Source organism: Aeromonas sp. 30P, assembly GCF_051919805.1.
Taxonomy (GTDB): Bacteria; Pseudomonadota; Gammaproteobacteria; order Enterobacterales; family Aeromonadaceae; genus Aeromonas; species Aeromonas veronii.
This window is the reverse complement of sequence record NZ_JBQBEA010000001.1, coordinates 4377283-4431137: the sequence shown is the minus strand read 5'-3', so window position 1 is coordinate 4431137 and position 53855 is coordinate 4377283. Positions and strand designations below refer to the sequence as shown.

The following is a 53855-nucleotide window of genomic DNA, read 5'->3' as shown; positions in this document are numbered from 1 at the left end:
AAGCGCATGAACACCTGTCCCAGCCACTCGCCACCAAGATGGCGCCCCAGCTCCAGCATGATGATGAAGAGGGCGGAGAGAGAGGTGATCCCCTCGGCCGGGAAGTCGCTCCAGCGCATGATGGAGCCGACCGCCAGAAAGCCGATGATGTAGCAGAGCACGATGAAGGCGCCGGAGAGGAAGATGCCGCGCTTGAGGTCGCGCTCGGGATCTTCCAGCTCGTCAGCCACCCCGGCCATCGCCTCGACCCCGCCGTAGGCGAAGATGGCGAACACCATAAAGCCGAGGAAGGGGATGATGTCGTTGAAAGCGGCATTGGGAGAGGCTGCCAGTGATGCCTGGGTGAAGGGCTCCTGCAGAGTCATGCCGCTCACCGCGAAGGTGAAGACGCCGCCGACCAGCAGCAACACGTTGAGTGCCACCACTGAGAGACCGCCGATGGCCGCCACTTTGGTGAAGCGGGCGCTACCCAGGGTGATGAGCTTGGTGACGGTGGCAACCAGCGCGATGGCGACCACTCCCAGAATAAAGGGGCCGAAGTCGATACCGGTGCCCAGGGTGACCGGGATGACGGTGATGTCGCGGCCAAACAGCATGAAGGAGAGGGGCACCCACATGGAGAGCGCCTTGCCAAACATCCAGATGACGTAGGAAGCGAACCACATGGTCAGACCGATAAAGGCGAATCGGGTCGAGACCGAGTGGCGCATCCAGGTAAAGATACCGCCTGCCTCTTTGCGAAAACCGGTGCCGAATTCGATCATCATCAAAATGAACGGGATGAAGAAGAACAGTCCGCCGATCACGAACATCGGAATGGCGGCATATCCCATTCGGTAAAAACCGATCCCGATATTAGTGACGCCAAATACCGATGTTAATATCATCAATATAAAGGCGCCCAACTTCAGCTTTTTTGCCGACATATTAAAAACTCCCTGATGGTGCTGGATTTAAAATAATCAAAAATTAAACAGACGAAACCGGACCCATTAATAACGCGGTAGCACCATGCCATCCTGCTGTGACGGGCGCGATCGGGTCATCTCTGACCGGGCTGGCTTACCCGTCAGGCGGTCAATGAATGTATGGGCGGAGCGGCATGGTCTGTGCCATGCGCGGTATTGGTCAGCGTTGCCGAAAATTAACTGTGAACGATTTTATCATTAATGCTGCTTGGCAGGTAAGTTTCCCGAATGAAGCTGTGGTTGAAATAAACAGACCTGCCAGTTAATTGATACGTTGCGGATGTAAACATTTACGCTTGGGCCGACACTTATTTCCATTATTCTTATTCGGCATATTTGGCGTAGTGAATTACGCCATCCTGCCTGATAAATACGCACCAATGGCGACAGCGCTTATCCTCCCAGCCGAGTCAGCAGCACGCCGCCAGTGATAATGGCCGCCGCCGTCAGCCGCATGCGCCCGAGCGGCTCTTTCAGCAGCCAGACCGAGAGCAGCATGGCAAACAGCACACTGCTTTCGCGCAGAGCCGCGACCACGCCAATGGGGGCTTGGGTCATGGCCCAGATAACAATTCCGTAGGCGAGCAGTGACATGGCACCTCCGGTAGCGCCAACCAGTGCATATTGACGGATCTGGCGCCATGCGTTGCGTTTCTGGTGGACGATCAGCACCAGCAGCATCGCCAGCCCGGTGCAGGCAAAGAGCCAGAGGGTGTAGCGTACCGGTTCACCTCCTGCGCGGGCGCCGGCTCCATCCGAGAGGGTATAGGTCGCCGTGAACATGGCCGTGATCAGTGCCGCCCGAACCGCTTTGCTGTCAAGGCGTTGCTGCCCACCTCGCCAGGCCATCAGCAAGACACCCATGATCAGCACGCAGGCGCCGATGATGCCGCCGTAACCGGGGTAGTCCCCCAGCAGCAGGGCACTTAACGCCATGGCGAGCAGTGGGGCACTGCCACGGGCCAGCGGATAGATCTGGCCAAAATCGCCCTGATTGTAGGCATGGCTGAGAAACAGGCAGTAACCGATATGGAGCAGGACTGAGAGGCCGAGCCAGGGCAGCTCGGCAGCAGAGGGAAGCCCCATGGGCAGCAGCGCCACGGCGGCGATAAGCCCTGAGAAGATCGCCACCAGTGACACGCCCACCAGCCGCTCTTCGCCAATTTTGACCAGCGCATTCCAGCTGGCGTGAAGCAGGGCTGCCAGCAGAACGGCAAAAAAGACGGTGGTGCTCATGGGAAAGGGCTCTCGGGCGATGGGGGTCAACAGCATACCCGCCCGGAGCCTGATTGGCCGAGATCTTTATCAAGGCTTCGGCTTTTCGGGGCTCGCCTCCTGCGTGGTAGCGTTACCCAGCTGCCCCAGCACCAGTTTGGGATGGGGGTCGGTCTGCAGCGGTATATCCTGCAACTCTGTTCCCTGCTGATGGCGATGGATGATCCCGGCGGCCATCTTGCCCAGCGCCTCGTAGCTGCTGATGGTGCCAACGCTGCAGCCGTGTTCGACGAACAGCTCGGCACTGCAGATGGTAGGGATGGCGGCTGCGTTGAGTGCATTCAGCAGGCGGGGGGCGATGGAGAGCAGATAGCTGTCTGCGGCCAGAAAGACGATGTCGTTTTTGGCGTCCTGTTGCAGCCGCTTCAGTTCGTTGTCCAGCCGCCGTGGGTCAGGGGCCATTCGCCAAGTGACCATCTGCCACTGGTAGCGTTTCGCTTCATTGAGCAACATATCGGCCACCAGCAGGGTGTTCTGCTCACGGGGGTTGAAGGGCAGCAGCAGCCGTTTTCCGGTGGCCAGGTGCTCGCTGGCGTTGGCCAGTTGCAGCGCCATCGGCACCATGTTGCTTACCCCGGCCACCATGCTGTTCTGGGCTTTGTCTTCCGAGAGGATGTCTGCCCCGACAGGATCGGAAACCACATTGAAAATCAGTGGCTTGCGGTTGGCCACCAGACTCTTGGTCATGGTGGTGGCGGTGGTGCCAAAAGTGTAGATGTAGTCGTATTCGGCCAGTTTCGGCAGCATCTGCTGGCGCAGCATGGTTGCCAGCGCCGTACGATCCTGATCGGCGTTATAGGTGGTGATGGTGGCCTGATAGCCAAGGCGGGTCAGCTCTGCCCGAAAGCCCGCTTCGGCTGCGGTTTCACCGCGCCACAGCACCATGGCGATAGAGAGGGCGTGAGCGGGAAGAGCCAGCAACAACAGCAGGACGAAAGGCAGCCTGACCATGATCATCTCTCCGGCGATACATCTACTGTTGAGCCTAGGCCACTTTCTCCGGTCGTGAGCGACGCTCAGCAAAAAGCGCGATGGCAAGCCATCGCGCTTTTGGGATCCGCAAAACCTCGATTAGAAGTCGTAGCGGGCAGCCAGCTGGAAGTCATCCTTGACGTTGAGCTTGCCGCTCTCCTTGCTGTCCAGATTGTTGATGCGGTACTCGCCAATCACCCGCAGGTTCTTGTTGAATTTGTACTGGGCACCCAGGGTGTAGTAATCCACGTTGTCTTTCTTGATACCAGCCTTGTCCTGCTCCTGTTTGTTCCACAGGGCCATCAGACCGAAGCCGTTCTCGAAGTTGTAGCCCAGCGCGGCTTCCCAACCGGTGTGATCGGTGCCGGTCGCCAGGAAGTCGCTGCCATCGGCATAGCTCAGGGCGGCGTAGGCAGCCTTGTTGTCGAACTTGGCAGAGATCAGCCACAGCTTGGCATCTTCTTCACCGCTCTTGTCGCGGATACCGACGTTGTAAGCGGTACCCAGAGACAGGTTGAACGGGAAGGTGTAGGCCACGGCAGCACCGTAGGCGGCGTCGCTATCCTTGCTAGTGGTCTCTTCAGTGTCACCACCGTCGAACTTGTAGCTGGTGTCGAGCTGGAAGCCATTGAACAGGCCGGAGTATTTCAGCACGGAACCGGCGCGGTTGGTGGCGAAGGTGTCGGTCTTGGCGCCAAGCGCTTCATTGCCGTAGCCGTCGGAGAGGGAGACATCAGTCCAGTCGGCCAGGAAACCCGGGGCCCCTTTCTGGCGACCGAAGGTCACGGTGCCCCAGTCAGCGCCGACACCGGCAAACGCCAGACGGGTGCGCAGGTTGTCGGAGTTCTCGCTGATGGTCTTCTCGCTGTCATTGATATACATCTGTACTTCGTACTGAGCCAGAGCCTTCAGGCCGCTCTGGATCTGGGTCTCGGCCTTGGCGCCGAAACGGACAAACTGGTTGGCACCCTGTTTGTCGCTGTATTCGCTTTTCGGTTTGCCGCTGGCATCCAGTTCCTTCTTGTCACCAAAGAAGTGGCCAGCGTAGATACGGCCATAGAGATCCAGCATGGAGGTGTCATTTTTGTACACTTCAACGGCTTGAGCCTGGAAGGCTGCGGTGAGAGCCAGTGCCACTACAGTCAGCTTTTTCATCTTAATCCCTTGTGGTGTTGCAAGCTTTTGTTTTGAAAACGGGGTCATGCTAGGCAGCGGGGATGACAGCGGGGTGACAGTTGGATGAAGAGTCGATGGCAATTGGGTTGCAATTGGATGAATTGGCTACATTCTTGCTCGCAGTGGCTACTTTTGTGCGCAAAGGTTTGCCCTTGTGGTAGAATGCCGCCCGTTTTCGAGCTCCATAGGTTGGATATGCGATGAGACGTGAACTGGCAATCGAGTTTTCCCGAGTGACGGAAGCGGCTGCACTGGCTGGCTACAAGTGGCTCGGACGTGGTGACAAGAATATCGCTGATGGGGCGGCCGTAGCGGCCATGCGCCACATTCTCAACCAGATCGAGATCGATGGTGAGATTGTGATCGGCGAAGGTGAAATTGATGAAGCGCCGATGCTCTATATCGGCGAGAAGGTCGGTACCGGACACGGCGACGCGGTGGATATCGCGGTCGATCCCATCGAGGGTACCCGCATGACTGCCATGGGTCAGGCCAACGCGCTGGCCGTGCTGGCGGTGGGCGACAAGGGTTCTTTCCTGAAAGCGCCTGACATGTACATGGAAAAGCTGATCGTCGGGCCCAAGGCCAAAGGCGCTATCGACCTGGATCAGGCTCTCGAGCTGAACCTCAAGGCCGTGGCCAAGGCGCTGGGCAAGCCGCTCTCCCGTCTGACCGTCATTACCCTGGCCAAGCCGCGTCATGACAAGGCAATCAAGGAGATGCAGGGTCTGGGTGTGCGGGTGTTCGCCATTCCTGATGGTGACGTTGCCGCCTCCATCCTCACCTGTCTGCCGGACAGCGAAGTCGACATGCTGTATGGCATCGGCGGCGCACCGGAAGGGGTGATCTCCGCGGCGGTGATCCGCGCGCTGGATGGCGACATGCAGGCCCGTCTGGTGCCGCGTCACCGCGTCAAGGGCGACAGCCCGGAAGTGCGTGCGCTGGGCGAGCAGGAAATTGCCCGCTGCGAAGCGCTGGGTATCGATGTGAACAAGGTGCTTAAGCTGGAAGACATGGCGAAGAATGACAACGTCATCTTCTCCGCCACCGGCATCACCAAGGGTGATCTGCTGGATGGCATCACCAGTGATGGTGTGATGGCGACCACCGAGACTCTGTTGATCCGTGGTAAATCCCGTACCATTCGTCGTATCAAGTCGATCCATTACCTGGAACGCAAAGACAGCGTGGTACGCGATATCATCCTGTGATGATGGCTCGCTGAACCGGCAGTGTTGTCTGAAGCCCGATCGCCCGTGCGGTCGGGCTTTTTGTTGTGCGCCAGCTACGTTTGTGCCGCCGCTTCGGCTATGGTGGCTCAGACCGTCCCAAAGGAGTGGAGTCTATGGAGTGTCGTAGCGGCTGCGCTGCCTGTTGCATCGCCCCCAGTATCAGCAGTGCCATTCCCGGTATGCCAGATGGCAAACCGGCTGGCGTCCCCTGTATCCAGCTCGATAGCGCCCTCGGCTGCAAGATCTTCGGTCAACCGGAGCGGCCGGCGGTGTGCGGCGGTTTTCGCCCCATGATGGATGTGTGCGGCAGCCACCGTGCCGAGGCCATCTGGCTGATTGGCGAGCTGGAGCGGCTTACCACCTGACGAGGGCTGGGCAAAGAGATAAAAAAAGAGGCCGCATTGTGCGGCCTCTTATCTTTTTGCTGTTTGTAGTCTGAGGATCAGATCCCCGCCAGCTCCAGCGCCTGACGGTAGTACTCGTTGGCCTTGTTGGTAAGGCGACGCTTGTCCATCACCTGACCGAGGGCGTGGTAGGCGGCGGCGCTCGGCGCCCGCTCCACCTCCTGCTCCAGCAGCTTCTGGGCATCGTCCAGTTGACCTGCCAGCAGATAAAGCTGGGCCAGTGCGGTGTCCACATCCGGTTGCCCCTGCTGTTTTTGCAGCAGCGCCAGCAGCGGCTGGTAGCTGTCGAGTTTCAGCTTGGGCAGACGAGCCAGCAGCTGCGGCATCGGCTGTTTGCGCAGCGCCTCCTGCCACAGGATGGCGGCCTCGCCGTCGGCGCCCAGCTGGCGCAGCAGATCGCCGTAGCAGGCCAGCAGCTCTGGCTCAAGGCGCAGCTTGCGCGGCAGATCCTGCCACACCGCCTTGAGGGTTTCGAGGCTGCTGGCAGCCTGTTGCAGGCGACCAGACCAGGCCTGTTGCAGCAGCTCTTCTTCCTGTTTCGGGGTCAGCTTGCCTACCTTGTGCAGTGCCGGGATCAGGTCGCACAGAGCGCTCCAGTCCTGACGGGCCAGATGCACCTGGCGCAGCTGATCCAGCACCATGGGGTGGCGCGGGTTGAGGGCGTAGACCGACTCCAGCATCGCCAGCGCCGTGTCGTACTGGCCCTGCTCGATCTGCAGCTGGGTCTGGGTCAGGGTGAGCGCCAGCTCGGCCTTGGGATTCTCCTCCTGCGCTTTTTGCAGGTATTGATCCCGGCGTGCGTCGTCACCACGGGCCTGTGCCGCCTTGGCGGCGCTCAGGTAGTTGAGCAGCGGGGTGTCGCTGTTGCTGGCCCCCTTGATCATCAGCTTTTCAGCCTGACTGTAGTGCCCTTCGGCCATCGCCAGGGTGGCGGCGACGGTCTGTTGATTGGCCTTGCGGCGGCGGCGCGAGCCGTACCAGCCGAGGGTCTTGCGGCGCAGGCCGAATACCCGACCCAGCAGCCACTCGACGATCAGCAGGGCGCCGTAGAACAGCACGGCCAGGATCACCGCGCTGGTGACGGAAGATTCGATGGTGTAATTGCCCAGGGCAATCAGCACATAGCCCTTGTTACCGGAGGCTTGCGGGCCAAAGATCAGCCCTGCGACCATCACGGCAACCAGAATGATTATACGGATCATGGTGCCCTCCTCAGCTGCTGGCCAGAATGCGTTGCAGGCGTTCGGTCAGCACCTGCTCCAGCATGGCCTGGGTCTTGAACTGGGCCGGATAGTCGATCTGGATCTGCTCACCCTTTAGCTTGTCGATCTCGCCCTGCATGTAGCGGGTGGCGCTGTTGTCGGTGTCGAAATATTGGGTCAGCCAGCGCTGGGCCTTGTCCAAGCTGTCTTCGTAGAGCGCCTGCTGCTCGCGATAGACGGAGAGCTGGGCCTGCAACAGCTTGGTTTTGAGGTTTTCACGCAGGAAGATCTCCTGCTGCGGCGAGAGCAGCGCCTCGACCGCGCCATCGCGGCGACGGATGGTGACGAAGTTCTCGGTGAACTTGACCCAGTTCTTCTTCAGATTGCTCTCCCACTCATCTGGATTGGTGCTGACCGCTTGATCCGGCTCGGCCTTGGCTTCCGGCATGCTGACGGTGGAGAGGGGCAGCAGCTCGATCTGGTCGGACAGTGCCGCCAGCTTGAGGGTCAGTCCCTCGCGGTCGATGCGCGGCATCCCCTTGAGCTTGGCGATATCCTCGGCCAGCGCCTTGCGGATCGGCATCAGGCTGGGGTCGTTGAGGGCGGCGATCCGCTCGTCGGCATTGCCGAGCAATGTGATGGCGGAGACGAGGTCATGCTCCAGCCACAGTTTGCGACCCGCCATCCGAACCAGATACTCGGATTCGGCCAGCATCCAGTCGTTGGGGCGTTTATCGTTGAGATCCAGTACCCGGTTCTGCAGACCCTGCATCTCCCCTTGCAGCCGCTGCTGGGTTTGATCCAGCGCGGCCAGCTGCTCGGCATCCTTGCTGCTGGTCTGGTCGATCTTGCTCAGGGCGCTCGCCAGCTGCTGCTTGAGCTGGGCCAGTTCGGCTTGCTGGGCCACGGCATTCTTGTGACCGTGCAGATAGAGACCGCCGGTCAGGCCAAGGGCCAGCAGGATGGCGACCCCTCCCAGTACGGCACCGGAGCGGCTCTTGCTGCCATTGACCGCAGCGGTCGGCTGGGGTTTGACCTGGGATTCTTGTTGTTCTGTCATTCCATCTTCCTCAGTTCCAGTGCGGCCGTCAGGGCCTGGTTGGATGCACCTTGGGCAATCGTGATATGGATAAAGCCCGCGGAGTGGGCCATCTCGGCCACTCGCGGGCTGGGGACCACCAGCAGGCGGTCAAAAAGCCAGGGCCGCTGGTGGCCGGGAACCAGCTCCAGCAGCCGTTGCAGCAGTTCACCACTGGTAATGAGCAGGCTGTCCAGCCCCGCTGCCTGCCAGTGGCGGGTCAATGTCTCCCCGTCTAGCTCGGGGTAGTGGCGTTCATAGGCCGCACAATAGTGCACCAGAGCACCGCATGAGGCCAGTGTGCTGGCGATGAGATCCCGCCCGCCATTGCCGCGCAGGATCAGTACCCGTTTGCCTGCTACCTGCTGCAGGGCGGGCAGGGCCAGCAGCCCTTCGCTGCGCGGGTCATCCGGGCAGCTCGCCGTGATGCCGATGGCTGCAAACGCATCTGTGCTGGCCTGACCCACCGCAAAGTACTCAATATGTGGCCAGGTCTGACCAGTTTGCAACAGAAAATCGTGTGCAAAATGAACGGCATGGATGCTGACGGCGATAACCACGTCGGCACTGCGCAGCAGGTCGGGCAGGAGAGGGAGTTCGCTGCCCGCCACGGTTTCCAGCAGCGGGCAGCAGAGTGGTGCATGGCCGTGCTGGCGCAACAACTGCACCAGTTCGGCGGCCTGGGCGGCCGGACGCACCACCAGCGGGGTCATGCGCGGTAGACCTCGGCGAGGATCTCGTCGGCACCGGCGGCCAGCAGGCGCTGGGCCAGTTGCTCGCCGAGGGCCTCACCATCGGCCAGCGGGCCGCGGATCTCGTCACGGATTACCTGGCTGCCATCCGGGCTACCCACCAGACCGCGCAGCCAGATCTGCTCGCCTTCGACCAGTGCGTAGGCACCGATAGGCACCTGACATCCCCCTTGCAGGGCGCGATTCATGGCGCGTTCGGTCAGCACCCGGGCGCGGGTCTCGGCGTGCTCCAGCGGCGCCAGCAGGGCGTGAAGCTCAACATCGTCGAGGCGACATTCGATACCGACGGCACCCTGACCGTTGGCGGGCAGGCTCTGCTCCGGCTCGATAAAGGCGGTGATGCGGTGCGCCATCTCCAGTCGTTTCAGACCGGCGGCGGCGAGGATGATGGCGTCGTACTCACCGGCATCCAGCTTGGCGAGGCGGGTGTTGACGTTGCCACGCAGGTCGCGGATCACCAGATCCGGGCGGGCGGCGCGCAGCTGGCACTGGCGGCGCAGGCTGGAGGTGCCGACCACGGCCCCTTGCGGCAGTTCGGCAATAGCCTTGAATCGGTTGGAGACGAAGGCGTCGCGGGGATCTTCCCGCTCGCAGATGGTGTGCAGGCCGAGCCCCTCGGGGAACTCCACCGGCACATCTTTCATGGAGTGAACGGCGATATCGGCCCGTCCTTCCAGCATGGCGGTCTCCAGCTCCTTGACGAACAATCCCTTGCCGCCCACTTTGGCCAGCGGGGTATCGAGGATCTTGTCACCCTGAGTGCTCATGGGCACCAGTTCGACCTGCAACTGCGGGTGCAGGGCTTCGAGCCGGTCTTTGACAAAGTTGGCCTGCCACAGGGCCAGCGGGCTCTTGCGAGTGGCAATTTTCAGGGTTCGGGCTGCCATATCAATCAGTTGTTTCATTTTTAGAAGGAAATCGATATTACCACCCTTTGCCCGGGCTTTCATGGCGGAGCCGGCAAAAGCGGGGCCAAGCTCAAAAATGCATGCTGAAAATGATTTTCATTAAGCAAGAGGTGTTGATTAATTCATTGAATGTATTGGAATTTAATGATTTCCCCTGATACTTGATGTGGTCATACCAGAAATAATCTGACGTTTAGCTGAAGGCTTGTTTACCACCGCTGTTTGCATTGTTAACATGATCACACTTTTTTGACGTATCCCCCTTTTGGTGCGTCATTTTCACTTAGGTGATAGGCAGGGCATTGCAGGAACACATCGATACGCTGGTTGCGCGTTATGACGACATTACCCGTCTCAAGACGCAACGGGCGTTAGGCCTCATGAGTCGCTATGGGCAGCAGGTATTCCAACTGCTGCCTGTCATGCTGCACTTCAATCATCCCCTGCTGCCCGGTTATGTCTCCGGTGATGTCCCTCATGGCATCTGGAGCTTCAGCGCCACCGCCGAGCAGCAAGCCTTTATCGATGACCTCTGCCGCAACGCCAACTGTCAGAGCGGTCTGGCAACCCATGATCGAGCCATTCAGGGGCTCTACTCCATGGGCAGCACCTCCTCCATCGGTCAATGCTGTCACTCCGATCTCGATATCTGGGTCTGCCACGTGGCCGGTTTGTCGCAGGAACGGCTCGATCTGCTGGAGCTGAAATGCCAGCAACTCTCCAAGTGGGCCGAACAGCGCGGGGTCGATCTCAACTTCTTCCTGATCCCGGAAGACAAGTTCCGCCAGACCAACGATGCCCAGATGCAGGGGGAGAGCTGCGGCAGTGCCCAGCACCTGCTGCTGCTCGACGAGTTCTACCGCAGTGCCATGCGTATCGCGGGCAAACGCTTGATCTGGTATCTGGTGCCCACCGAATGTGATGATCACTACGATGCGTATGTGAACGAGCTGTTCGAGAGCGGCAAGCTCAAGCAGGACGACTGGCTCGATCTCGGCAGTTTTGACCGTATTCCGGCCGAAGAGTATTTCGGCTCCGCCCTGTGGCAGCTCTACAAGGGGATCGACTCCCCCTACAAGGCTGTGCTCAAGTCGGTGCTGATGGAAGCCTACTCCCACGAGTATCCCAACACCCGTCTGCTGTCGATGATTGGTCGCGACTGGTTCCAGCACAATGAGGGGATGCACTATCGGCTCGACAACTACTGTCTGATGCTGGACAAGGTGACCAACTACCTCAAGTCCATCGGCGACATGGCGCGGCTCGATCTGGTGCGCCGCTGCTTCTACCTCAAGGTGTGCGACGGTCTCAGCCATCCCAGGATGATCACTCCCCTGAGTGGCGTCGCGAGCAGATGAGCCAGCTGGTCTCCTACTGGGGCTGGAGTCAGGACAAACTTTATCAACTCGATCATCGCCACGAGTGGAAGATCGAAGAGGTGAAGATCGCCCACGCCGAGCTGCTGGAAGCCCTGATGCAGAGCTACCGCAACCTGATCCAGTTCGCCCGCCGCAACAACATCAGCGAGTCGATCAACCCGGAAGATATCGGCATTCTGTCGCGCAAACTCTACGCCGCGTTCGAGAGTCTGCCGGGCAAGGTGCAGCGTATCAACCTCAAGATCGCGCCGGATCTGAGCGAGCCTGATCTCAGCTTCGTGCAGGTGCCGCATGGTCGCCTCAACCGCGCCGGCTGGTATCTCTACAAACATTCGCTGGAGCCGGTGGACATCATTGGCCGCGCGCCGCTGGAGTTCAATGGCTACATCAGCAAGCTGGTCTCCTGGGCCTACTTCAACGATCTGCTGACACCCCAGTCGCGGGTGCACCTGTTCAATCAGGGCTCGGATCTGCACATCGACAATCTGCACCAGTTCTGCCGCGATCTCTCCGGCTGCTTCCCCGAGAAGTACCCACTGGCCACCAACCTGGCCCTCAGCCGGCCGTGCGAGATCCGTCAGCTCTCCATCTTCCTCAATCTGGAGATGGACCCGACCAGCCACTGGGTCGGTCAGGTGATCGAGTTTGACGCCAATACCGTGGATGTCTTCTCGTTCGGCCGCAATCAGGAGTGTCTGGTCGGCTCGGTGGATCTGGTCTACCGCAACTCCTGGAGCGAGATCCGAACCCTGCACTTCCAGGGGGATGAAGCCGTGGTCGATGCCCTCACCACCATCCTCGGCAAGATGCATCAGGATGCCGCCGCCCCCGAGATGATCGAGGTGTTCTGCTACAGCCAGCACTTCCGCTCTCTGGTGCGCTCCCGCTTCCAGACCCTGGTGGCGGAGTGTATCGACCTGCGCCTTGCCCGCGACAAGCAGCAGCTGGTCAAGACCATGGCCCTTGGCCGCGAGAAGTACGGCATCTTCTTCGAGCGGCGCGGGGTGTCGGTGAAGAAGCTGGAAAACGCCATCGATTTTTACCGTCACATCTCCCACAACAAGCTGGATCACCTGCCGCTGCGGCTCGACAAGACCCACAGCCAGCATCTGCCGAGCATCGTCGATGCCTACGCCAGCGAAGGGTTGGTGCAGTTCTTCTTCGATACCCGGGATGCGGGCACCAACATCTATATCCTCGATGAGGCGAACCGGGTGGAGATCTACCAGCACTTTGCCGGCAACAAGGATGAGCTGGTGGCGGGGGTCAACCGCTTCTACACCTCCAATCACGAGCGGTTCAGCGATGATGGGCAGTTCATCAACTTCAACCTGCCCCAGTACTACGAGATAGTACAAGTGAATGGCGAGCTGGATGTGATCCCCTATCGCAGTCAGGGCACTCTGCGCGAACAGGTGTCGCCCACCCGGGAAGTGGGCTGACCCGTCAGTTGGAATCGCCATAAAAAAACGGCCTGCAGATGCAGGCCGTTTGCTTTATCGGGGTAGCTTAGGCCGCGAGGCGGGCCAGCAGCCAGCGGCGAATGTCGCCGAGTTGCGGACGGCAGATCTCGTGGCGCATCGGGTACTCGTGCCACTCGGGGGCGAGCCCGGCAGCTTCAAGCCGGTTCTTGGCATCCCAACCGAGCGACAGGCTCACCACATCGTCATAGATGCCGTGCATGTAGCAGATGGGCAGGGTGCGAGCAGCCTCGCTCATCTCGCCGAGCAGCTTGTCTGGGGCTGCCAGATAGGTGGACATGCAGAGCAGGCCCGCCAGCGTAGCCTGATAGCGCAACACGGTGAAGGAGGCAATCACTCCGCCCTGAGAGAAGCCCGCCAGCACGATGCGCTCGGGGGCAAACCCGTCGGCCACCAGCTGATCTAGCAGGGCGGCAATCTGGTCGGCCGATTCACGGACATGGGACTCCACGGCCCGCTCGGCGGGATCCTCGAAGCTCTTGATGTCGTACCAGCCGCGCATCTTGTAGCCCATGTTTATGGTGATGGGGCGCTCGGGGGCATCCGGCAGCAGGTGACGCACCGGTAGCTCGGCGGGCAGATCCAGCGCGTCCACCAGCGGGGCGAGACCGGCGCCGGAATCACCCAGCCCGTGTAGCCAGATCACCGCATGACGGGCGCCCTGCGGGTGCAGGTCGATCATGGGAACACCACATCTTCGCCCGCCTGGGCGGTGCAGGATTGGCTCAGCAGCGCCTTGAGCTCGTGGCCGAAGCGGTTGTCGATCCAGGTGTCACCCTGCAGTTCGAAGTGGAAGCCGTTCTCGCGGGTGGCGACCCAAATCTGGTGCAGCGGCTCCTGCTTGTTGATGATGACCTTGGTCTTGTTCTCGAAAGAGAGGGTCAATACGCCGCCGTTGCGTTCGCAGTCGATATCCGGATACCCCTCGTCGAGCGTGTCTTCCACATATTGGAAAAAGGCGTCGGTCAGGGCGTGATACTCGTGATCCTTCATCGGTTTATCCTGTTGCTTTTAACAATGTGAGTGCGATTATAGAGGGCCAAAAATTTTTTCGCAGCGAACCATTATGATCACCCAGTTCACCAAGTGTCTGCTTGCCACTCTTCTGTCCCTCGGGTTGGCCGCGTGCGGTCTGAAGGGGCCGCTCTATATGCCGCCCCCCGAGCAGCCACAGAGCCAGAGTACACCGCAAGCAGCTCCGCCTGCGACCACTGAGGCTGCCACCGAGGCCGCGCCGCACTAATGCCGCACCCATTCTAGGAAGGAACCGCCCCCTTGGATCACTTTAACTACGACGCCGACGGCCAGCTTCAGGCCGAGCAAACCTCGCTGCAACAGCTTGCCGAGCAGTACGGTACCCCGCTTTACGTCTACTCCCGTGCGACCCTCGAGCGCCACTGGCACGCCTTCGACAAGGCCGCTGGCGATATTCCCCATCTGATCTGCTATGCGGTGAAGGCCAACTCCAATCTGGCGTTGCTCAATCTGCTGGCCCGTCTGGGTTCGGGGTTTGACATCGTCTCCGGTGGAGAGCTGTCGCGGGTTCTTGCGGCGGGCGGTGATCCGGCCAAAGTGGTCTTCTCTGGGGTCGCCAAGAGTGAAGCGGAGATGCGCCTTGCGCTGGATAAAGAGATCCTCTGCTTCAATCTGGAGTCGGAAGCCGAGCTGGAGCGCCTCAATCGGGTGGCGGGCAGCATGGGCAAGAAAGCTCGCGTCTCGGTGCGGGTCAATCCGGATATCGATGCCGGTACCCACCCCTATATCTCCACCGGCCTCAAGCAGAACAAGTTCGGCATTCCCATCGAGCTGGCGCCCGCCATCTATCGCAAGGCGGCCGCGATGGCGAACATCGAGATCGTCGGGGTGGATTGCCATATCGGCTCGCAACTCACTGAATTGAATCCCTTTATGGAAGCGGCTGACAAGTTGCTGCGGCTGATCGACGGTCTGGCGGCGGAAGGCATTCATATCCATCATCTGGACGTGGGCGGCGGCCTTGGGGTCAACTATGGTTCCGAGCAGCCACCCCATCCGACCGAGTATGCCGAAGCGCTGAAGCAGAAGCTGGCGGGCCGGGATCTGACCCTGCTGTTCGAGCCGGGCCGCGCCATCGTCGCCAATGCCGGCGTGCTGCTGACTCGGGTCGAGTATCTGAAACCGGGCGAGACCCGCAACTTCGCGCTGATCGATGCCGGCATGAACGACATGCTGCGCCCCTCGCTCTACGGCGCCTGGATGAACATCATCGAGGTGGATAGCCGTGCCGGCCATGCTCCCGCGATCTATGACGTGGTGGGCCCGGTGTGCGAGACCGGCGACTTCCTCGGCAAGGAGCGCACCCTGGCCATTGCCGAGGGCTCCCTGCTGGCAGTGCGTTCGGCCGGTGCCTACGGCTTTACCATGTCATCCAACTACAACACCCGTCCGCGCGCAGCCGAAGTGCTGGTGGATGGTGCCGAAGCACACCTGATCCGCGAGCGTGAGCAGTTGGCCGATCTCTGGCGCGGTGAGCACCTGCTGCCCTGATGCAGTAGATAGAGATGACAGAATTTTACAGCCCTGACAGCACAGGAGCACAGGAGTACGCGATGTGTACAGATTGTTCCAGGATGCATGGGGCTGTGGCCAATGACTTCATAGTGGTTGATGGTGAGTATTTACAGCCCTAACAGCACAGGAATGCACGATGTTGATAGATTTTTCCAAGATGCATGGCTTGGGCAACGACTTCATGGTGGTGGATGGCGTCACCCAGAAGGTATTTTTCAGCAATGACGTCATCAAGAAGCTGGCAGATCGCCACTTCGGGATCGGCTTTGACCAGCTGCTGCTGGTGGAGCCGCCCTATGACCCTGAACTCGACTTTCACTATCGCATTTTCAATGCCGATGGCAGCGAGGTGGAGCAGTGTGGCAACGGTGCCCGCTGTTTTGCCCGTTTCGTGCGTCTCAAGGGGCTGATCAACCGGGATCGCATCGCGGTCAGTACCGCCCGGGGTCGCATCGTGTTGCAGCTGGAGGGGGAGAATCAGGTCACGGTCAACATGGGTGTTCCCCAGTTTGAGCCGGGCAAGATCCCGTTCCGGGCCCAGAAGGCGGAAAAAACCTATCTGCTGCGGGCGCAGGAGCATACCGTGATGTGTGGCGTGGTCTCCATGGGCAATCCCCACTGCGTCATCGAGGTGCCTTCGGTCGCCGATGCACCGGTCGAGACGCTGGGTGCCATCATGGAGCGCCACGAGCGTTTTCCCGAGCGGGTCAACGTCGGTTTCATGGAGATGGTCAACGCCACCGAGATCAAGCTGCGTGTATTCGAGCGGGGCTGTGGCGAGACCCTGGCCTGCGGTACCGGTGCCTGTGCGGCGGCGGTGATTGGCATCAGTCAGGGCAAGCTCAAGGAGCGGGTCACCGTCAGTCTGCCGGGCGGCAAGCTGACCATCGCCTGGAAGGGGCCGGGCCAGCCGGTCTATATGACAGGTCCCGCCGAACATGTGTTTGACGGCCAGATAGAGGTTTAGCCGATAAAGGTTCAGGTACGGGGGGCGTTGGCCCCCTTTGCCCATGATGTCGGGGCAGCGAGCCCCATTTCTCTGATGGATCAACCAATTTATGAGCGAACTCAAACGGCAGGAGCAATCGGTGGATGAAGCCACTGTGCTGGAGTACCTGGCCCGTTATCCCGAGTTTTTCCAACGCCATGCCACCGTGCTGGACCGGATCCGCATTCCCCATGAACGCAAAGGGTCGGTCTCGCTGGTCGAGCGTCAGCTGGAGCGTCAGCGCGAGCGGATCGAACAGCTGGAGCAGGAGATCACTGAATTGATGGGGATCGCCAGCGAGAACGAGCGGATCTTTCGGGTCTATGCCGATCTCTACGGCGAGCTGTACGGTTGCCAGACCCTGTTCGAGGTGAGTGCCGTGATGGGCAAGGCCTTTGTCCAGCGGCTGCGCCTGACCGGGCTGCGGCTCTGGCTCAATCCCAAGAAGTTTACCCTGAGCGGGCCAGAGCAGCGTTTTCTGGCGCAGGGCAAGCAGCTCGAATCCCTGCTGGGTCAGCGTCTGCCGGGGCAGGATTACTACTTTGGCCGCCTGAGCCAGAGCGAGAAGCAGGCACTGTTTGGCCACGATGTACTGGTCAACTCGGTGGCCCTGATGCGGCTCGGCGATCTCGGCGTGCTGGCCTTCGCCAGCTCGGATCCCGGCCACTTTACTCCCCACAACGACACCCTGCTGCTGGGCCAACTGGGGCGCCTGCTGCAACTGCGTCTGCCCGAGTTGACTCATGGCTAGAACACCGGCCAGGGCGCTTGCCAAAGCACCCGTCATCGCACCGCCATTGCCCGCGGCACTGGCGGACGAGCTGGCGGCCTTTATCGAATACCTGAGGGTCGAGCGTCAGCTCAGCCCTCATACCCGCAATAACTATCAAGCCCATCTGGAGGCGATGACCGCCGAGCTGGTGGCCCTCGGGCTCACTGACTGGGGTCGGCTCGAGGCGAGTCAGGTGCGCACTCTGGTGACCCGGATGCACAAGGGGGGCCTTGCTCCTCGTTCCCTTTCCACCAAGGTCTCTGCCCTGCGCAGCTTTTGCGACTGGCAGGTGCGGCAGGGTCGGCTGACCGCCAATCCGGCCCGTGGCATCGTCACCCCCAAACAGGGGCGGCCGCTGCCGAAAAACCTCGATGTGGACGAGATGCACCAGCTGCTCAACATCACCGACGAGCAGGATCCGCTGGCGGTGCGGGATCGCGCCATTATGGAGCTGATGTACTCTTCAGGGCTGCGTCTGGCCGAGCTGGTGGGGATCAATCTGGTGGATCTGAAGCTCGACGACCGTCAGCTCAAGGTGACTGGCAAGGGCTCGCGGGAGCGGGTGCTGCCCATCGGCCGGATGGCGGTCGAGTGGCTGCATAAGTGGCTCAAGGTGCGCCCGCTGCTGGCCGGGGACGAGAGCGAGGCGCTGTTTGTCTCCAGCCGCAAGCAGCGGCTGTCTGCCCGCTCGGTGCAAGCCCGCCTCGATGGCTGGGGCAACAAGCAGGCGCTCAACGCCCACGTCCATCCCCACAAGCTGCGCCACAGCTTTGCCACCCATATGCTGGAGTCCTCCGGCGATCTGCGGGCAGTGCAGGAGCTGCTGGGTCATGCCGACCTCTCTACCACCCAGATCTATACCCACCTCGACTTCCAGCATCTGGCCAAGGTCTACGACAGCGCTCACCCAAGGGCCAAGCGTGACCCGGATGCACAGGACGATGAATAACGGGCCCTGAGTCCCGTTGCAGAGGAGAGTCCATGCACTTCTATCGCCGCTGGCAGCCGGTTGCTGCCATCTCGTTTGACCTCGATGACACCCTCTATGACAACGGCCCCGCCATCGTGCGCGCCGAGCAGTGGATGCTGAGCCATCTGCGCAGCGAATATCTGGCCACCGCCATGCTCGACAAGCCGCGCTGGCTGGAGTTAAAACGCACCGTGTTGCTGGCTAGGCCCGAGCTGCGCCACGATGTCAGTCTGGCGCGCCAGCAGACCATCCGCGCCGCTATGGTGGCGGGGGGCATGGCTGACCAGCAGGCCAGTCGCGAGGCGGAGCAGGTTTTTGCTGCGTTTCTGGCAGAGCGCTCGAAGATCGAGGTGAGCGAGTCCACTCATCAGCTGCTGGCCAGACTGGCTGAACGCTATCCGCTGGTGGTGATCACCAACGGCAATCTGGATCTGGCGCAGGCAGGGCTGGATTGCTACTTCACGCTGGTCTGCAAGGCGGGGGCGGGCGCCAGAATGAAACCGGCACCGGATATGTTTGAGCAGACCCGCAGCACCCTCAAGTTGCCAGCGGGGCGGATCCTCCATGTGGGGGATCATCCCGAGACCGATGTGCTGGGAGCTCGCCTCCACGGTTTTCGCGCCGCCTGGCTCAACGAGCGGCAGCAACCGTGGCAACAGCTGCAACTGTTGCCGGACGTGGAGCTGACGGCACTGGAGGAGCTGGCCGAGCTGCTGCTCTGATGGCGCTGGCGGGTGGCCATGCTCAGGCGGGAATGATTACCGGTAGATGGCTGTTACCGGTAACCATCCAGGATCACTATTTGCGGCAAATCAGCCCGAGCAGGGTGTAGCGATCGCGCTGGTTGACGCGGCAGTAACTGATGCCGACGGGTAGCGCCTGCTGCAGGGTGATGGCGCTGTTCTGATAGCGGCAGACCAGATAGAGGGGGCGAAGACTGCTATCGAGCTGGCTCCAGTAGTGGATCTCGTCGCTGTCGCCATTATCCGGTTTGAGTTGGGCCAGTTCGGCAGGATCTCCATCGAACAGGGCCAGATTATCGAGCCGGTGACTGAGGGTTTCGTCCGGTTTGCCATCGTCATTGCGGGTGAACGCCTGCCAGCCCTGCTGCGGGGTCAGCAGCTGCTGGTGAGTCTCGATGGTGGCGGGACAATCAAATTGCAGGCTGGCGGCAAGGGCCAGGGTGGTCAGTAACATGGCTGCGGTTCTCTCTTCATGTCCTCAATACGATGCCATGCTACGTCATCTTCCGCCGAACAGCTTCATCAGTTTATCAAGCAGATCAAGCTGTTGTGGTGGTTGCTTCATGGCTTCCGCCTCCCGCTCCAGCAGGGCCCGCTGCTCCTGCTGGCGGTCGCTCAGCACCCGGTAGAGGGGCTCGACCAGCGACTCGCGCTGCATCACCAACTCCTGAAACATTGCCTGATTGATGCGATAGGTTTCGACGGTGGCCACCGCCCGTACCGTGAAGGAGCTGGGCTCGCCGGTGAGCAGGCTCAGTTCACCAAAAAAGTCTCCCGCGTTGAGCGTACCAAGCTTCAGCTCTCGCCCCTCGACATTGACCACCATCTCGGCTTCCCCTTTGACCAGCACGAACAGCCAGCTGGAGACATCCCCCTGCTCCAGCATGATGTCGCCGCTGACGAAGGGGGCGAACTTCACCTGATCGGCCAGCTGGAGCAGCTCATTCTCCTGCAACATGGCAAACAGCGGCAGCTTGCGCAGGGTATCGGTTCGTTCGGCGGTGTGGCGTTTGTGGCGGGCATCCAGATGCTGTTTCTCCTTGGCCATAAAGACGTTGAAGATCGGCGGGGTGAGGCGGCGATCGTTGCGACGCAGGGCTGCATCGATCAGGCTGCGCACCATGGAGTCGGTCGGATCGTCGCGAGCCAGGTCGGTCAGCCAGTAGCGCACCGCATAGCGGGCGATGCCCCCTTCGACGTTCATCAGCAGGCAGTCCGGTTGCGGATGCTTGGCGACGCAGGGGAGCTTGGTCTCCCGCAGGGATTTCTCGATCAGCGCGATGATCTGGGTCGGCAGGGTATCCAGGGTCAGATCGAACCAGACCCAGCGCCGCCACTGCAGCGGTTCGCCGCGACGGCGCCCGAGCACGGTGAAGCGCTGTTTAAGCAGGTGGCTGTTGGGGATGACGACAGTCTCCCAGTTGCGGGTCTCGATGGTGGTGGCACGCCAGTTGATCTCCACCACCCGGCCCTGGGTGGTATCGACTTGCAGCCAGTCACCGATGGCGATGGAGTTGTCGAGCTGAATGGAGACCCCGGCCAGCAGGTTGCCCAGGGTGTCCTGCATGGCGAAGGCGATGACCGCGGTGATGACCGCTGAGGTGGTGACTATCTCTCCGAGCGCCATGCCGGAGGCGTAGAGGCGAAACAGACCCCAGCCGATATAGCCGATGGTGATGACGATATCTGCGATGATCCGCGGGATCCGCACATGGCAGAGGGGGAGCAGAAACTCGAACAGCAGGATCCCCCATATCTTGACCAGTATCAGGCCGGCCAGCAGGGTGGAGATCTCGATCAGCAATTGATGGGGCAGCGGCAGTTTGAACCAGCCCCCTTCCAGCTGGATCAGCAGGATCACTACTGCGCTAATCATCACGAAACTGAGTTCGGAGAGCAGCTCCCGTCGCTGTCCCGGACGGCGCCAGAAGTGGATCAGCATCAGGGAGAGGGTGAGCAGGGTCCAGAACGGGTGTTCGCCAATCCAGGTCAGCGTCGGTAGCGCGGTGAGGTTTTCGCCAGCCATAGCAGCACCTTATTGTGGTTTTATTTCCAGCATAGCTGCTGCGGCGCGGGGAAATGGTGCGTTGGGGCGGCAATTTATTTATCCTGTGCAGAACCGGGCAAAGGAGTGCGATTGAGTGAAATTTTCAAAGAAAATCATCTGTTTGATGGCCCTGTTGCCATTGGCTGGCTGCGACCTGCTGGCCGAGAAGTATCGGGTCGAATTCCGGGATGGCTCCTGGCGTGAAATAGCCATTACCCCCTTCTCCAGCGAGGCGCGCTGGCGTGAGGGGTGTGCCACCGGCGAGGTGCTGAGCGACATGAAGGTGCCCATCAAGCGGGGTGACACGGTCAATGGCCGCGAGCAGTTGCTGATTGGCGGCGAGAAGTTCGAGCTGGATGACAACAACCTCTACCGCAGCAACGGTATGGTGTTTGGCCATTCGCCTGACCATATCCAGCGCGGGCTCAAGGGGATGGATATCTGCCGCACCTTGCGCCCCGAGCGGGGTGGGCTGCCTAAGCTCAAGGCGCGCGGGTTTGGCGACTGAATCGATGAGGGGTTAACTCGCTGCCATCAATGCACTGCGTTGGCGGCAGGCATCGCCAAAGGCTTGAAAGATCTTGATGGAGTGGGGGTTTTCATTGGCTTTCCACTCCGGATGCCACTGCACTGCCAGCAAAAAGGGTGACAGTGCGGGAGCATGAAGTGCCTCTATCAGCCCATCTTCGGCGTGGGCCAACGGCTCCAGACCCTTCCCCAACCGGTTGATGCCCTGCCCATGCAGGGAGTTGACCGGAATCTGTTCTTCCCCCATCAGTTCGGCAAACCAGCTGCCCGGCAGCAGTTTGATCTGATGGCTCGGCCCATACTGCTCGTCGACCGGATCGTCGGCATCTTCCCGGTGATCGTCATAACCCGGCTCGTTATAGACCTTCTGATGGATGTCTCCCCCCAGCGCTACGTTGATCTCCTGCATGCCGCGGCAGATCCCGAGGATCGGCAAACCACGGGCAAGCGCTCCCTTGATGAGGGGCAGATCGAACAGGTCGCGATCCCGATCCTGCTGTTTTTCCGGCGTGAGGTTCTCCTGGCCGTAGAGGGCCGGATCGATGTTGGAACCGGCGCCGCTCAGATAGATGCCGTCAGCCAGATCCAGATACTGCTCCAGATCGGCGGTGCCGCAGCAGGTGGGAACCAGCAGCGGGACGCAGTCGCTTATCTCCACCAGCGGCATGATGTATTTGTGGGTCATCACCTGATAGGCGTGGCCGTTGCGGGGCTGGGCGCCCATGGTCATCAGCACGACAGGTTTACGGGTGGCGGGAGGCTGGGGATTTGGCATAGGGCACCTTGATTATCCTTGGCGTTGAAGTCTCATCCTGCGCCTTGGGCAGGCCCTTGCAAACCGACAGGGCAAGGGCATGCCTCAAGGCATGGTCATGGGATCCCGCGTCGGGCCGGGTGGCAGAATCGTTGGTCAGTCTGGGCAGCGACGGCATGGATCCTCTCTTCAGTCTGCCAAGGCCGTTCAATATGTCAAACAAAATGACGCCAAATTGTTAACGGATTTGTCTTGGACTGCTCTGAAGCGGCGATTTAACGGGGCTGTTGAGATGAGCCGTTATGGCTGGGGTAGCAAAATGGTGGATATATTAAACGCGCAGGGGTGGCGGGGTATGGGGAGAGGAAAAGGCATCAATAGAAGCACGCCTCCCCGAGGGGAGGCGTGTTTCGGGGATCACAGCAGGTCTTCGATCTCGCCGCGCAGATACTGGTACATCTCGCGGTAGGCGACCGGCGGCTTGTTCAGCTCCCGCTCCTTGTTGGCAGAGCGGATCAGCTGGCGCAGCTTCTGGCGATCCAGTTCGTGGAACTGGGACATCAGCTCGTTGAGGGCGCTGTCACCTTCGGTGATCAGGCGCTCGCGCCACTGCTCCAGGCGATGCAGGCGTGCATTCACGGTGGAGTGACGGTTCTTGATGATGGAGAGCGCTTCGGCAATCGGCTCGATATCGCGGCTGCGCATCAGGCGGCCGATGAACTGCAGATGGCGACGGAAGGACTCATCCTTCTTCGGCTTGAGTTTGCGACCCAGCTCGACAGCTTCTGCAAGCTCTTCATCCAACGGGATTTTTTCCAGCTCGCTGTGGCTGAGGGAGACGATCTCTTCCCCCATTTTCTGCAATGCTTCGGCATCGCGCTTGAGCTGGCTCTTGCTGGGGCCCCAGTCTTCGAACTCGTTGTCGTCTTGATATTGACTCATCGGTCTCTTGATTCCTGTCATTCACGTTTGGCGGATATGTTACCAGCTTCTCCCGCTGGGCGCAGGGGTCTGATATGCTTACCCCCCTTTCCTTCTTTCATACAGATGTGAGTTATGGATCAGCAAGACCAAATCCGCCAGGATCAAGCCCATCTCGAGGCCGTGGTTGCCGAAGCCCTGGAGATAGCCAAAGGACTGGGCGCCTCGCTGGCCGAAGTCTCCATCAGCAAGCAGACCGGGTTATCGGTGAACACCCGGGGTTGTGAACTGGAAAGCATTGAATTCAATAAGGATGGCGCCCTCGGCATCGCTGTCTATCGCGATGGTTGCAAGGGATCTTCCTCGACCACAGATCTGAGCAAACCCGCCATTCGTGCCGCCGTTGAAGCGGCCATCGAGATTGCCCGCCACACCTCGGCCGATGATTGCGCCGGTCTGGCGGACGCCGAGCTGCTGGCCTGGGATGCCCCCGATCTGCAACTGTGCCACCAAATCGAACTGGATCCCCAGCGCGGGATCGAACTGGCCATCGAGTGCGAACGGCTGGCGCTTGGTCGCGATTCCCGTATCAAGCACTCCGACGGCGCCGGTTTCTCCAGCCATCTAGGCATCAAGGTCTATGGCAACAGCCACGGCTTCGTCAAAGGTTATGCGGCTTCGCGCAACTCCCTGAGCTGCGTGCTGATCGGCGAGCAGGATGGCGATATGCAGCGGGATTACGGCTACTCCTCCAGCCGTACCCTCGACGGGCTTTGGAGTCCGCAGCGCATTGCCGACGAAGCCGTTGAGCGTACCGTCTCCCGCCTCGGCGCCCGCAAGATCTCTACCCGTCATGCGCCTGTGCTGTTCCACCCAGACACTGCCTCTGGCCTGTGGGGCCATCTGGTGATGGCGATCAGTGGCGGCAACCTCTATCGCAAGTCGAGTTTCCTGCTCGACAAATTGGGCAAGCAGATCCTGCCCGAGTGGCTCACCATTCAGGAGTTCCCCCACCTGCTGGGCGGGCTCGCCAGTACCCCGTTCGATGGCGAAGGGGTGCGTACCCGCGACATGGATATTATCCGTAACGGCAAGCTGATGAGCTGGCTGCTTACCTCCTACTCTGCGCGCAAGCTGGGGTTGACCACCACGGGTCACGCCGGTGGCATCCACAACTGGCAGGTCTCCAATACCGGCCAGGATTTTCAGGGCATGCTCAAGGAGATGGGCACCGGTCTGCTGGTGACCGAGCTGATGGGGCAGGGGGTCAATATCGTCAATGGCGACTACTCCCGCGGCGCTGCCGGTTTCTGGGTCGAGAATGGCGAAATAGCCTATCCGGTCGAAGAGATCACCATCGCCGGCAATCTGGCCGAGATGTTCAGCCATATCGTGGCGGTAGGTCGTGACGAGGATGAGCGCTCCAGTCTCAAGACCGGCTCGGTGCTGGTAGAGAATATGAAGCTGGCGGGCCACTGATCCCGGTTTCAACTGAACCGAAACCATGAAAAAGGCCCCCTCGCCAACGCGAGGGGGCCTTTTTATCGGCCAGCGATCAGGGGGCTATCAGCCCTTGATGCGCTCGATGCGGCCACCCAGACCCTGCAGCTTCTGTTCAATGTCTTCGTAGCCACGGTCGATGTGATAGATACGGTCGACGATGGTGGAGCCTTCGGCCACGAAGCCGGCCAGCACCAGACTGGCGGAGGCGCGCAGATCGGTCGCCATCACCTGGGCACCCTTGAGTTGCTCGGTGTCACGGCAGATGGCCACATTGCCCTGCAGTTCGATGTCTGCGCCCATCCGTACCAGTTCGGGAACGTGCATGAAGCGGTTCTCGAAGATGGTCTCGGTGACCATGCCGGTGCCTTTGGCGACGGCGTTCAGCACGGTGAACTGTGCCTGCATGTCGGTTGGGAAGGCCGGGTAGGGGGCGGTCTTGATGGTGACCGGCTTGAGGGTGCGGCCAGTCATGTCGAGGGTGATCCAGTCTTCACCCTTCTCAATCAGGGCGCCAGCCTCTTCCAGCTTGACCAGTACCGCTTCCAGCAGGGTCGGGTCGGTCTTGCGGCAGGTGATCTTGCCGCCGGTGACTGCCGCACCCACTAGGAAAGTACCGGTTTCGATGCGGTCAGGCTGCACACTGTAGTTGCCGCCGTGCAGACGCTCGACACCGTCGATGGTCAGGGTATCGGTGCCCGCGCCCTGGATCTTGGCGCCCAGAGTATTGAGGAAGTTGGCCAGATCGACTACTTCCGGCTCGCGCGCGGCGTTTTCGATCACGGTGCGGCCATCAGCCAGGGTGGCGGCCATCATCAGGTTTTCGGTACCGGTGACGGAGACCATATCCATCAGGATGTGGGCGCCTTTCAGGCGGCCATCGACACGGGCCTTGATGTAACCATCTTCGATGGTGATCTTGGCGCCCATCAGCTCCAGGCCGTGGACGTGCAGGTTGACCGGACGGGCACCGATGGCGCAACCGCCGGGCAGGGAGACATCAGCGGCGCCGAAACGGGCAGCCAGCGGGCCCAGCGCCAGAATGGAGGCGCGCATGGTCTTCACCAGCTCGTAGGGGGCAACGTGGTTGTTTACGGCACCGGTCAGCACGGTGACGTTGCCGTTGACCTTGGTGGTCGCGCCCAGCATCTCCAGCAGCTTGATGGTGGTGCCCACATCTTTCAGGCGCGGCACGTTGGAGAGGTGTACCTCTTCATCACAGAGCAGGGTCGCGAACAGGATCGGCAGGGCGGCGTTTTTGGCGCCGGAGATGGTCACTTCGCCGTTGAGAGTACAACGACCATCGATTTTGAATTTGTCCATTTTTACTTCGTTACCAAATCAGGAGGGCAATAGGAATTTACGTTCGCGTTTCCACTCGGCGTCGGTGAACGCCTTGATGGAGAGGGCGTGAATAGCGTTGCTGGCGATCTTGTCCATCAGCGGGGCATAGATGGCCTGCTGCTTCTTGACCCGGCTCATGCCGTCAAACATGTCACCGACGGCGATCACTTGGTAGTGACTACCGTCCCCTTTGACATGGACTTCGGACAATGGCAGAGCCTCAAGGAGTATCGCTTCAATTTCAGAGACTTGCATTATGCGTCCTCAGTTGTGAGCGGGGTTGACTGAAACAGCCCGGCCACCCCGTAGAGGTTGGCCAGGGTATAGAAATCACTGGAGGCGCCCACCAGTTGCGGTGTGGCGCCTCGCGCTAATACGGCTTTGGCCCATTTGACCAGCAGGGCCAGTCCGGCGGAGTCGAGGGTGGTGACGCCGCCGAGCTCGAGCTGGTCGTTCTGCCACCATTCGGCGCGGCGTTGCCACAGGTCATTGACCTGTGGCGCCTGCAGCTCACCGCTGAGGGTCATGGTTTGAGTACCAGCGGCTTGGCGTTGTGTTCGCGCAACTGGGCGATCACCGCATCGATGCCATTCTGGCGGATCAAACCGCCCAGCTCGCTCTGTTTGGCGGAGAGCAGGCTGATCCCCTCTGCCACCATGTCAAAGGCTTTCCATTCGCCGGTCTTGTTGTTCTTGCGCAGCTTGAACTCGAGGAAGATGTCCGGCTTGCCGGCCTCTTTCACGCTGACGTTGACGGCGGTGATGTTGCCGCTGGGGGCTTTGCCCGGCTCGACCTTGACGGTCTGCTTGTCAAAATGGGCCAGCGCATCGGCGTAGGAGCTCACCATGTACTCGGTGAACACCTCGACGAAGGCATTGCGCTGCGCTTCGGTGGTCTCTTTAATCTGGTTGCCAAGCACCTTGTAGGCGGCGAAGCGGTTGTCCACATAGGGCAGCAGCTCTTCGCGGATGATCACCCGCAGGTGATCCGGATTGCTTTTCACCTGGGCCTGATCGGCCTTCAGGCGGGCAAAGGTCTGCTTGGCAGCCTGATCCACCAGCGCGTTGGGGTCGGTGGCATCGACTGCAGCCTGGGCAGACAGGGAAAAGAGCATGCTGGTCATCAGGCCCAGCAGCAGGGCGATTTTCTTGAACATGATTACTCCTTCTTGCTGTCTGATTTGCTGTCGGAGGATTGGCTGTAGAGGAACTTGCCAATCAGATCTTCCAGCACGATGGCGGATTTGGTGTCTTCAATCAGGTCGCCATCCTTGAGCATCTCGGTGCCCATCTCCTCATCGCTGAAGCCGGGGGCCAGACCGATGTACTGCTCGCCGAGCAGACCGGAGGTGAGGATGGAGAGGGAGCTGGTATCGGCAAACTGGCCAGCGCTCTTTTGCATCATCAGGGTCACTTCGGGCACCTGGGTTTTCGGGTCCAGTACGATGTCGCTGACCCGGCCTACCACCACGCCGCCGACCTTGACCGGCGAACGGACTTTCAGGCCGCCGATATTATCGAAATGCGCGCGCAGGGTATAGGTTTCTCCTTCCGGTTTGAAGCTCAAACCGGCCACTTGCAGGGCCAGTGCCAGAATGGCACCGATGCCAGCCAGCATGAAGGTGCCGACCAGGAATTCTACTTTGCTGAACTTCATCTTTACCTTATCCAAACATGACTGCAGTGAGTATAAAATCCAGGCCGAGCACGGCGAGGGATGAGTGGACCACAGTTCGGGTCGTGGCCTGACTGATCCCGGCCGAGGTCGGCTTGGCATCATAGCCGTTAAAGAGCGCAATCCAGGTGACCACCAGGGCGAAAATCAGGCTCTTGATGGCGCCCTGCATGATGTCTTCATGCCAGTCGACGGAGGCCTGCATGGCAGACCAGAAGCCCCCTTCGTCCACGCCGAGCCAGTCCACGCCGACCAGCTTGCCGCCGAAGATGCCGATCAGGCTGAACATAAAGGCCAGCAGCGGCATGCTGATGACGCCAGCCCAGAAGCGGGGGGCAACCACCCGGCGCAGCGGGTCGACTGCCATCATTTCGAGGCTTGAAAGCTGCTCGGTGGCCTTCATCAGGCCAATTTCAGCGGTCAGGGCCGAACCGGCACGGCCGGCAAACAGTAGCGCCGTGACCACAGGACCCAGCTCCCGCAGCAGGGAGAGGGAAACCAGCGGCCCCAGACTCTGCTCGGCGCCGAAATCCTTCAATACGTTGTAACCCTGCAGCGAGAGCACCATGCCGATGAACAGGCCGGAGACCAGAATGATGGCCACCGACTGCACACCCACCACATAGAGCTGCTGGACAAGCAGCGGGAAGTGCTTGTGCGGCTCGGGTTTGCCCGCCAGCGCATGGAACAACATGATGGTGGCGCGACCGACGGAGCTGATAAACCGCACTCCGACCCGCCCCAGCTTGCTTATTTGACTTATCAACATCAGAGATCCTGTAGCAGATCGCCTGCCGGAAAATGAAACGGAACAGGACCATCGGGCAATCCTTTGAGGAACTGCTCGACTTCGGGATTGTGCTCCTCGCGCAGCTGATCCGGCGTACCGTGCGCCACCACCTTGCGATTGGCGATGATGTAGGCGTAATCGGCGATGCTCAGCACCTCTTTCACATCGTGGGTGACGATGACGGAGGTGATACCGAGGGCATCGTTCAGCTCCTTGATCAGCTTGACCAGCACCGCCATGGTGATGGGATCCTGCCCGACAAACGGCTCGTCATACATGATGAGGTCGGGGTCAAGGGCGATGGCCCGTGCCAGCGCCGCCCGGCGCGCCATGCCGCCGGAGAGCTCGGAGGGCATCAGTTTCGCCGCGCCGCGCAAGCCCACCGCCTGCAGCTTCATCATGACGATGGTGTGGATCAGCTCCTCCGGCAGGCCGGAGTGTTCCCGTAGCGGGAAGGCCACGTTGTCGTAGACCGTCATGCCGGTAAACAGGGCGCCGCTCTGGAACAGCATGCTCATCCGTTTGCGCACTTCATAGAGGCGCGAACGGGAGAGGGTGGGGATATCTTCCCCGTCAAACAGAATGTGACCGGACTCCGGCTTGAGCTGGCCACCGATCAGCCGCAGCAGGGTGGTTTTACCTATGCCGCTCGGGCCCATGACGGCGGTCACCTTGCCACGAGGAATGGTCAGGTTGATCCCGTCATACAACAGCCGATCTCCGTGACTGAAAGTCAGATCGGAGATGGTGATCAGGTCATTGTTCAAACAATTGTCCATCCGGTGTAAATGAGGTGCGAATTTTATGGGGTAGTCTAGGTCTAAGCAACAGCAAGGAACAACTATTGAACAGGCTGCAAGCCCATTTGCACGACAGTTTTCTGTAACAAAGTGCGTCATCGAGAGCGGGACTTGCCATCCGATTCGCTTATCCGGGCAGACTTTTTTATAATCCCGCAGCTAATTTCGGCCCGGAGCTGTGTCTTTATGTCTGTAAAGCCTGAGAAAGTGTCTGAACTGTTCGATTTTCGTCGCAGTGCCCGCGCGGTGCTGGACACAGAAAAGCAAGCCATTGATGGACTCTATCAGTATCTGAACGACGCCTTCGACAAGGCGTGCGAAATGGTGCTGCGCTGCGGTGGCAAGATAGTGGTCACCGGCATGGGCAAATCGGGCCATATCGGCAGCAAGATCGCCGCCACCCTCGCCAGCACCGGCACCCCGGCCTTCTTCCTTCACCCGGGAGAAGCGAGTCACGGCGATCTGGGGATGATCTCCAGTGGCGACCTTATCATCGCTATCTCCAACTCCGGCGAGAGCGACGAAATCCTGGCCCTGCTGCCGGTGCTCAAGCGCCGCGGCATTCCGCTCATCTGTATGACCGGTAATCCGGCCTCCACCATGGCCAAAGAGGCCAACGTACATCTGTGCATCAAGGTGGAGAAAGAGGCCTGCCCGCTGGGTCTGGCACCCACTTCCAGCACCACGGCAACCTTAGTCATGGGCGATGCCCTGGCGGTCGCCCTGCTGGAAGCACGCGGTTTTACCGCCGATGACTTCGCCCTCTCTCACCCGGGCGGGTCGCTCGGCAAGCGTCTGTTGCTGCGGGTTGGCGACCTGATGCACAGTGGCGATCTGTTGCCCCAAGTGGGGATAGATGCCACCATCAGCCAGGCGCTGCTGGAAGTGAGCCGCAAGGGGCTCGGTATGACGGCGGTGGTCGATGGCAATGGCCTGCTGGCCGGGCTCTTTACCGATGGCGACCTGCGCCGCATTCTTGACCAGCAGATCGATATCCATCACACCCCCATCAGCCGTGTGATGACGGCCAACTGTGTTACCGTAGGTCCAGAGATGATGGCTGCGGAAGCCGTCAAGCTGATGGAAACGAGAAAAATCAACGGATTACTGGTCGTGGATGAAGAGAAACGCCCGCTCGGCGCCTTCAACATGCACGACCTGCTGAAAGCCGGAGTAATTTGATGCAAAACGTACCGACCCTCTATGGTCCGGTGACGCGCAGCCAGTTCGACAAGGCGGCGCAAATCCGCCTGCTGGTGTGCGATGTGGACGGGGTGCTCTCCAACGGCCTCATCTACATGGGAAACAACGGCGAAGAACTGAAAACCTTCTGCACCCGCGATGGTGCGGGCATGCGAGCGTTGCTCAATGCCGGGATCGAGATCGCCATCATCACCGGGCGCAACTCCCGTATCGTCAGCGATCGGATGAAAAGCCTGGGGGTGGCTCATGTGGTGCAGGGGGCTGATAAAAAGCTGCCTCACTTCGAAGCGCTGCTGGCCAAGCTGGGGCTGACTGCTGAACAGGCCGCCTATATGGGCGATGACACCATCGATCTGCCGGTGATGCAGGTCTGTGGGCTCGGCATTGCCGTGGCCGATGCCCATCCGCTGGTGCTGAGTCGTGCCGATATGGTGACCCGGCTTGGCGGTGGCATGGGCGCGGTGCGCGAGGTGTGTGACCTCATTTTGCAGGCGCAGGGCCACGACGATTATCAGCCCGAGGCCTCGGTATGAGCAGACAGACCCTGTTGTTTGCCCTGCTGTTTCTGGTCGCGCTGGTTGCCTGGCAGTTGGGCAAGGTTGAGCTGGTGCCTGAGAGCGCCGTCAAAATCGAAAACTATCAGCCGGATTTTGTCGCCAAAGATCTGGTGACCACCCGTTTTGATATCAATGGCAAGCGCACCGAGCGGCTGGAGTCGACCTACGCCGAGTATTATCAAATCCTCGAGCAGGCCACCTTCGACAAGCCGGTGGTCTACATGTATGACGATCAGGGTGCCGCCGAGTGGAAGGTGACCGCCGAAACCGGCGTGCTCAACACCGGTGACAACGTCATCCTGCGGGACAAGGTGCATCTGGATGGTCTGCTGCCCACATCTTTCATTTCCACACTGGATACCCCCTATCTGGAGCTGGATCTGGTGACGCAGGATGTGCGCAGCAACCGGGAAGTGAACATTCTGGGTCGGGATTTCCAGACCCAAGGGGTTGGCCTCAAGGGCCATCTGGACCGCAAATATTTTGAGTTACTGGATCAAGGCCATGCCATCTATTTCAATGAAAAACGCTAATCTGGCCCTCGCAGCCCTGTTGTTGTGTGGTGCGGTGACCGCCAAAGAGTCCGACTTTGCCGAGAAGGTCTACGTCGATGCCGTCAAACAGGTGGCCGAGATGCAGGACAACCGCATCACCTTCGAAGAGGATGTGACCATCAATCAGGGCACCATCCGGATCAAGGCTGACAAGGTGGTAGTGACCCGCTCCGGCGAGAAAGGGGCGGAGGTGATGACTGCCTACGGCAAACCCGCCACCTTCTTCCAGATCCTGGATAACGGCAAGCCGGTCAATGCCCACGGCAACACTATCCGCTACGAGCTGAAGAACCGGCTGGTGACCATCACCGGCAACGGTCAGCTCAAGCAGGAAGATAGCCAGGTCAATGGCGATCTGATCCGCTACGACATCGTCAAACAGAAGATGATTGCCGAGAGCAAGAGCCCGAGCCAGCGGGTCAAAACCGTGTTCCTGCCTGATCAGGTAGAGAATTTCGACAAGCCCGCCGACCAGAAGAAGCAGGGAAAATAAACCATGGCAGTGTTAAAAGCAGTGGGCCTGCAGAAGAGCTACAAGCGCCGCATGGTGGTGAGTGACGTCAGCCTTGAAGTGGGCACTGGCCAGATTGTCGGCCTGCTCGGCCCCAACGGGGCGGGCAAGACCACCTCCTTCTACATGATCGTGGGGCTGGTACAGCGCGATGCCGGTCTCATCACCATCGACGATCAGGACATCAGCTTGCAGCCCATGCATGTGCGGGCCCGCAACGGCATCGGTTACCTGCCGCAGGAGGCCTCCATCTTCCGTCGCCTGTCGGTGTTCGACAACCTGATGGGAGTGATGCAGACCCGCAAGGGGTTGAGTCGCGAGGAACGTGAGGACAAGGTTCAGCAACTGCTGGAAGAGTTCAACATCACCCACATTCGCGACAACCTGGGTCAGAGCCTCTCCGGCGGTGAGCGCCGTCGGGTCGAGATCGCCCGTGCGCTGGCGGCCGAGCCGCGTTTTATTCTGCTGGATGAACCCTTTGCAGGGGTTGACCCGATTTCTGTGATAGACATCAAGAAGATCATTCAGCATCTGAAAGATAGAGGCCTTGGCGTCTTGATTACCGACCACAACGTCAGAGAGACTCTGGACGTATGTGAGAAGGCCTATATCGTCAGCCACGGCAAGATGATTGCCGAAGGTGCACCGGCTGACATCCTTGCCGATGAGCAGGTCAAGCGCGTCTATTTGGGCGATCAATTCAGTCTATAGTAAGGGGGCATGCCTTCATTTCCTTTGACGAGTGCCTCGCTGAACATAAGGATATCCCGACGTAGATGAAGCCGACATTACAGTTGCGTCTCGGTCAGTCCCTGACCATGACGCCGCAATTACAACAAGCGATTCGTCTGCTCCAGCTCTCCACTCTGGAACTTCAGCAGGAAATTCAGCAAGCGCTCGAAAACAACCCTCTGCTGGAGCAGGAAGAGAGCGAGGCGCAAGAGACCAGTCCGGAAGCGCCGGTCGATGCCAGCCAGCTGGATTCCAGCGATGCCATGGCTCAGGAGCAGATGCCGGACGAGTTGCCGGTGGATACCACCTGGGACGAGGTTTACTCTGCCGGCACCGCCCAGAGCGCGGGCCCCATCCACGATGGGGAAGATAGCGTCTATCAGGGTGAAACAACCGAAAACCTGCAGGATTATCTGCTGTGGCAGATGCGACTCACACCGTTCAGCGATGTGGATGCCGCCATCGCGCTCGCCATCATCGATGCCATCGACGAATCAGGTTATCTGACCGTTGCGCTGGAGGATATCCAGGCTGCCGTCACCAGCGATGACGTAGAGGTGGAGCTCGATGAGGTCGAGGCGGTACTCAAGCGGGTTCAGCATTTCGATCCGGTCGGCATTGCTGCCCGTTCTGTGCAGGAGTGTTTGCTGATCCAGCTGGATCAATATGACCCGCAGACCCCCTGGCTCAACGAGGCCAAGGAGGTGATCCTCGAGCACATGGAGCTGCTCGGCAACCGGGATTACCGCACCCTCGCTCGCAAGACAAAACTCAAAGAGAGCGACCTCAAGGAGGTGCTGGATCTGATCCAGCTGCTGGAGCCGCGCCCCGGCAATGGCATCATCCAGAGCGACTCCCAGTACGTGATCCCCGACGTCTCCGTGGTCAAGAAGGGCAGCAAGTGGGTGGTCGAGCTCAATCCCGACTCCGCCCCCCGCATTCGGGTCAACGAGACCTATGCCGCCATGGCCCGCAACGCCCGCAGCAGCACCGACACCCAGTTTATTCGCTCCCATTTGCAGGAAGCCAAGTGGTTCATCAAGAGCCTGGAAAGTCGCAATGACACCCTGCTGAAAGTGGCCAGTTGCATTGTCGAGCAGCAACAGGGCTTTTTCGAGTATGGTGAAGAGGCGATGAAGCCGATGGTGCTCAATGACATCGCCGAAGCGGTAGAGATGCATGAGTCGACCATCTCCCGGGTGACGACCCAGAAGTACATGCATACCCCCCGTGGTATCTTCGAATTGAAGTTTTTTTTCTCCAGCCATGTGAACACCGAAGGAGGAGGAGAGTGCTCATCGACCGCAATTCGCGCGCTCATCAAGAAGCTGGTCACGGCAGAGAATCCTGCCAAGCCGTTAAGTGATAGCAAGATCGCGGATTTGCTGGCCGAACAGGGTATTATGGTGGCGAGACGCACGATCGCTAAGTATCGCGAATCCTTGTTTATCCCACCTTCCAATCAGCGCAAACGCCTGGTTTAGGCAAACAAAAGGATGATGTTATGCAAATTAACCTGACCGGACACCATGTCGAGATCACCGAAGCTCTGCGTGATTATGTGAATAACAAATTTGCCAAACTCGAGCGTCACTTCGACCACATCAACAATGTTCATGTGGTGCTTAGCGTGGAAAAACTGAACCAGATAGCGGAAGCCAAATTGCACGTCAGCGGTGGCGAAGTGTTTGCCAACTCTGAACATGCCGATATGTATGCTGCGATAGACACCTTGCTCGACAAGCTGGACAGGCAGATCATCAAGCACAAAGATAAGTTAAATAAAAAATAACCATGCAACTTGAACACATACTGAGTCGGGACTGCACCAAGAGTGCAGTCCCTTGTACCAGCAAGAAACGCGCCCTCGAAATCATCAGCGAGCTGGCCGCCGAACGCCTTGGCACCTCCCGCCAGGTGCTGTTTGAATGCTTGCTGGCCCGCGAAAAAATGGGTAGTACCGGGATCGGTGCCGGTATTGCGATCCCCCACGGTCGCATTGACGATGAGTTCCCGCCAACCGCGATCCTGATGACCTTTGCCGACCCTATTCCTTTCGACTCCATCGACAATCAACCGGTTGACCTGCTGTTTGCCTTGCTGGTGCCGGAAAGCGAGTGCAAGCAGCATCTCAAGACCCTTTCTCTGATGGCTTCCAAGCTGGGTGACAAGGCGGTTTGCCGCCAGTTGCGTCAGGCAACCAGTGACGAAGAGCTCTATCAGATCATGACCTCGGCCTGACAGCAGGCCAAGGATGAGACACCCGTTTTGGCGTGAGGGAACAAGATGCAGTTAATCGTGGTAAGTGGACGTTCGGGCTCCGGTAAAACGGTAGCCCTGCGAGTGCTGGAAGATCTGGGTTACTACTGTGTGGACAACCTGCCGGTCAATCTGCTGCCCCAGCTGATTGTCTCGGTGGAGAGCCAGTATGACAAGCTGGCGGTCAGCATCGACGTGCGCAACCTGCCGAGCGATCCGGAGAAACTGGAAAATCTGCTGGCTCAGGTGCGCAATGAGGGGCGGGTAGAGTTCTCCAGCTTCTTCTTCGACGCCGACAACGGCACTCTGCTCAAGCGTTATGGCGAGAGCCGCCGCCTGCACCCCCTCTCACGCAACAAGCTGTCGCTGGATGAGGCGATTCGGGAGGAGACCCACCTGCTGGCGCCCATCTCCTCGACTGCTGACCTGCGCATCGACACCACCTCCCTCAGCATTCACGACCTGAGCGAGCTCATCAAGACCCGGGTACTCGGCAAGAAAGAGAACGAGCTGGTGCTGGTGTTCGAGTCGTTCGGCTTCAAGTACGGCATTCCCAAGGATGCCGACTTCGTGTTCGATGCCCGCTTCCTGCCCAACCCGCACTGGATCCCCGAGCTCAAGCCCTTCACCGGCAAGGATGAGCCGGTCGCCAACTACCTCTCGGCGCAGGCTGACGTGATGCTGTTTACCCAGCAGATCGAGAACATGCTGGTGACCTGGTTGCCCCATCTGGAGCGCAACAATCGCAGCTACCTCACGGTCGGCATCGGTTGCACCGGTGGTCAGCACCGCTCGGTCTTTATTGCAGAGCGGCTGGCCAGTGCATTCCGTTTGCTTGGCAAGAACGTGCAGATCCGCCACCGCACTCTCGACAAGAGTGCCCTCCAATCTTGACGGACCAATAGGACGACCCGATGACTGTTTCCGCCTCGGTTGAAGTGAAAAACAAGCTGGGTATTCATGCCAGACCGGCCATGATGCTGTTCGAGCTGGTGCAGGGTTTCGATGCCCACGTGCTGCTGCGCAATGAAGATGGTGTGGAGGCCGATGCTGACAGCATCATCGGCCTGCTGATGCTGGATTCCGCGCAAGGGCGGCAGGTGGAAGTACAGGTTGAGGGCCCCGAAGAGGTCGAGGCCCTGGCCGCCGTGGTGGAGCTGTTCACCTCCGGCTTTAACGAGGAGTAGTCACTCCTCGTTTTATGTTATGAACCGGTGCGCGCCAGCGCTTTGAAGCTGGCAAAATCGCGACAAGCCAGCAGATTCCTGCTGGCTTTTTCGTTCATCAGTGCCAGAAACAGGTCGTAGAGACCCATCGCCTCCTCGTAATCGGCCTTGCTGATGGCCAGCACGAAGATGAGCGTCGCGATTTCCCCGTTGCCCCAGTCGATCCCCTGCGGGGCCAGTACGGTGTACACCAGGGTGCGGCGCGCCAGCAGACCGAGGGAGTGGGGCAGGGCGATCCCTTCTCCCAGCATGGTGGAGACGATCCGCTCCCGCTCCTGCAGTGAGGCTCTGAAGCCGCTCTCCACCAGATCTTCCGCTTCCAACTGATCACAGATGCGGGCAAACAGTTCGGCCTGGGTAAGGGGTTCTTTGACCACCATGAAGTGGTCGGCATCGAAATATTTGTCGAGCATGTAGGGGCGGGTGCGGTCGATCAGCACCAGCTTGCCAAGCTGCTCCAGCTGGTATTGGGTCGGGAAGGGGGCAACGAGTACCACGGGGGCGTTTTTTTCGTTCACCTTGACGGTACTGATGACAAAGTCCTGCGCGATCTGCACCAGTCCTTCGTAATCTCGCACCGACTCCAGCGTGGTCAGCTGCAACTGGGGATACTCCCGCTTGATGCGTGCTTCCAGCACCCGGAAGGTGGCGTTGCCCGCATCGCAAAGCAATAGCGCCTGCGGGCGGCGGGTATAGCCGATATCGTAATGGCGCTCCAGCCCGACCCCGATATGGATCACCAGATAGCCTATCTCGTGGTGGGTCAGTCGGTAGGGGGTCTGCTTGATCCACTCCGAAATGGCCGCCAGCGTGATGTCGTAGGCGAGGGGGTAGTACTGCTTGATGTGATCGGCCAGCGGGTTGTGGTTGCCAATCTGGTATTTGACCCGTAGCAGCATGGCGCTGATATGGGTTTGCAGGTCGGCCCGCAGCTGTTGGTCGCCTCGCAGGTCGTAAGGGTAGTGTTGATGAATGTAGGTCAGCAGATGTTCCACCAGCTGTTCGCTCTCGGCGGCCATCGCCGGGCTGAGCTGGGGAGTATCGGCAATCAGGCGCGCCTGGATCTGGATGGCGAGCCCGGCGATCTCGTCCTCTACGGGGGGCGTCAAGGTTGGCAATACCGCATAAATATCGCGAGATACAGCCAGCAGCGGCAGAGTCAGATCCTCGCTGGCGAAGTGGCGCAACTCGTGACCGGATGCCTGACGCAGCAGGGCAACGGCGCAGTAGATGGCGAGCTGCTGCAAGCTCTCGTCAGCGAGACGCAGCTGATGTCGGGCAAGCTGGGCATGGATATGATTGCCCACTACCTCCATCGTCTTGCTGGGGCAGAGGTTGGGTAGCAGGGTTTGCAACTGGTTGTTGTGCAGCAACTCCTGATAGAGCAGCTGGGTCAGGCAGGCCCGGATCGCCGTCTCCTCCCCCTGAATGCGCATCCCCAGGCGGGGTTTGCTTTCGACGCTGAGCCTGAAGTGGCTGAGCTGCTCACGGACTTCCGCCATATCCCCCTGCAGTGCCGCCCGGCTCAGATACCAGGTATCAGCCAGCTCATCGAGCTTGATCCCCTGCTCTGCCGTCAGCAGCAGGATCTGCAGGTGCAGCACCCGCTCCCGGCTGGTGCGTGGCAGGCCGCTATCCTGACCCTGGGCCGCCAGCAGGGCGTCGAACAGTCCCTGATTGTAGATCTTGAGCTGGTAGCCGCTGCCACGCTGGTGGATCAGGTGAGCGCCGTGCGTTGCAATCAGTTCGTTGAGGGTCGCCACATCGGTGCGCACCGTGCGGGTGGAGACATTGAGGCGGCGAGCCAGCTCCTCCTGCGGCAGTGGTTCGGCGTGGAGCTGGATCAGCAGTTGATGGAGCCTAGGGTGTGGCAGCTTGATCATAGGGGGTATGCAAGACTCCTGTTGCGAGATAAAGGGTCGATGTTAACAAGTGGGTCATCAACAAGCCAGGCACCGGTCAGTGATTGAACCGGTGCCGTGACTGCCATCAGGCCAACAGTCGTTTCACTATGGCCAGCAGAGTGCGCACATCCTCGGGGCGAGTATGCCCGCTCGCGCTGTCGATGATGGAGCTGTAGACGTGCGGGATCACCTTCTCGACTCCGGCATCCAGCGCAATCCGCACTATCTCCTTGAAGTTCTCCAGATCGATGCCGCCAGTCGGCTCCAGCCAGAAGTTGTTGCGGGCACAAGCCTCGGCCACTGCCTGATACTCGTCGCGGCAGGCCAGCCCACCCATGGGGAAGAACTTGACCGAGCTGCCGCCCATGTCCTTGAGCAAGGCAATGGCGGTATCGATGGGCACGATGCCATCCGGCTGCCCGGCGCTGAGTGGACCGGTGGAGATCTTCACCATGCCCGGCATGCCGGTAGGGGAGATCAACCCATTCACCAGCGTTTGTGATTGGCCGAGCAGCGCCCGGCTGGCGCCGACACCGGTGAACACCTGATTGACGTGTTGGGGCTGCAGCTGGCAGGCCAGTTCGGCCACCATGGCGGATTGGCGTGGATCGCCGGCGCCCAGTCCGATGGAGAGGGCGTTGTCGATAAGCTTGGCGTACTCCTTCATATCGGCAACTGCGGAGGGAATATCCGGGTAGTTTTTGGAGAGCACACCGACCAGCACGTGGCCTTCGGCTGCGTCGTACACCTCGACGGCATTCTCCTTGGCTCCAGCCAGCACGTTGAGACAGACCCGATCACGGTAGTAGTTGGGGGTAAGGGACATCAGCGATTCTCCTGAACGAGGTTGGCAATGGCGGAGTGGATTTGGTCGAGCTGGGGCACGGAGACGCTGCGTACATCGATCTCGATATGCCCCTCGTTGGCCTTGTAGCCGCGGCAGTAGATGGCAGGCGTGCCCTGTTGCAGACGGGTGACGACCTGCACTGTGGTCATGCCGAGCTGCTGGTGGTCGAAGGCGATATCGGTGCGGGCGATGTCGCGCCCTGCGCTGTCCCATACCACCTTGGCGGTGACGCCGGGCAGCTGGTTTAGGCGCTCGATGAAGGGGCCCATCTTGGCGACCATGGCGGCGCCGCTCTCTTTCTCTTTGGCCAGATAGCGCTCGATGGCGTGGGTCAGGCCGAGGATCCCCTCCTTGCCCACCTTCATGGCGCGACCGATGCCATTGGCCTGCTGTTTGACCCACTTCACGTACTGACGCTTGCCGAGCACCAGCCCGCTGGTGGGCCCTTCAATGGCCTTGGCGCCGCTGTAGATGACCAGGTCTGCACCCTGGTTGTAGTAGAGGCGCAGATCTTCCTCTGCCGCCGCATCGACGATGAGCGGGAGCCCGTGGGCCCTGGCGACCTCGGCGGCCTCGGCCACCGACAGAATGCTCTTCTGCACGCAGTGGTGGGATTTGATATAGAGGATGGCTGCTGTGTTGGCATTGACGGCGGCGGCCAGCTGGGCCGGGGAACACTCGTTGGCGTAACCGGCCTCTATAACTTGGCCGCCACCCAGATTGACCATGGTGCCGACCGGGGCGCCGAAATTGACGTTGTGTCCCTTGGGCAGCACGATTTCACTCGGCACCTCATGGGGGTGGGCATGCAGGTGCTCGAGGCGGTAGGGGTCGCCGCGCACTATCACGGCGGCCACCGACTGGGCGATGCCGGCGCTGGCACAGGAGACCACCACCGCATCTTCCACATCCAGTAAACCAGCCAGATAGGCGCCGGTCTTGTTGACCAGATCCTTGACCTCGAAGTAGTGGCCCAGGCCAAAATTGACCGCATCGACCACCTCCTGCTCGGGGGTGGAGACGCCGAGAATGGTCATGCGCCCGGAGGCGTTGATCACCGGTTTGAGCTGATATTTCTCATAAACAGAAGGCATGGTGTGATTTCCCATAGTGAGTCAGAACCAGTTCGCCACCGACCAGGGCGGCGAGAGGCTGCAGTTGTTGGTCACCGCTGCGGGACTGGGCTTCGGTATCCATAAACAGGGTCGGGCCGCTGGTGACCTCGAACAGGGTCAGATCGGCATCGGCGCCCACCTCGAGCCGCCCCTTGCCGGAAAGGCGCAGGGCATCGGCCGCTTGATGGGTGACGCAGGCGAGCACCTGCTCCAGCGTCATGCCGATGGCGAGAAACTTCGACATCACGTGGGCCAGACTGTAGACCGGCCCCTTGATGCGGTTCTTGCAGTAGATGTCGGAGCTGATGGTGCGGGGCAGGATCCCCTGTCGGATAGCCAGCTCCGCCACCTCGAAGCTGAAGCTGGCGCCGCCGTGGCCGATGTCGAGCAACAGGCCCCGCTGCATCGCCTCGCGCACCGCGACCCGCAGCTCGCCAGCCGGGGCCAGAATGCGGTTCGGTTTGCCATTGAAGCAGTGGGTCAGCAGATCGCCATCCCCCAGCAGAGCGACTATCTCGTCCAGATCCGGCGGTGTGTTACCCACGTGCACCATCAGCGGCAGCTGGCCGTGGGCCTGTTGCAGGGCCTTGGCCATGCGCAGCGGTTGCATACCGTTTTCTCCGACCACGCTACCGCTCATCCGCGCCTTGATGCCGACGATAAAGTCGGGGTGGCGGCGAATGGCTGCCGAGGCGAGATCCATATCGAGGTCCCGGCTATCCGCCAGCTCGTTCTGGCGCAGCAGACCGATGCGGGAGATGTTGAGCAGGGCATGCACCCGGGTCTTGCAGCCCGCAGCGATCAGCTGGAAGTCATCCACATCGTCGGCTCCGGTGCTGCCGGCGTCGATGACGGTGGTGACGCCGGACTCTACGCCCACCTTGTCCGGCTCATCGTGATAGATGGGGGAGGCGGGGTAGCAGTGGGTGTGGCCATCGATCCAGCCTGCGCTCACATGCACCCTGCCGCCGAGCTCCAGGATCTGCCGCGCCGTTGCCGTCTCCGGCAGGGAGCCGATGGCGGCGATTTTGCCCTCTCTGATGGCGATATCGACGAGCTGGCCATCTCCCTGGCGCCCCGCTTTGATGATGATGTCGTACATGCTGATGGCCTCTGGCGAGCCGCCCCGCAGGGCGGCTGGTGGTTATGCAAGCGCAACCGGGAAGAAGGTGCCGAGCAGCATGGCTCCCAGGATGGCACCGCCGGTGATGGGCTTGCCCCACACGTAGAACAGCAGCGCACCCAGCAGGGAACCGATACCGATGGGGATGGAGGCACCCATGGCGGAGAGGATGATGAGGGGGCCGAGGAAGCGGCCAGAGCTGTTGCCAGCTCCCATCATGACGTCTGCACCGTAGGTGGAGTTGCTCTGGTTGATGGTGAACTTGCGCGCCAGAATGATGACGTAGCCGATGGCCAGACCAATCCCCATGCCGGTTGCCAGCGAGGCGCCGAAGTTTTCCACCGGATAGACGATGCCGGCCCCCAGCAGCAGGGCTGGCACTCCGAGGCCGACCCCGGTCTGGATGGCACCGCCGATATCCAGGATCCCCACCAGGGATCCCTCGATAATGCGGGCGAACAGGAAGCTGGCTCCGAACGCGGCTACCGCGCCATAGGCACCCGTGTCCATGCCGGCTTTCAGCATGGCGACGAAGGCTACCTCGTTGAAGGCACCGACCCCGTACAGATAGAACATGTGGGTACCGGCAAAGACCCCGGCCGAGAGCAGGCCGACGAAGATGGGGAATGACCAGTCGGCATACCAGAAGTTGTTTTTCAGTTTCTCATCCATGGTGTGACCCCTTATTTGCCGCTCAGCAGGTTATGGACACTTTCCAGCCACAGGGGGACACCCATATGGAAGGATTCAATCAGTTTCATATCGAAGCCGCGGAAGAAGCCGCTCAGCACGAACAGCAGGACGATGGCCGCCATCATCACCTTGGTTACGTGGTTCCAGCCGCTCTCTTCCACGCCCTTGCCGATCAGGATGCCGAGCACCAGACCCGGTACCGCGTTGCCCATGATGAGCTGTGCCAGACCGCCGAAGATGGTGGCCCAGAAACCGGATTTCTTGCCCGCCTCAATGGCTGCGAGCCAGAAGATCACCGGCATGACGGTATTGACCAGCAGGTTGGCAGCCGGTACCAGCACCTTGACCGCAGTGACCTGCAGGGCGGCCGGGACGGCAGCAGCCGTGCTGTTGAGGAAGGCGACCACGATGGCACCTATGATGCCGCCGGCGATGGCCATCTTTTTCGGGTCGTGCAGGGTGGTGGCAAGATCCCGGTTCTTGAACAGCAGTGCCGCCGTGGCCCAGTGCGGAATGATGCGGTGATCCACATCCTGGGTGAAGGCGCCCGCCGCTACGGTGGAGGCCCAGGCGTTGAAGAAGAAGCCGAGACCAAACGAGAAGTGGGAAGCGGGATCCCCCTCGCAGGAGTTGAGTTCGCCCAGGGTGCGGAAGGCGCCCATGCCCTGTACGGTCGGGGCGTGGAACATCCGCGCCGCGCCGGCCCCCACCCCGACGCCAACCAGGCCGCCAATGATGAGAGACTTGATAAATATGATTAGAAACATCCAACGTATCCTTCTTGTGGGGTGGTGCCGGTCAGGAGATCACACCTGGGTGAACGTCACCCTGGCGACGTCGAGACTGGTGACCTGAACCGTGATCTCCAGCTGGACGCGGTATTCGCGGCGCTGGCGCGGCAGGAAGAAGAACAGGAACTTCTCCACCCGGACCGACTCCTCGGCTTTGAGCACCTGTACATCGACCGGCTCAATGCGCAGCAGTACCTGCTGGTTGTCCTTGAGCAGTGTGGGTTGCACCTGGCTGAGGGCGGAGGCAAACGCCTGCTGGCGGGTCGTCCCCTTGCCGTTGACGGTGACCTTGGTGGTGAAGTTCTCTTTCATCAGGCGAGTCCGTGCTTCTTGGCGAAGGCTTCGACCAGCTTCTGGCCCAGCTCTTCCTTGTCCATGAAACCGAAGCCCAGCACCACGCACCCTTCGTTGATGGCGGTGACGCCCTCTTCAACAGAGCGCATGCCGTAGCGGCACTTGTAGCCGTATTTGGTCTGGGCGGTGATCGCCCCGGCGCCGCCGCTGCCGCAGAAGGAGATGCCGAGATCCGCCTGCTCCTTGTTCATCACGTCGCCGAGCTTCATGTCAGCTGCCATGCCGGGGATGATGGTCACGTTGGCCCCGGCAGCTTCCGCACCTGCGCCCACTTTCTGACCCTTGCCGAGACGGTCTCCAATCACGAGTTTGATGGCTGTCATATCGATTTCTCCTTGAGTTACGGGTTCTGCACCGAGCTGAGTTCGTTTTCTTTGGCGACTTCAAAATGGACGGACAAGAGGTGTGCCTCCTCATAAGCAAGCTGATCCAGCCAGCTGACGACCTGTTCGGCGAGACGCAGTGAGAGGGGGGAGATCTCTTCAAACAGGCTGAGGTCAACTTCTGGCAGGGGCTCGCCGCTGTGGGAGCGCCACACCATGGCTTTGACATGGGAGGCCAGCATCTGCCGTTGCACCTCGTTGGGGATGATGCCCTGTTCGGCCAGCAGGGGATAAATGCGCGCGAGGATATGATCGGTCTGGCGCAGCAACTCCGGGCTGTTCGGGGTCAGGGTCTGGTCGTGAGTCTCTGTTTGCAATGTCTGCTCTCCAAGGCTGGCAGAAGGTATGGCGTTACCCTAAGCCTGCGCGTCGATGTGGAGGAGGCAGCGTTTTTCCGATTCGAAGCGGAAATTCCTGAGGAAATGGCCCCGAAGTGATCGTTTGGATACTGAAAAGGTAAAAAGAGTGCTTATTGAAGCTGGTTTTGTGTGATCGGTAGCGCACAAATCGGGGGGCGGGGGCAGGGCAAGCGTTGCGGGAAACTGTGAGTCATCTCACGGTAAGAGACGTTGCCGAGAGGGCAGATATGGAAAAGGGCGGTTTCCCGCCCTTCTCATTAAAAGGAGTGACGCTAGCTGGCCGATGCTGCGCTCGCGCTGGCCGTTCTCTGCTGATAGCGCAGGTCTTCTTCTATGGTGACCACCACTTCCAGCGGCTTGCCGGAGCGGAATACCGAGATGGTCAGCTTGGTGCCGGGGCGGCTCTCGACAATCTTGTCCATGGCGCTGCGTACGCCACTGATGGCCTCTCCGTTGATCTTGAGCAGCACATCCCCTCGCTGCAGGCCGCCTTTGGCCGCCGGGCCGTTGGGATCCAGACTCTCCACCACCAGGCCACGCAGGTCGCCGAGGTTCATCATCCGCGCGACTATGGGGTTGATCTCGACGCTGGAGATCCCGAGGTAGCCGCGGATCACCCGGCCGTTGGCGATCAGCTCATCCATGATCCGTTTGGCCAGCCGGTAGGGGATGGCGAAGCTGATGCCGTAGCTCTCCTGATTGCCGTTGAGGTGATAGGTGGCGGTGTTGATCCCCACCAGATCGCCACGGCCGTTGACCAGTGCTCCCCCCGAGTTGCCCTCGTTGATGGCGGCATCGGTCTGCAGCAGATCCTGACGGCCATTGCTGTCGGGCCCCATGCTGGAGAGGCCGGTACGGCCGGTCGCGCTGATAATGCCCTGAGTGATGGTCTGGCCGACGTTGTAGGGGTTGCCGATGGCGAGCACCACATCTCCCACTTCTGGCAGTCGCTCGGGATCCTGCGGGATCACCGGCAGGTTGTCTGACTCGATATAGAGCACGGCGAGGTCGGTGAGCTGATCGGTACCGACCAGCTCGGCACTGAAGACCCGGCCATCCTGCAACGCGACGATGATCTGGTCGGCATCGGCGATGACGTGGTAGTTGGTCAGCACATAGCCGCGCTGATTCATGATGACGCCAGAACCCAGCCCTTGCGGGCGCAGTTCCCCCTGATTGCCCTGATTGGGGGCAAAGCTGCGGGTGTAGATGTTGACGACGGCAGGGCCTGCCCGATGGGCGGCATAGGAGAAACTCAGTTCACGGGCATTGGTGATGATGCCGGGCAGTTGGGCACCACCGCGAAAATGGGGAAACAGCAGCAACAGCAGCGCTGCGACGGTCAATCCAAAACCGACAGACTTGCCCAAGTAACTGACTAAAGGGGGGATTTTCATGTCATTCTCATCCGTACAGGCTGCGCGCAGAGAATAACACTATCGATGGATAAAAATCACCCGCGGTGAAGGCCGCGGGTGATGGAGGGGCTGGCGAACAACTTGAGCGTTAACGGATCACCAGATAGAGCGAGGAGTCGCCGCGCTGGATGTTGAGCGCCAGCACGTCAGGCTTGTTCTTGAGCGCCTTGGTCAGCTCGCCCAAGGTGTTGATGCGCAGGCGGTTGACCCCGATGATGATGTCACCCTTCTGCAGGCCGGAAGCGGCAGCCGGAGAGCGAGGATCAATGTCGGCCACCGCAACACCGGAGACCGGGTCGGTAGTGGTACTCAGCTTGGCCCCTTCCAGTGCCGGATGCAGCGCACTGGCGCGTACTTCGCTGTCATCGGCCTGCTTCAGGGTCACTTTGGCAGTTTGCGACTTGCCATCGCGGATCAGCCCCAGTTCGACCTGCTTGCCAGCGCCCATGGTAGCGATCTTGGCGCGCAGCTCACCGAAGGAGCGAACCGGTTTGCCATCGATGCTGACGATGATATCGCCGGCCTTGATGCCCGCCTTGTCGGCCGCCGAATCAGGCATGACCTGATTGACGAAGGCACCATCCTTCTTGTTGTAGCCGAAGGTTTTGGCGATGTCGGAGGTAAGCTCGGTGCCGGTAATACCCAGTTGGCCGCGACGCACTTCACCGTACTTGACGATCTGCTCGGTCAGGTCCCGCACCATGTTGGAAGGGATGGCGAAGCCGATGCCGATGTTGCCGCCGTTCGGGCCCAGAATCGCGGTGTTGATACCGATCAGCTCGCCACGCAGGTTGAGCAGGGCACCGCCGGAGTTACCGGAGTTGATGGCCGCATCGGTCTGGATGAAGTTCTCCAGATTCTCGATGTTGAGGCCGCTGCGACCCAGCGCACTGACAATACCGGAGGTGACGGTCTGGCCCAGACCAAACGGGTTGCCTATGGCCAGCGCATAGTCACCCACCCGCAGCTCGTCGGAGTCGGCAAACTTGATCTGCACCAGATCCTCGGCCTTGATTTGCAGCAGAGCGATGTCGGACTGCTTGTCTTCACCGATCTTCTTGGCCGCGTACTCACGACCATCCTTCAGATTGACCTTGATCTCGTCCGCCTCGTGAACCACATGGGCGTTGGTGATCACGTAACCCTTCTTGGCATCGACGATGACACCGGAGCCGAGCGCCTGGAACGGCTGCTCGCTCACCTGTTCATCGGGCATGTTGGGGCCGAAGAAGAACTTGAACTGTTCCGGCAGACGCTGACGGGTAATTTTTTTGCCAGAAACCGAGATATTGACCACCGCCGGGGTGACCTGTTCGAGAACAGGCGCCAGGCTTGGCATCTCCTGATTTGAACCTAACAGGGAAGGCAGTGCAGCCTGAGCAGGGGTCGCAGACATGGCGATACCGACACTGAGGGCTAGCACACTGAGCATGGAAAGAGGTTTACGCATATGAAAAACAGCTCCCAGAAAAAGTTGCATTGCAATCGTCAAGGTCAGACCACGGGACTGGCCAATTAGTTCCGCGAGGAACTAGTTTGGTTGCTTGAGCAGTCCGGAAGAGGCGCCAGCATAGTCGCGAGGCGGAACGCCCGGCTCTTCTGCCACATTGGCAGGGGCTTCTTCTACCAATGATTCGCGGAACAGCGGTTCCTGCGCCTTGGCCAGGAATTTGCTCTGCTCGGCCATGTGGCGATAGAGGGTCTGATACTGCTCGGCCAGTTGCTCCATCAGGGCGGCGCTGTCGGCGAAGTGGGTGTTGATCTGGCCCTGATAACTCTCGAGCTCCTTGTGGGCCTTCTTCAGTTCCTGTTCCAGACGGCCAGCATCGCGGCTACGCACCGAAAAACGGCCGAGAACGATACCGATAATCAAGGCCGCGACAGCCAGCAGGATCCCAGTTAACAGACTCATAGATGCTCCTTGTTACAGCTAAAACAGAGTGGGTTTATACGGTCGTCATAACCGCCATGCCTTGATGGCACTATACCGTGCGTCCTGAGGCCGTGATACCATTTTGTCCTCGATTCAGGGACTTGGAGAGGCGCTCAAGGATGACACCGCAGCAAAAATACCAGCAGGATCTGCTGTGCCCCGGCTTTGTGGCCGACCCCGCACAGGGGATGGCCATTAGCAGGCTGGAGCGACTGTATCAGGATTTGCTACGGCGCCCGACTCCGACCAGATCTCGAGGGCTGCTGGGTTGGCTGCAAAAGCCCAAGCCGCCGGAGCCCGTCCTCGGTATCTATATGTGGGGCGGAGTGGGCCGAGGCAAGACCTGGCTGATGGATACTTTTTTCGACAGCCTGCCTGGGACGCGCAAGATGCGCAGCCATTTCCACCGCTTCATGCACCGCATTCACGATGAACTGCAGGGGCTGAGCGGGCAATCCGATCCCCTCAAGCTGGTGGCCAGCAAGCTTGCCAGCGAGACAGACATCATCTGTTTCGACGAATTTTTTGTCTCCGACATCACCGACGCCATGTTGCTGGGTACGCTGTTCCAGGAGCTGTTTGGTCACGGTGTTGTGCTGGTCGCCACTTCAAATATTCCGCCGCAGGATCTTTATCGCAACGGGCTGCAGCGAGCCCGTTTTCTGCCAGCTATCGAGCTGATCGAGCGCCATTGCGAGGTACTTAACGTGGATGGCGGTATCGACTATCGCCTGCGTACGCTGGAACAAGCCGAGATTTATCACTGCCCGCTGGATTTGCAGGCAAAAGCCAATCTTGAACACTATTTTCAGCAATTAACCGGTGGGCACACGGCTTGCGAGGGGACGTTCGAGGTCAATCATCGTCAGCTGGCGTCGCTCGGGATGGGGGAAGGGGTGCTCTACATGGAATTTGAGCAACTTTGCTGTACTCCCCGCTCCCAGAACGACTATATCGAGCTGGCCAGGCTGTTCCATACCGTTCTGCTGGCCAATGTTCAGCCAATGGGCACAGGCACGGATGACGCGGCTCGCCGCTTCATTGCCATGGTTGATGAGTTCTACGAACGGCACGTCAAACTCATCATGTCGGCGGCGGTTCCCATGACAGAACTCTACGGCGAAGGGCTGCTGAATTTTGAATTCAAACGCTGTCTTTCGCGGCTTCAGGAAATGCAATCGCACGAATACCTTGCCAGAGTGCACCTTCCTTAGTCACAATACCGCGCCTGCCAGTCGGATGGGCATCTGCGGCAGGTAGGGCCGGGCGACATTTGCTGGTTTCATGGCAGTGAAATTAGCAGGTGATATTTAAGGCAACTTCACTTATAATCGCTCGGCCCACGTTACAGCTGTCGATAAGACAGCAACACTTTAAGCTTTACTTGTATTCGAAGGGGTACAGGTAGGCCATCGTTTGTTGTTTGTGGGAGAGCCCCCATAAGCAATTGGGTCTGTAACAGGTAATTGGGTTTAACTTAATGAAAACTTTCGTTGCCAAGCCAGAAACCGTAAAACGTGACTGGTACATTGTGGACGCAGAAGGTAAAACTCTGGGTCGTATCGCAACCGAGATCGCTGCTCGTCTGCGTGGTAAGCACAAAGCTGAGTACACTCCGCACGTTGACACCGGTGATTACATCATCGTTGTAAACGCTGAGAAGGTACACGTAACCGGTAAGAAATTTACCGACAAAATGTACCACGCTCACTCCGGTTTCCCGGGTGGTATCAAGTCAATCAGCTTCGACAAGCTGATTCAGCGTAAACCGGAAATGGTAATCGAAGCAGCCGTCAAAGGCATGCTGCCGAAAGGTCCTCTGGGCCGTGCCATGTTCCGTAAACTGAAAGTTTACGCAGGCGCCGAGCATGCTCATGCTGCTCAGCAACCTCAAGTACTGGATATCTAATCGGGAACTGGCAACATGGCAGAAAATCAATACTACGGTACCGGCCGTCGCAAAAGCTCCACTGCTCGCGTATTTATCAAAGCGGGTAGCGGCAAGATCGTAATCAACCAGCGCTCCCTGGAGCAGTACTTCGGCCGTCCGACTGCCCGCATGGTAGTTCGTCAGCCGCTGGAACTGGTTGAGATGACCGAGAAACTGGACCTGTACATCACCGTTAACGGTGGTGGCATCTCCGGTCAAGCTGGTGCGATCCGCCACGGTATCACTCGTGCTCTGATGCAGTACGACGAAACCCTGCGTTCCGAACTGCGTAAAGCTGGCTTTGTTACTCGTGATGCCCGTAAGGTTGAGCGTAAGAAAGTTGGTCTGCACAAAGCTCGTAAGCGTCCGCAGTACTCCAAGCGTTAATTCGCTTTTGGTACTCACTCTTTCGAGTGTCAAAAAAGCCTGGCAACTGCCAGGCTTTTTTTATTGGTAATATTACCGACATCAATGCTAACCACGCGTCACAAAAGACAAAAAATTGTTTCTTTATTGTTTTCATTGCTCACCGCTCTTTCTTGTCAAGTTGTTATCTTTTCTTTAAAATTTCCCCTGTTTTCTGTGGCAATTGTAAATCCAGCTTCCGCCGCTGTTGTCACGGGAAAAATGGGGAACAGGGACACTATAAGAATGTGCGGAGTCCACATGGGAGAGTTTTTGGATGAGCAATGCGCCAGTTGATACCGGTCGCCGCAGATTTCTTACCTGGTCAACGGTTGCCGTTGGTGGGGTAGGAGCTGCGTTTACCGCAGTGCCGTTTATAAAGTCATGGAATCCGAGCGCCAAGGCCAAAGCAGCCGGTGCGCCGGTTGAAGTCGATATCAGCAAGTTGGAACCGGGTCAGCTCATCCGTGTCGAGTGGCGAGGCAAGCCTGTCTGGGTGGTGAAACGCACCAAACAGACGCTGGATGCCTTGGCCGCGCATGATGACAAGCTGCGGGATCCCTCATCTGAAGAGCCGCAGCAGCCTGACTATGCCCATAACGGGTACAGATCGATCAAGCCCGAAATTTTTGTCGCGGTCGGTATTTGCACCCACTTGGGGTGTTCACCTTCCTATCTGCCTGACAGCTTTGGCGAGCAGGTGCAGGGCGTTACGTCCGGCTTCTTCTGCCCGTGCCATGGCTCCAAGTTCGACATGGCCGGCCGTGTGTTCCAGGGGGTGCCTGCACCGCTGAACCTGGTCATTCCGCCCTATCAATTCATTAATGACACCACCATCCAGGTCGGTGCCGATGGCAAGGAGGCCTGACCATGTTGAGTAAACTGATGGGCTGGATCGATTATCGATTCCCGCTCACGGCCATGTACAACGACCACATGGCCAAGTATCCGGCACCGAAGAACCTGAACTTCTGGTACTTCTTCGGCTCGCTGGCCATGCTGGTGCTGGTCAATCAGATCATCACCGGTATCTGGCTGACCATGAACTACAACCCCTCTGCGGAAGGTGCGTTTGCGTCCGTGGAGTACATCATGCGCGATGTGGAGTACGGCTGGCTGCTGCGTTACATGCACTCAACCGGCGCGTCTGCATTCTTCATCGTGGTCTACATGCACATGTTCCGCGGCATGATCTATGGCTCTTATCAGAAGCCTCGTGAGCTGCTGTGGATCTTCGGCATGCTGATCTTCCTGGTGCTGATGGCGGAAGCCTTTATGGGCTACTTGCTGCCCTGGGGTCAGATGTCATTCTGGGGTGCCCAGGTCATCATCTCGCTGTTTGGCGCCATTCCGGTCATCGGTGACGATTTGACCCTGTGGATCCGCGGTGACTACGTGATCTCAGGTGCGACCCTGAACCGCTTCTTCGCGCTGCACGTCATCGCGTTGCCGCTGGTGCTGGTGATGCTGGTTGCCATGCACATTCTGGCGTTGCACGAAGTGGGTTCCAACAACCCAGATGGTATCGACATCAAGAAGCACAAGGACGAGAACGGCTGGCCGCTGGATGCGGTGGCGTTCCACCCTTACTTCACCGTCAAGGATATGATCGGCGTCGCTGGCTTCCTGTTCTTCTTCTGCGCCATTATCTTCTTCAAACCGGATATGTGGGGTTACTTCCTCGAGAAGCCGAACTTTGAAGTGGCCAACGGCCTGAAAACCCCGGAGCACATTGCGCCTGTGTGGTACTTCACGCCGTTTTACGCCATTTTGCGGGCGGTGCCGGACAAGCTGCTTGGCGTCATCATGATGGGTCTCTCCATCGTGGTACTGTTCCTGCTGCCGTGGCTGGATCGCTGCAAGGTGCGCTCGGTGCGTTATCGCAGCATGCTGCACAAGCTGAACATTGCCCAGTTTGTGGTCTGCTTTATCATCCTGGGGGTGTTGGGGGTGTTGCCATCGACGCCGACGTTGACGCTGGTTGCCCAGATCTGTTCACTGGGATATTTCGGGTTCTTCGTCCTGCTGTTCTTCTATAGCAAGAATGAAAGCACCAAGCCGCTGCCGGAGAGGGTGACATTTAAATGAAAAGAATAATATTTGCAGTGCTGACCCTGCTGCCATCTCTGGTATTTGCAAGTGGTGGAGCTGTTCATCTGGACAAAGCCAATTACGATCTGAGTGACAAGGCATCGCTGCAACGCGGCGCGGCCACCTTCATGAACTATTGCGCCGGATGCCACTCCACCCAGTATCAGCGCTATAACCGGGTCGCAGAAGATCGGGATCCCCGAAGATTTGATGAAAGAGAACCTGATTTTCACCGGTGCAAAGGTCGGTGATCTGATGAAGAGCGCCATGTCAGAGAAGGATGCCGCCAAGTGGTTTGGTGCGCCGCCCCCCGATCTGACTCTGGTTGCCCGGGTGCGCGGTGCAGACTGGATCTACACCTATCTGCGTTCCTTCTACGTGGATGAGACCCGTCCGTTCGGGGTGAATAACGCTGTGTTCCCGTCCGTGGGCATGCCCCATGTGCTGGAGCCGTTGCAGGGAACCCCCCGTGCAGAGTTCGCTACTCATACGGTCGACGGAGTGGAAACCCAGCAGGTTGTCAGCATCAAATCTGACGGTAATGGTGAAATGGATGACGAAGAGTATGATCAGACGGTACTGGATCTGGTAAACTTCTTGGTCTACTCGGCTGAACCGGTACAACAGGAGCGTGAACGCATGGGCTTCTGGGTGCTTGGATTCATCGTGATCTTCTTCATCTTCACTGTGCTGTTGAAGAAGGAATTCTGGCGCGACGTTCACTAAGCGACCAGATACGGGTAATATAATGCACGGCAATGAAGACCAAGATGCTTCATTGCCGTTTCTGCTTTTTAATGACGGGAGGGTTCAATGGCTGTAGCTGCCAATAAGCGTTCGGTAATGACGCTGTTTTCCGGTGCCAACGATATGTTCAGCCATCAGGTGCGTATTGTCCTGGCGGAGAAGGGTGTTAGCGTGGATATCTGCCAGGTTGATCCAGCCAATCTGCCGGATGAGCTGGCCGAGCTGAACCCGTACAACTCTGTACCGACCCTGGTTGATCGTGAGCTGGCGCTCTACACCTCGCGCATCATCATGGAGTATCTGGACGAGCGCTTCCCGCATCCGCCCCTGATGCCTGTTTACCCGGTTGCCCGCGGTAACAGCCGTCTGATGATGCACCGCATCGAGCTGGACTGGTACTCCCTGGCCGACAAGATCATGGCCGGTACCGATGCTGAAGCGGCACGCAACGAACTGCGTGACAACCTGCTGGCCATCGCGCCGATCTTCGGTGAAATGCCCTATTTCATGAGCGAAGAGTTCGGTCTGGTGGATTGCTACATGGCACCGCTGCTGTGGCGTCTGCCGAGCCTTGGCATCGACCTGACCGGTCGTGGCGCCAAAGAGCTGAAGGCTTACATGGTTCGTCTGTTCGAGCGTGAGTCCTTCCAGGCTTCCCTGACCGAAGCCGAACGCGAGATCCGTGCTGGCGTATGAGCATGGAACCGACAATGACACCGAGCCGCCCGTACTTGTTACGGGCGTTCTTTGACTGGTTGCTGGACAACGATCTGACCCCTCATCTGGTGGTCAACGTCAACATTCCCCATGTGATGGTGCCGATGCAGTTTGCTCAGGACGGGCAAATTGTGCTGAATATCGCGCCCCGAGCCGTGATGCAATTTCACATGGATAACGAGGCTATCAGCTTCAGTGCCCGTTTTGGCGGCGTCTCCCAGCAGGTTTACATCCCGATGGCGGCAGTGCTGGCTATCCATGCCCGGGAGAACGGCGTGGGCACCATGTTCCCGCCTGAGCCGGGTTACGATATCTGGCTGGAGCAGGCTGAAGCGCCGGTGGAGCCTGAGCCGGAACCGCCGCGTCCAAGCGGTCGTCCGACCCTGAAGGTGATCAAATAAAAAACGCAGCCGATTGGCTGCGTTTTTTTATGTGCGGTCGAGCTTAGTTCTGGGCGAACTCGAAGGCCTTGATCACGCGCTTCACGCCGGTGACATGGCGGGCGATGTTGACGGCCTGCTCTCCCTCCTGGCGAGTCACCAGACCAATCAGGAACACCTCGCCGTTCTCGGTGACCACCTTGACCTTGGTGCTGTCGAAGTTCTTGGTGCCGAACATATCGGCTTTCACCTTGGAGGTGATCCAGGAGTCATTGCTGCGGGTGGTGAAACTGGCAGGTTGGCCGATGCGCAATTCGTTGTAGACGTGGCGAACCCCTTCGATGCGACTGACAATTTTGCCCGCCTCAATCTTGTAAACGTCAGAAGGTGTCTGGCCGACCAGCAGGACGCGGCC

At 59.5% G+C, this 53855-nt stretch carries 61 protein-coding genes and 2 pseudogenes (2 of these 63 only partly in view); 29 read left to right on the top strand and 34 right to left on the bottom strand.

The features are described 5' to 3' along the window. From yjeM to ACTG2B_RS20985, 4 genes are all read right to left on the bottom strand, one after another. Nucleotides 1–926 carry the 5' portion of a glutamate/gamma-aminobutyrate family transporter YjeM gene (yjeM, locus tag ACTG2B_RS21000; protein WP_439996774.1) on the bottom strand. Its footprint begins 541 nt before the window's first position, so 926 of the gene's 1467 nt are visible here — the first part of the coding sequence; the start codon lies at nucleotides 924–926; the stop codon falls past the left edge of the window. Between the two features lie 435 nt (nucleotides 927–1361). Beyond that, nucleotides 1362–2240 (bottom strand): DMT family transporter, encoded by an 879-nt coding sequence (locus tag ACTG2B_RS20995; RefSeq protein ID WP_331461712.1) that lies wholly within the window; start codon nucleotides 2238–2240, stop codon nucleotides 1362–1364. Between the two features lie 33 nt (nucleotides 2241–2273). Next, entirely contained in the window at nucleotides 2274–3194 is a 921-nt protein-coding gene (locus ACTG2B_RS20990) for an ABC transporter substrate-binding protein (protein ID WP_100654741.1), read from the bottom strand. 120 nt (nucleotides 3195–3314) lie between these two features. Continuing rightward, nucleotides 3315–4370: a porin gene (locus tag ACTG2B_RS20985; protein WP_019444867.1), complete on the bottom strand. Its 1056-nt coding sequence runs from the start codon at nucleotides 4368–4370 to the stop codon at nucleotides 3315–3317. Between the two features lie 221 nt (nucleotides 4371–4591). Between ACTG2B_RS20985 and glpX the strand changes: the two genes are divergently transcribed. Both glpX and ACTG2B_RS20975 read left to right on the top strand, forming a co-directional pair. Then, nucleotides 4592–5602: a class II fructose-bisphosphatase gene (gene glpX / locus ACTG2B_RS20980; protein WP_040068786.1), complete on the top strand. Its 1011-nt coding sequence runs from the start codon at nucleotides 4592–4594 to the stop codon at nucleotides 5600–5602. A 134-nt stretch (nucleotides 5603–5736) separates the two neighbouring features. Then, complete coding sequence (locus ACTG2B_RS20975; protein ID WP_005336384.1) at nucleotides 5737–5988, top strand: YkgJ family cysteine cluster protein; 252 nt, start codon at nucleotides 5737–5739, stop codon at nucleotides 5986–5988. Between the two features lie 77 nt (nucleotides 5989–6065). Here ACTG2B_RS20975 and ACTG2B_RS20970 read toward each other — a convergent pair whose 3' ends face one another. From ACTG2B_RS20970 to hemC, 4 genes are read right to left on the bottom strand one after another with little or no spacing between them, the layout of a single operon-like run. After that, complete coding sequence (locus ACTG2B_RS20970; protein ID WP_439996773.1) at nucleotides 6066–7229, bottom strand: heme biosynthesis HemY N-terminal domain-containing protein; 1164 nt, start codon at nucleotides 7227–7229, stop codon at nucleotides 6066–6068. Between the two features lie 10 nt (nucleotides 7230–7239). Next, on the bottom strand, nucleotides 7240–8289 hold the full coding sequence (locus tag ACTG2B_RS20965; RefSeq protein WP_005336380.1) for a uroporphyrinogen-III C-methyltransferase: 1050 nt from the start codon (nucleotides 8287–8289) through the stop codon (nucleotides 7240–7242). Then, nucleotides 8286–9020 (bottom strand): uroporphyrinogen-III synthase, encoded by a 735-nt coding sequence (locus tag ACTG2B_RS20960; RefSeq protein ID WP_439996772.1) that lies wholly within the window; start codon nucleotides 9018–9020, stop codon nucleotides 8286–8288. Before ACTG2B_RS20960 ends, ACTG2B_RS20965 begins: the two co-directional genes overlap by 4 nt. Then, a complete protein-coding gene (gene hemC, locus ACTG2B_RS20955; RefSeq protein ID WP_139740585.1) occupies nucleotides 9017–9946 on the bottom strand; it encodes a hydroxymethylbilane synthase in 930 nt (309 codons plus the stop codon). Before hemC ends, ACTG2B_RS20960 begins: the two co-directional genes overlap by 4 nt. A 323-nt stretch (nucleotides 9947–10269) precedes the next feature. Here hemC and ACTG2B_RS20950 point away from each other — a divergent pair. Further along, nucleotides 10270–12788, top strand: a pseudogene (locus ACTG2B_RS20950) (class I adenylate cyclase). A gap of 67 nt (nucleotides 12789–12855) precedes the next feature. Here ACTG2B_RS20950 and ACTG2B_RS20945 read toward each other — a convergent pair. Both ACTG2B_RS20945 and cyaY read right to left on the bottom strand, forming a co-directional pair. Then, the gene (locus ACTG2B_RS20945) at nucleotides 12856–13509 is read right to left on the bottom strand and encodes an alpha/beta hydrolase (protein ID WP_429121059.1); all 654 of its coding nucleotides are present in this window, start codon (nucleotides 13507–13509) and stop codon (nucleotides 12856–12858) included. Continuing rightward, a complete protein-coding gene (gene cyaY, locus ACTG2B_RS20940; protein ID WP_021231825.1) occupies nucleotides 13506–13820 on the bottom strand; it encodes an iron donor protein CyaY in 315 nt (104 codons plus the stop codon). Before cyaY ends, ACTG2B_RS20945 begins: the two co-directional genes overlap by 4 nt. A 73-nt stretch (nucleotides 13821–13893) precedes the next feature. Between cyaY and lptM the strand changes: the two genes are divergently transcribed. From lptM to ACTG2B_RS20910, 6 genes are all read left to right on the top strand, one after another. Then, nucleotides 13894–14070: an LPS translocon maturation chaperone LptM gene (gene lptM, locus ACTG2B_RS20935; protein ID WP_019444858.1), complete on the top strand. Its 177-nt coding sequence runs from the start codon at nucleotides 13894–13896 to the stop codon at nucleotides 14068–14070. Between the two features lie 32 nt (nucleotides 14071–14102). Beyond that, a complete protein-coding gene (gene lysA / locus ACTG2B_RS20930) occupies nucleotides 14103–15353 on the top strand; it encodes a diaminopimelate decarboxylase (protein WP_088868282.1) in 1251 nt (416 codons plus the stop codon). A gap of 160 nt (nucleotides 15354–15513) precedes the next feature. Further along, nucleotides 15514–16344: a diaminopimelate epimerase gene (gene dapF / locus ACTG2B_RS20925; RefSeq protein WP_005336371.1), complete on the top strand. Its 831-nt coding sequence runs from the start codon at nucleotides 15514–15516 to the stop codon at nucleotides 16342–16344. Between the two features lie 91 nt (nucleotides 16345–16435). Further along, nucleotides 16436–17116, top strand: coding sequence for a DUF484 family protein (locus tag ACTG2B_RS20920; protein ID WP_162504495.1), 681 nt, complete (start codon nucleotides 16436–16438; stop codon nucleotides 17114–17116). Beyond that, nucleotides 17109–18086 (top strand): tyrosine recombinase XerC, encoded by a 978-nt coding sequence (gene xerC, locus ACTG2B_RS20915; protein ID WP_439996771.1) that lies wholly within the window; start codon nucleotides 17109–17111, stop codon nucleotides 18084–18086. The genes ACTG2B_RS20920 and xerC overlap by 8 nt, the downstream gene beginning before the upstream one ends. Nucleotides 18087–18118: 32 nt before the next feature. Further along, entirely contained in the window at nucleotides 18119–18829 is a 711-nt protein-coding gene (locus ACTG2B_RS20910) for an HAD-IA family hydrolase (protein ID WP_439996770.1), read from the top strand. A gap of 76 nt (nucleotides 18830–18905) precedes the next feature. Here the strand turns inward: ACTG2B_RS20910 and ACTG2B_RS20905 are convergent, their stop codons facing one another. Together ACTG2B_RS20905 and ACTG2B_RS20900 are read right to left on the bottom strand one after the other, a co-directional pair. Next, nucleotides 18906–19304, bottom strand: coding sequence for an STY0301 family protein (locus ACTG2B_RS20905; RefSeq protein ID WP_115521625.1), 399 nt, complete (start codon nucleotides 19302–19304; stop codon nucleotides 18906–18908). A 45-nt stretch (nucleotides 19305–19349) separates the two neighbouring features. Further along, nucleotides 19350–20876, bottom strand: a complete 1527-nt coding sequence (locus ACTG2B_RS20900; RefSeq protein ID WP_268011553.1) for a cyclic nucleotide-binding domain-containing protein — start codon at nucleotides 20874–20876, stop codon at nucleotides 19350–19352. A 145-nt stretch (nucleotides 20877–21021) separates the two neighbouring features. Between ACTG2B_RS20900 and ACTG2B_RS20895 the strand changes: the two genes are divergently transcribed. After that, nucleotides 21022–21405, top strand: coding sequence for a hypothetical protein (locus ACTG2B_RS20895; protein ID WP_040069030.1), 384 nt, complete (start codon nucleotides 21022–21024; stop codon nucleotides 21403–21405). A 12-nt stretch (nucleotides 21406–21417) separates the two neighbouring features. Here the strand turns inward: ACTG2B_RS20895 and ACTG2B_RS20890 are convergent, their stop codons facing one another. Both ACTG2B_RS20890 and yjgA read right to left on the bottom strand, forming a co-directional pair. Next, on the bottom strand, nucleotides 21418–22200 hold the full coding sequence (locus tag ACTG2B_RS20890) for a gamma-glutamyl-gamma-aminobutyrate hydrolase family protein (RefSeq protein WP_201980184.1): 783 nt from the start codon (nucleotides 22198–22200) through the stop codon (nucleotides 21418–21420). Between the two features lie 396 nt (nucleotides 22201–22596). Further along, complete coding sequence (yjgA, locus tag ACTG2B_RS20885; RefSeq protein WP_005336359.1) at nucleotides 22597–23121, bottom strand: ribosome biogenesis factor YjgA; 525 nt, start codon at nucleotides 23119–23121, stop codon at nucleotides 22597–22599. A gap of 114 nt (nucleotides 23122–23235) precedes the next feature. Here yjgA and pmbA point away from each other — a divergent pair, with 114 nt between their 5' ends. Continuing rightward, nucleotides 23236–24579, top strand: coding sequence for a metalloprotease PmbA (gene pmbA, locus ACTG2B_RS20880; protein WP_439996769.1), 1344 nt, complete (start codon nucleotides 23236–23238; stop codon nucleotides 24577–24579). A gap of 87 nt (nucleotides 24580–24666) precedes the next feature. On the opposite strand, the gene murA is transcribed toward pmbA, so the two are convergent. Genes murA through mlaF form a run of 7 tightly spaced genes read right to left on the bottom strand, consistent with a single transcriptional unit; the run spans nucleotide 24667 to nucleotide 29187 of the window. Further along, on the bottom strand, nucleotides 24667–25923 hold the full coding sequence (murA, locus tag ACTG2B_RS20875; RefSeq protein ID WP_005336355.1) for a UDP-N-acetylglucosamine 1-carboxyvinyltransferase: 1257 nt from the start codon (nucleotides 25921–25923) through the stop codon (nucleotides 24667–24669). A gap of 18 nt (nucleotides 25924–25941) precedes the next feature. Next, a complete protein-coding gene (gene ibaG, locus ACTG2B_RS20870; protein ID WP_005306001.1) occupies nucleotides 25942–26199 on the bottom strand; it encodes a BolA family iron metabolism protein IbaG in 258 nt (85 codons plus the stop codon). Then, complete coding sequence (locus ACTG2B_RS20865; protein ID WP_064339241.1) at nucleotides 26199–26471, bottom strand: STAS domain-containing protein; 273 nt, start codon at nucleotides 26469–26471, stop codon at nucleotides 26199–26201. Before ACTG2B_RS20865 ends, ibaG begins: the two co-directional genes overlap by 1 nt. After that, the gene (locus ACTG2B_RS20860; RefSeq protein ID WP_005336350.1) at nucleotides 26468–27100 is read right to left on the bottom strand and encodes an MlaC/ttg2D family ABC transporter substrate-binding protein; all 633 of its coding nucleotides are present in this window, start codon (nucleotides 27098–27100) and stop codon (nucleotides 26468–26470) included. Before ACTG2B_RS20860 ends, ACTG2B_RS20865 begins: the two co-directional genes overlap by 4 nt. Before the next feature lie 2 nt (nucleotides 27101–27102). Next, nucleotides 27103–27600, bottom strand: coding sequence for an outer membrane lipid asymmetry maintenance protein MlaD (mlaD, locus tag ACTG2B_RS20855; RefSeq protein ID WP_019444849.1), 498 nt, complete (start codon nucleotides 27598–27600; stop codon nucleotides 27103–27105). Nucleotides 27601–27607: 7 nt separating this feature from the next. Beyond that, the gene (gene mlaE, locus ACTG2B_RS20850; RefSeq protein WP_069554191.1) at nucleotides 27608–28387 is read right to left on the bottom strand and encodes a lipid asymmetry maintenance ABC transporter permease subunit MlaE; all 780 of its coding nucleotides are present in this window, start codon (nucleotides 28385–28387) and stop codon (nucleotides 27608–27610) included. Further along, the gene (gene mlaF, locus ACTG2B_RS20845; RefSeq protein ID WP_005336343.1) at nucleotides 28387–29187 is read right to left on the bottom strand and encodes a phospholipid ABC transporter ATP-binding protein MlaF; all 801 of its coding nucleotides are present in this window, start codon (nucleotides 29185–29187) and stop codon (nucleotides 28387–28389) included. Before mlaF ends, mlaE begins: the two co-directional genes overlap by 1 nt. Before the next feature lie 207 nt (nucleotides 29188–29394). On the opposite strand from mlaF, the gene ACTG2B_RS20840 reads away from it, so the two are divergent. The 10 genes from ACTG2B_RS20840 (at nucleotide 29395) to npr (ending at nucleotide 36211) form a co-directional block, all read left to right on the top strand. Continuing rightward, complete coding sequence (locus tag ACTG2B_RS20840; RefSeq protein ID WP_042053489.1) at nucleotides 29395–30390, top strand: KpsF/GutQ family sugar-phosphate isomerase; 996 nt, start codon at nucleotides 29395–29397, stop codon at nucleotides 30388–30390. Continuing rightward, complete coding sequence (kdsC, locus tag ACTG2B_RS20835; RefSeq protein WP_005336340.1) at nucleotides 30390–30944, top strand: 3-deoxy-manno-octulosonate-8-phosphatase KdsC; 555 nt, start codon at nucleotides 30390–30392, stop codon at nucleotides 30942–30944. The genes ACTG2B_RS20840 and kdsC overlap by 1 nt, the downstream gene beginning before the upstream one ends. Continuing rightward, nucleotides 30941–31501: an LPS export ABC transporter periplasmic protein LptC gene (gene lptC / locus ACTG2B_RS20830; RefSeq protein ID WP_005336338.1), complete on the top strand. Its 561-nt coding sequence runs from the start codon at nucleotides 30941–30943 to the stop codon at nucleotides 31499–31501. The genes kdsC and lptC overlap by 4 nt, the downstream gene beginning before the upstream one ends. Continuing rightward, nucleotides 31488–32015 (top strand): lipopolysaccharide transport periplasmic protein LptA, encoded by a 528-nt coding sequence (gene lptA, locus ACTG2B_RS20825; protein ID WP_040068817.1) that lies wholly within the window; start codon nucleotides 31488–31490, stop codon nucleotides 32013–32015. The genes lptC and lptA overlap by 14 nt, the downstream gene beginning before the upstream one ends. A gap of 3 nt (nucleotides 32016–32018) precedes the next feature. After that, nucleotides 32019–32744 (top strand): LPS export ABC transporter ATP-binding protein, encoded by a 726-nt coding sequence (lptB, locus tag ACTG2B_RS20820; RefSeq protein WP_005336333.1) that lies wholly within the window; start codon nucleotides 32019–32021, stop codon nucleotides 32742–32744. A gap of 65 nt (nucleotides 32745–32809) precedes the next feature. Then, entirely contained in the window at nucleotides 32810–34249 is a 1440-nt protein-coding gene (locus ACTG2B_RS20815) for an RNA polymerase factor sigma-54 (RefSeq protein ID WP_005336331.1), read from the top strand. A gap of 20 nt (nucleotides 34250–34269) precedes the next feature. After that, entirely contained in the window at nucleotides 34270–34557 is a 288-nt protein-coding gene (hpf, locus tag ACTG2B_RS20810; protein ID WP_005336323.1) for a ribosome hibernation promoting factor, read from the top strand. A 2-nt stretch (nucleotides 34558–34559) separates the two neighbouring features. After that, nucleotides 34560–35006, top strand: coding sequence for a PTS IIA-like nitrogen regulatory protein PtsN (ptsN, locus tag ACTG2B_RS20805; RefSeq protein WP_127006240.1), 447 nt, complete (start codon nucleotides 34560–34562; stop codon nucleotides 35004–35006). 45 nt (nucleotides 35007–35051) lie between these two features. Continuing rightward, on the top strand, nucleotides 35052–35918 hold the full coding sequence (rapZ, locus tag ACTG2B_RS20800; RefSeq protein ID WP_439996768.1) for an RNase adapter RapZ: 867 nt from the start codon (nucleotides 35052–35054) through the stop codon (nucleotides 35916–35918). Between the two features lie 20 nt (nucleotides 35919–35938). Next, entirely contained in the window at nucleotides 35939–36211 is a 273-nt protein-coding gene (npr, locus tag ACTG2B_RS20795; protein WP_005336318.1) for a PTS phosphocarrier protein NPr, read from the top strand. A gap of 17 nt (nucleotides 36212–36228) precedes the next feature. Here the strand turns inward: npr and ACTG2B_RS20790 are convergent, their stop codons facing one another. From ACTG2B_RS20790 to ACTG2B_RS20735, 12 genes are all read right to left on the bottom strand, one after another. Further along, nucleotides 36229–38133, bottom strand: a complete 1905-nt coding sequence (locus tag ACTG2B_RS20790; protein WP_439996767.1) for a BglG family transcription antiterminator — start codon at nucleotides 38131–38133, stop codon at nucleotides 36229–36231. A gap of 106 nt (nucleotides 38134–38239) precedes the next feature. Beyond that, the gene (gene dagF / locus ACTG2B_RS20785) at nucleotides 38240–38980 is read right to left on the bottom strand and encodes a 2-dehydro-3-deoxy-phosphogluconate aldolase (RefSeq protein ID WP_439996766.1); all 741 of its coding nucleotides are present in this window, start codon (nucleotides 38978–38980) and stop codon (nucleotides 38240–38242) included. After that, entirely contained in the window at nucleotides 38980–40095 is a 1116-nt protein-coding gene (locus tag ACTG2B_RS20780) for a DgaE family pyridoxal phosphate-dependent ammonia lyase (protein WP_439996765.1), read from the bottom strand. Before ACTG2B_RS20780 ends, dagF begins: the two co-directional genes overlap by 1 nt. Beyond that, nucleotides 40079–41218, bottom strand: a complete 1140-nt coding sequence (locus tag ACTG2B_RS20775) for an amidohydrolase/deacetylase family metallohydrolase (RefSeq protein ID WP_439996764.1) — start codon at nucleotides 41216–41218, stop codon at nucleotides 40079–40081. Before ACTG2B_RS20775 ends, ACTG2B_RS20780 begins: the two co-directional genes overlap by 17 nt. Before the next feature lie 42 nt (nucleotides 41219–41260). Next, on the bottom strand, nucleotides 41261–41911 hold the full coding sequence (locus ACTG2B_RS20770) for a DUF4310 family protein (RefSeq protein ID WP_011707606.1): 651 nt from the start codon (nucleotides 41909–41911) through the stop codon (nucleotides 41261–41263). Between the two features lie 11 nt (nucleotides 41912–41922). Continuing rightward, the gene (locus ACTG2B_RS20765) at nucleotides 41923–42699 is read right to left on the bottom strand and encodes a DUF4311 domain-containing protein (protein ID WP_005355143.1); all 777 of its coding nucleotides are present in this window, start codon (nucleotides 42697–42699) and stop codon (nucleotides 41923–41925) included. A gap of 39 nt (nucleotides 42700–42738) precedes the next feature. Continuing rightward, nucleotides 42739–43035 (bottom strand): DUF4312 family protein, encoded by a 297-nt coding sequence (locus ACTG2B_RS20760; RefSeq protein WP_439996763.1) that lies wholly within the window; start codon nucleotides 43033–43035, stop codon nucleotides 42739–42741. Next, on the bottom strand, nucleotides 43035–43400 hold the full coding sequence (locus ACTG2B_RS20755; RefSeq protein WP_058053455.1) for an SFCGS family glycine-rich protein: 366 nt from the start codon (nucleotides 43398–43400) through the stop codon (nucleotides 43035–43037). Before ACTG2B_RS20755 ends, ACTG2B_RS20760 begins: the two co-directional genes overlap by 1 nt. A gap of 17 nt (nucleotides 43401–43417) precedes the next feature. Beyond that, complete coding sequence (locus ACTG2B_RS20750) at nucleotides 43418–43777, bottom strand: transcriptional regulator (RefSeq protein ID WP_005355140.1); 360 nt, start codon at nucleotides 43775–43777, stop codon at nucleotides 43418–43420. Between the two features lie 314 nt (nucleotides 43778–44091). Beyond that, nucleotides 44092–45216: an outer membrane-stress sensor serine endopeptidase DegS gene (gene degS, locus ACTG2B_RS20745; RefSeq protein ID WP_201952921.1), complete on the bottom strand. Its 1125-nt coding sequence runs from the start codon at nucleotides 45214–45216 to the stop codon at nucleotides 44092–44094. 109 nt (nucleotides 45217–45325) lie between these two features. Next, on the bottom strand, nucleotides 45326–46687 hold the full coding sequence (locus ACTG2B_RS20740) for a Do family serine endopeptidase (RefSeq protein ID WP_439996762.1): 1362 nt from the start codon (nucleotides 46685–46687) through the stop codon (nucleotides 45326–45328). 81 nt (nucleotides 46688–46768) lie between these two features. Continuing rightward, entirely contained in the window at nucleotides 46769–47149 is a 381-nt protein-coding gene (locus ACTG2B_RS20735) for a YhcB family protein (RefSeq protein ID WP_005356646.1), read from the bottom strand. A 140-nt stretch (nucleotides 47150–47289) separates the two neighbouring features. Here ACTG2B_RS20735 and zapE point away from each other — a divergent pair, with 140 nt between their 5' ends. From zapE to ACTG2B_RS20695, 8 genes and pseudogenes are all read left to right on the top strand, one after another. Next, nucleotides 47290–48384 carry a cell division protein ZapE gene (zapE, locus tag ACTG2B_RS20730; RefSeq protein ID WP_429036034.1) on the top strand — a complete coding sequence of 365 codons (1095 nt, stop codon included), beginning with the start codon at nucleotides 47290–47292 and terminating at the stop codon, nucleotides 48382–48384. 266 nt (nucleotides 48385–48650) lie between these two features. Then, nucleotides 48651–49079, top strand: a complete 429-nt coding sequence (gene rplM, locus ACTG2B_RS20725; RefSeq protein ID WP_005336289.1) for a 50S ribosomal protein L13 — start codon at nucleotides 48651–48653, stop codon at nucleotides 49077–49079. A gap of 15 nt (nucleotides 49080–49094) precedes the next feature. Further along, nucleotides 49095–49487 carry a 30S ribosomal protein S9 gene (gene rpsI, locus ACTG2B_RS20720; RefSeq protein ID WP_005336286.1) on the top strand — a complete coding sequence of 131 codons (393 nt, stop codon included), beginning with the start codon at nucleotides 49095–49097 and terminating at the stop codon, nucleotides 49485–49487. 295 nt (nucleotides 49488–49782) lie between these two features. Continuing rightward, the gene (petA, locus tag ACTG2B_RS20715) at nucleotides 49783–50373 is read left to right on the top strand and encodes a ubiquinol-cytochrome c reductase iron-sulfur subunit (RefSeq protein ID WP_005336284.1); all 591 of its coding nucleotides are present in this window, start codon (nucleotides 49783–49785) and stop codon (nucleotides 50371–50373) included. A 2-nt stretch (nucleotides 50374–50375) separates the two neighbouring features. Then, entirely contained in the window at nucleotides 50376–51593 is a 1218-nt protein-coding gene (locus tag ACTG2B_RS20710; RefSeq protein ID WP_005336282.1) for a cytochrome b, read from the top strand. Next, nucleotides 51590–52322, top strand: a pseudogene (locus ACTG2B_RS20705) (cytochrome c1). Before ACTG2B_RS20710 ends, ACTG2B_RS20705 begins: the two are co-directional and overlap by 4 nt. An 87-nt stretch (nucleotides 52323–52409) precedes the next feature. Continuing rightward, nucleotides 52410–53039: a stringent starvation protein SspA gene (gene sspA, locus ACTG2B_RS20700; protein WP_005336279.1), complete on the top strand. Its 630-nt coding sequence runs from the start codon at nucleotides 52410–52412 to the stop codon at nucleotides 53037–53039. After that, on the top strand, nucleotides 53036–53461 hold the full coding sequence (locus ACTG2B_RS20695) for a ClpXP protease specificity-enhancing factor (RefSeq protein WP_005336278.1): 426 nt from the start codon (nucleotides 53036–53038) through the stop codon (nucleotides 53459–53461). Before sspA ends, ACTG2B_RS20695 begins: the two co-directional genes overlap by 4 nt. Nucleotides 53462–53504: 43 nt before the next feature. Here ACTG2B_RS20695 and dolP read toward each other — a convergent pair whose 3' ends face one another. Further along, nucleotides 53505–53855: the 3' portion of a division/outer membrane stress-associated lipid-binding lipoprotein gene (gene dolP, locus ACTG2B_RS20690; protein ID WP_005336277.1), read on the bottom strand. The gene runs 228 nt beyond the window's last position; the window shows 351 of its 579 coding nt (coding positions 229–579); its start codon lies off the right edge, out of view; the stop codon is at nucleotides 53505–53507.

Bases quoted from the DNA above. Each gene is read 5' to 3' on its own strand.
- ACTG2B_RS20840 (WP_042053489.1), top strand. From the start codon at position 29,395: ATGTCTGTAAAGCCTGAGAAAGTGTCTGAACTGTTCGATTTTCGTCGC.
- ACTG2B_RS20770 (WP_011707606.1), bottom strand. From the start codon at position 41,911: ATGGATGAGAAACTGAAAAACAACTTCTGGTATGCCGACTGGTCATTC.
- ACTG2B_RS20900 (WP_268011553.1), bottom strand. From the start codon at position 20,876: ATGGCTGGCGAAAACCTCACCGCGCTACCGACGCTGACCTGGATTGGC.
- dagF (WP_439996766.1), bottom strand. From the start codon at position 38,980: ATGTCCCTTACCCCCAACTACTACCGTGATCGGGTCTGTCTCAACGTG.
- ACTG2B_RS20970 (WP_439996773.1), bottom strand. From the start codon at position 7,229: ATGATCCGTATAATCATTCTGGTTGCCGTGATGGTCGCAGGGCTGATC.
- ACTG2B_RS20755 (WP_058053455.1), bottom strand. From the start codon at position 43,400: ATGACAGCCATCAAACTCGTGATTGGAGACCGTCTCGGCAAGGGTCAG.
- ACTG2B_RS20990 (WP_100654741.1), bottom strand. From the start codon at position 3,194: ATGGTCAGGCTGCCTTTCGTCCTGCTGTTGTTGCTGGCTCTTCCCGCT.
- ACTG2B_RS20905 (WP_115521625.1), bottom strand. From the start codon at position 19,304: ATGTTACTGACCACCCTGGCCCTTGCCGCCAGCCTGCAATTTGATTGT.
- dapF (WP_005336371.1), top strand. From the start codon at position 15,514: ATGTTGATAGATTTTTCCAAGATGCATGGCTTGGGCAACGACTTCATG.
- degS (WP_201952921.1), bottom strand. From the start codon at position 45,216: ATGAAAATCCCCCCTTTAGTCAGTTACTTGGGCAAGTCTGTCGGTTTT.
- ACTG2B_RS20995 (WP_331461712.1), bottom strand. From the start codon at position 2,240: ATGCTGTTGACCCCCATCGCCCGAGAGCCCTTTCCCATGAGCACCACC.
- ACTG2B_RS20985 (WP_019444867.1), bottom strand. From the start codon at position 4,370: ATGAAAAAGCTGACTGTAGTGGCACTGGCTCTCACCGCAGCCTTCCAG.
- mlaF (WP_005336343.1), bottom strand. From the start codon at position 29,187: ATGGACAATTGTTTGAACAATGACCTGATCACCATCTCCGATCTGACT.
- ACTG2B_RS20735 (WP_005356646.1), bottom strand. From the start codon at position 47,149: ATGAGTCTGTTAACTGGGATCCTGCTGGCTGTCGCGGCCTTGATTATC.
- glpX (WP_040068786.1), top strand. From the start codon at position 4,592: ATGAGACGTGAACTGGCAATCGAGTTTTCCCGAGTGACGGAAGCGGCT.
- ACTG2B_RS20895 (WP_040069030.1), top strand. From the start codon at position 21,022: ATGGCCCTGTTGCCATTGGCTGGCTGCGACCTGCTGGCCGAGAAGTAT.
- ACTG2B_RS20865 (WP_064339241.1), bottom strand. From the start codon at position 26,471: ATGACCCTCAGCGGTGAGCTGCAGGCGCCACAGGTCAATGACCTGTGG.
- ACTG2B_RS20765 (WP_005355143.1), bottom strand. From the start codon at position 42,699: ATGTTTCTAATCATATTTATCAAGTCTCTCATCATTGGCGGCCTGGTT.
- ACTG2B_RS20815 (WP_005336331.1), top strand. From the start codon at position 32,810: ATGAAGCCGACATTACAGTTGCGTCTCGGTCAGTCCCTGACCATGACG.
- mlaE (WP_069554191.1), bottom strand. From the start codon at position 28,387: ATGTTGATAAGTCAAATAAGCAAGCTGGGGCGGGTCGGAGTGCGGTTT.
- ACTG2B_RS20760 (WP_439996763.1), bottom strand. From the start codon at position 43,035: ATGAAAGAGAACTTCACCACCAAGGTCACCGTCAACGGCAAGGGGACG.
- ACTG2B_RS20975 (WP_005336384.1), top strand. From the start codon at position 5,737: ATGGAGTGTCGTAGCGGCTGCGCTGCCTGTTGCATCGCCCCCAGTATC.
- yjgA (WP_005336359.1), bottom strand. From the start codon at position 23,121: ATGAGTCAATATCAAGACGACAACGAGTTCGAAGACTGGGGCCCCAGC.
- lptM (WP_019444858.1), top strand. From the start codon at position 13,894: ATGATCACCCAGTTCACCAAGTGTCTGCTTGCCACTCTTCTGTCCCTC.
- lptC (WP_005336338.1), top strand. From the start codon at position 30,941: ATGAGCAGACAGACCCTGTTGTTTGCCCTGCTGTTTCTGGTCGCGCTG.
- rpsI (WP_005336286.1), top strand. From the start codon at position 49,095: ATGGCAGAAAATCAATACTACGGTACCGGCCGTCGCAAAAGCTCCACT.
- ACTG2B_RS20965 (WP_005336380.1), bottom strand. From the start codon at position 8,289: ATGACAGAACAACAAGAATCCCAGGTCAAACCCCAGCCGACCGCTGCG.
- lptA (WP_040068817.1), top strand. From the start codon at position 31,488: ATGAAAAACGCTAATCTGGCCCTCGCAGCCCTGTTGTTGTGTGGTGCG.
- ACTG2B_RS20860 (WP_005336350.1), bottom strand. From the start codon at position 27,100: ATGTTCAAGAAAATCGCCCTGCTGCTGGGCCTGATGACCAGCATGCTC.
- ACTG2B_RS20945 (WP_429121059.1), bottom strand. From the start codon at position 13,509: ATGATCGACCTGCACCCGCAGGGCGCCCGTCATGCGGTGATCTGGCTA.
- ACTG2B_RS20910 (WP_439996770.1), top strand. From the start codon at position 18,119: ATGCACTTCTATCGCCGCTGGCAGCCGGTTGCTGCCATCTCGTTTGAC.
- petA (WP_005336284.1), top strand. From the start codon at position 49,783: ATGAGCAATGCGCCAGTTGATACCGGTCGCCGCAGATTTCTTACCTGG.
- cyaY (WP_021231825.1), bottom strand. From the start codon at position 13,820: ATGAAGGATCACGAGTATCACGCCCTGACCGACGCCTTTTTCCAATAT.
- lptB (WP_005336333.1), top strand. From the start codon at position 32,019: ATGGCAGTGTTAAAAGCAGTGGGCCTGCAGAAGAGCTACAAGCGCCGC.
- ACTG2B_RS20960 (WP_439996772.1), bottom strand. From the start codon at position 9,020: ATGACCCCGCTGGTGGTGCGTCCGGCCGCCCAGGCCGCCGAACTGGTG.
- mlaD (WP_019444849.1), bottom strand. From the start codon at position 27,600: ATGAAGTTCAGCAAAGTAGAATTCCTGGTCGGCACCTTCATGCTGGCT.
- hpf (WP_005336323.1), top strand. From the start codon at position 34,270: ATGCAAATTAACCTGACCGGACACCATGTCGAGATCACCGAAGCTCTG.
- zapE (WP_429036034.1), top strand. From the start codon at position 47,290: ATGACACCGCAGCAAAAATACCAGCAGGATCTGCTGTGCCCCGGCTTT.
- ACTG2B_RS20775 (WP_439996764.1), bottom strand. From the start codon at position 41,218: ATGTACGACATCATCATCAAAGCGGGGCGCCAGGGAGATGGCCAGCTC.
- ptsN (WP_127006240.1), top strand. From the start codon at position 34,560: ATGCAACTTGAACACATACTGAGTCGGGACTGCACCAAGAGTGCAGTC.
- ACTG2B_RS20790 (WP_439996767.1), bottom strand. From the start codon at position 38,133: ATGATCAAGCTGCCACACCCTAGGCTCCATCAACTGCTGATCCAGCTC.
- ACTG2B_RS20740 (WP_439996762.1), bottom strand. From the start codon at position 46,687: ATGCGTAAACCTCTTTCCATGCTCAGTGTGCTAGCCCTCAGTGTCGGT.
- ACTG2B_RS20780 (WP_439996765.1), bottom strand. From the start codon at position 40,095: ATGCCTTCTGTTTATGAGAAATATCAGCTCAAACCGGTGATCAACGCC.
- hemC (WP_139740585.1), bottom strand. From the start codon at position 9,946: ATGGCAGCCCGAACCCTGAAAATTGCCACTCGCAAGAGCCCGCTGGCC.
- rplM (WP_005336289.1), top strand. From the start codon at position 48,651: ATGAAAACTTTCGTTGCCAAGCCAGAAACCGTAAAACGTGACTGGTAC.
- rapZ (WP_439996768.1), top strand. From the start codon at position 35,052: ATGCAGTTAATCGTGGTAAGTGGACGTTCGGGCTCCGGTAAAACGGTA.
- ACTG2B_RS20890 (WP_201980184.1), bottom strand. From the start codon at position 22,200: ATGCCAAATCCCCAGCCTCCCGCCACCCGTAAACCTGTCGTGCTGATG.
- murA (WP_005336355.1), bottom strand. From the start codon at position 25,923: ATGGACAAATTCAAAATCGATGGTCGTTGTACTCTCAACGGCGAAGTG.
- ACTG2B_RS20710 (WP_005336282.1), top strand. From the start codon at position 50,376: ATGTTGAGTAAACTGATGGGCTGGATCGATTATCGATTCCCGCTCACG.
- sspA (WP_005336279.1), top strand. From the start codon at position 52,410: ATGGCTGTAGCTGCCAATAAGCGTTCGGTAATGACGCTGTTTTCCGGT.
- ibaG (WP_005306001.1), bottom strand. From the start codon at position 26,199: ATGCAAGTCTCTGAAATTGAAGCGATACTCCTTGAGGCTCTGCCATTG.
- kdsC (WP_005336340.1), top strand. From the start codon at position 30,390: ATGCAAAACGTACCGACCCTCTATGGTCCGGTGACGCGCAGCCAGTTC.
- xerC (WP_439996771.1), top strand. From the start codon at position 17,109: ATGGCTAGAACACCGGCCAGGGCGCTTGCCAAAGCACCCGTCATCGCA.
- ACTG2B_RS20695 (WP_005336278.1), top strand. From the start codon at position 53,036: ATGAGCATGGAACCGACAATGACACCGAGCCGCCCGTACTTGTTACGG.
- npr (WP_005336318.1), top strand. From the start codon at position 35,939: ATGACTGTTTCCGCCTCGGTTGAAGTGAAAAACAAGCTGGGTATTCAT.
- pmbA (WP_439996769.1), top strand. From the start codon at position 23,236: ATGGATCAGCAAGACCAAATCCGCCAGGATCAAGCCCATCTCGAGGCC.
- ACTG2B_RS20920 (WP_162504495.1), top strand. From the start codon at position 16,436: ATGAGCGAACTCAAACGGCAGGAGCAATCGGTGGATGAAGCCACTGTG.